This is a genomic window from Bacillus cereus group sp. RP37 (assembly GCF_040459695.1).
Classification (GTDB): domain Bacteria; phylum Bacillota; class Bacilli; order Bacillales; family Bacillaceae_G; genus Bacillus_A.
In genome coordinates, this window is sequence record NZ_JARVHP010000002.1 from 403,700 (window position 1) to 461,370 (window position 57,671).

Consider the following 57,671-nt stretch of genomic DNA (forward strand, 5'->3'; position numbering starts at 1 on the left):
TAGCAACTAACTTCCATTCATTTAATTTATTATCTTTTATCCACTGGCCAAACTTTGTATGGCCATCTTCTTGCCAAGAACGTAGAGTCATTCGATACCATTCACTATCTTTCCAATTATAAGTTGTTTGGACCTTCAGACCTGTTCCTTCCCCACCAAATCTACTGGCTTCTGAAGTCGGCGATAAATATTCAGCTTTTATTGCTTGGTTTGATGCTATTGGATCCCAAAGCGCAAAGTGAAGGGTACGTTTACCGTTTTGATCAAAACCACTTTGTTGTTGGAAACCAGCATAACCACCACCCTCTCCCCCCTGATTCCAATTATGCACAGCCCAATACGTATAAGGAGCTGTTTGGACTGGTGACCAGTCTATGCTAATAATATCTGAAGAAGCAGTATTTTGTGGTGTTACATAAACTGATGGGGCATGAGATCGGATTGCTGCCTCTGTACTAGAAATTGGTGCCCCATACATTGACATCATGGTGCAAGCCGCAGTAAACATAACAATCTTTTTTAGTCTTCCATTTGTTTTTTCTTTAAACATGACTTCCTATCTCCTTTTAAATTATTTTAGTTACATTGAATAATAACGATATACATACTATTAAACAAATTATGTAAAAAAATAACATTAGCTATACTACCTAGTTATGTTTAATGTTTTTTTCACTACTATTACTAACCAAATTATAGTATTTTGTAAGAGTATCGTATGATTTGTGACTAAATGTTGGCTAAAAATATTATAAAAATTCATAAATATATAGTTTAAGATTAGGATGCTAAAAGACTTCTTTAATATTTTTTGATTTTTCAATATATTAATCTCCTTAATTACTCACACTATTAACCATAAATTTGTTTACAGGAATAACATTATGTAAACATGTAACGTAACAATTGGATAAAATAGCTTATGAATTTGCACATATCTTATCATTAGGTTAAAAGAGCCCACCAAATAACGTAGCCTCCTTTAATTACCTAAACATTAAATATTGCAACCAAAAATTAACATTAGATTCTTCTGTTAGCTTATTTAATATTTAATATTTAATGACGTAGATAATGTATTCCAAGGTGCATTTGTAGATGTATTTTGATATTTGAATTGTCCATTTTGCTGTCCCGAAGCATCCCATTTATATTTAATACAAATTGATTCTATCATACTAATTTCATACATTTCGTTCCCTGTGAAAGAGTTAACAGAAGGTACCTATTTACATATGAAATTTTGCATATTCATTGCATTTTTACTATTTGCACTTACCATTAATCCTACTACAGCATAATGGCTTCTCTACCTTGATTGACATACTACATTTGGGCTCATATCAAGCTGACTTTTGTAAGAGTTCATAAATGGTGCGTAGTTCGGTTGTTTAGCAAATAAACAATAAAGATGCAAATCCAACTCAATTTAATTTGGCTTTTCCTCTAGCATTATAAGCAAGATCCACCACTTGCATCGATTAACTCACCAGTTATCCAACGGCTGTCTGATGAAGAAAGAAAACCTACAATATCAGCTATATCATTAGGTTCTCCCCATCTATTAAAAGTCGATAAACCTGCAGCATATTTTTGGCCATCTTTATTCCCCAATGTCTCAGCGTTCATTTCTGTATTAATTATACCCGGGAGAATTGCATTTACTGTAATACCACGAGCACCAAGTTGTTGTGCTAAAGTATGAGTAAGTGTATTAATTGCCCCCTTAGATATACTGTAGGCAAAAACACTTGGGGAAGCTACTCGTGTAACAAATGATGAAATATTGATAATCCGTCCTCCATCTTTTAAACGTGGCAAAGCCTTTTGAATAATAAAAAATGGAGCCTTCACATTAATATTCATAACCTCATCAAAAGACTCCTCTGTAGATTCCTCTAACGTTAAAATCTGCCCAATTCCAGCATTGTTTACAAGAATATCAAATGTAGTATTACCTATATGTTTTTGAAGAGATTGATCCATCATTAAATACAAGTTATTAATGCCTTTAAAAGTACTTAAATCTGCACTGATTGCAAATGCGGCACCGCCATCTTGTTTAATTTTATCCACTACACTTTCTGCTTCTTCTTTTCTTTTACTATAGTGAACTACAACTAACGCACCAGCCTGTGCCAAATGTAAGGCAATACTTCGTCCTATTCCCCTACTAGCTCCTGTTACTAATGCAACTTTCCCCTTCAATGTATTCATCTCATCATCCCCTTGTTTAAAATTCTCCTTAGTTATATCACAGGATACTCTTTGAAATGTTGCTCTCTAATTTGATTTCCTTAAAGGACCAAGATTGTATTGATACTAATTTTATTTAATACTAAACATCTAATTTTCTTCTTATGATATAGTGCACCCATGTTCGTTAAGCTAGGAAAAGTGAATACCATAAACAAAGAAAAATATTAGTTTTAGATTGTAGTACCTGAAAAATATCTAGTTTCTAAACCTTTGTTAAGAATCTACGATGAGCAATTATACTAAACCAATAATGAAAAAAGGATTTGATATGAATATCAAATCCTTTTTTACTATGTATAATTATTTCACTGCTTCTCTTAATTCTTTTCCAGCTTTAAATGCCGGTGCTTTAGAATCAGTAATTCACATTTCTGTAACATTATTATATAAGGTTTTAGCGGATTATGTGTTAAACTTTATCCCAAGAAGTCCTATACTTTTAGAATCGACAATTCTTCAATACCCTTAGACTTGCCCTACGTCCCCTGTAGGGCCTTTTTCGATAAACTAACATACTTCTTGTACACTTTCTGAATTTTATCTCTGCAATTTTGTATCCACTTCAATGTTAAATCTTTTATCAAAATAGAAGTTTAAAAAAGAGTATGAAATAATACACATTAAATTGAACGCATATTAAGATATATTCCCAAGGGTGCTGATACATACTTTCTTTAAATCAGAAAAAACAAATCCTTATCTACACAGTTTTCGAGTGCCTTATGACGTCTTTTTTTGCAAAAGAACCTTCACAATTCAAATATAAATAACAAAAAATATATGGACTCTATTTTCTAATCCATTACACTTATTCCTATCTTAATTAACTCTTTTTAGAGTTAATTTCGAATCTTGCTTTTGAGTTCTAAACCCTAATGCGATAGCCGCTCCAATACAGCTAGAAAAACAACCAATAAACAAATACGGGGATGGATCTGACTCACCGATTAAAACGGAAGCTATTCCTCCAATTACAGGGAATAGCGCCACCATATACCCACTTCGAGCTCCTCCGATTTTTTCTACAAGCTTCAAATAGAATAACCATGCTACAAAAGAAGCAAACAAAGTTAAATATAACAACATACATACATATGAAAACGATGTGGGGAATGTAATTTCTTGTCCTTGAAATAATACAATTCCCCCCATCAATATACCACCTACTGTAAATCCAATTGCATTTGCATAGATAGGGTTCACCTTATGGCTTGCATTTCGTGCCGAGCTCGCATCACCTATTGCTGTAAGGACCGCACCTAAGAGCGCAACCATAATTCCTTTTAAATCATTGAACCCTTGAAAATCATTCAATTTCGGATAGATAAGAATACATACTCCTAATACCCCTAAAATCCCTCCAACCAAAACTCGTGAATGCAACTTTTCTTTTAAAAAAATTCGAAGAGCAATCGGGTTCAAAATCACCTTTAATGAAAAAACCAATGTTACAATTGCCGCAGAACTCAAAATTGTAGCGTAATAAAGGCATAAATAGCTTAATGCAAAGTTACATATACCAAAAACTATTACAAATGGGATATCTTTTTTTGTTGGTATCCCACTTGGTCGAAGGAAACAAACAAGCATCAAAAATAAAAAAGCTGTCATAGCCAGACGGTAGGTTAAAGATAACTCTAAGCTAACAGGAGTTCCTTGAATTTTTACTGCAATAAAGTTGAGTCCCCATACAATTAAACAAAATATGTACATAAATATTTTCATAAATTTTCTCCTAGAGTAAATTTTTTATAAATTCATTATTTATTTATACTGTCATTTCTAAAAGGGACAGTTTACAATAAATACAAATGACAGATGGGGTATTATAATAATGAAGGAACTAATATTTAATATAAATCGAAAAAGTAAAAATCCTATGTATCAGCAAGTTTACCAATATATACGAACTCAGATTTTATCTGGTAAATTAGAACAAGGTAAAAAGTTGCCATCAATTAGACAACTTGCTAACCAATTAGAAGTCAGCAGAAACACAACTCAGGTAGCCTATGAACAACTGCAATCAGAGGGGTATATTCGAAGTGAGAACAAAAAAGGTTTTTTTGTAGAGGCTATTACATCAGATGAAACACTTAATTTTGAACCTATTAGAGAACTGCATCATGAAACAAATCATACTACCATAAAAACTATTGATTTTAAGATTGGGACAGTGGATCAAGAAAACTTCCCTTTGAAAAAATGGAGAATGATTACAAACAAAATAATTAAAGACTCTAGCATGTTTTCATACGGAGAAAAACAAGGCGACATTAAATTAAGGAAAGCACTAACAGATTACTTATTTCAATCAAGAGGAGTTACTACTTCTGTAGAACAAATTATTATTGGTAGTAGCACACAACATTTGTTATTACTTTTGTCACTGATATTAAAGCAAGAATATCATTATCTGGCCGTAGAAGACCCTGGATATAGCATGGCAAGGGAACTTTTTTTTCTTCAATCATTTATTATTGATCCAATTCCTGTAAAAGAACGAGGTATCCAAGTCGATCTACTTTTAAAATCGCCTTCTAGACTTTTATATGTGACTCCTACTCATCACTTTCCGTATGGGGTGACTATCCCTGTCAATGAAAGACTAAAGTTAATTGAATGGGCCAAAAAGATGGAAGGCTATATTATTGAGGATGATTATGATAGTGAATTTCGATATATCCATCAACCTATACCGTGTCTTCAAAGTTTGGATTCTAATGATAGGGTGGTTTATTTAGGAACTTTTTCAAAAGCACTCCTCCCCTCTATCCGTGTCAGTTATATGGTTTTGCCTAAGCGGCTAATTAATGAATATAAAAAGATACTCCCTTTATTTGAACAAACATCCTCATCTATTCATCAGCAAACATTGGCAACTTTTATGAATGAAGGATATTGGTACTCGCACTTAAGGAAGATGAAAGCTTTGTATAAACGTAAAATGAATCTATTAAATAAGGAATTATCAAAGCATTTTAAGGAATATGTCAAGATTAAAGGCGGTAGCTCCGGAATATTCGTTATTATTGAAGTGAAAACAAAAATGAGTGAAAAAATGCTAATTGAAAAAGCACATAATCATGGCATTATAGTTTATCCTTGCTCAAAATATTTCTCGGAATATTTACCAGAATATCCGCATATTCAACTTGGATTTGGTAATTTATGCGAAGAAGAGATAATAAAAGGAGTATCTCAATTAGCAAAAATTTGGTTCTAATAGGAAAAGAGATAGAACAGTTAATGAATGATTTTATTTAATTATGAATAGAAATCTCTTTAGTATTTTGAAATCTTTTACACAAAGCGATATCTTACTTTTTTATACATAAAAAAGACACCTTTAAGGTGTCTTCCTCCAAATTAATAACCGAATGTTATATCATAAACTTTCTCAATAATTATGAATTTAATCATTACTTTTACATATATCCTTTTAACATATTTTTTGAAAAACGATTTGGATATAGAGCAATAAGCATTTCATAGGGACTTCCTTTCCAATAGCGTTTTAATGGTGTCCATAATTTTTGTTTTATTAGCCATTTTTGATTAAATATTTTTAATAGCTGTTTTTCATCCAATTTTTCTTTTTCTTCAATAGTCCATCTTAACGCCTCTAATGCTTTACGTTTAGACCAATATCCAACAGGAGTAACTTTAAATTCCCATTCTTTAAAACGGTCTCTATACAAATCATTAATCATTCTAAACGGACTATTCCCCCAAAACATTTGACATGCTGATGCTAATCCATGGGTCTTTAACCATTTTATATTGTATACATCAAGCAATTGTTTAGGGGTTAATCTCTCTTTTTCTTCAATAGTCCATTTCAATGCTTCTAATGCTTTTTCTTTCGTCCAGAAGTTATTAGGAGTCATACCAAATTCCCATTCTTTAAAACGTCTTGGATAAAGATCATTAATCATTGCATACGGGCTACTATTCCAATACATAGCCAGAGGTGCACCAAGCTTATTTTTTTCCAACCATTTTTTCCCGTATAATCCTAAGAGCTTTTCTTGTGAAAGGCCCTCTTTTTCCTCAATAACCCATTTCAAAATTGTTAATGCTTTTTCTTTCGTCCAAAAATTTAAAGGAGTCATACCAAATTCCCATTCTTTAAACTGATTTGGATACAAATCATTAATTGCTTTAAAAGGGCTATTTTCATACCTATGTTTGAGTAATCCCCGTAGCCTATACTTTACAAGTAATTTTGTGTTCCATTTTTTTCTTATGTCTTCCTTACTCCATTTTAAAATACTGTTAAGCAAATATATTAATACCCTCCGCGCCATTTTATTATCTATATCTTCTTTCCATGTATTTGGAGGAAATCTATTTCTTTTTCCATCTAATATTTCCTGATAAATATCTTCTATAGAAACTTCTTTCATTAACAATATATAAATCCTCCTACAGTTTGTATTAATATTTATACACTATCATCATTTTTAATCAATATATCTGCATTAAATAATATAATTAAAATCTCCTTGGAAATCAACTAAAAATTTGTTTTTTACGAAAAATCTAATAATTAACTAAGTAAATTTTTATTTTAATTTTCTAATTATTAGTTTATACTAGTTTAGTATTGTTATATTTAAATATAAGGAGTGTATTCATATGGAGAAGCTTAGTAAAAGCGATATTATTCGTACTGTTCCGCAAAGCGGTTTTTTCGGACACCCTAAGGGGCTGTTTACCCTATTCTTTACAGAGTTTTGGGAGCGATTCTCTTACTATGGAATGAGAGCAATATTACTTTACTATATGTATTATTCAATCTCACAAGGTGGTTTAGGGATGGATCATGCGACCGCAGCGTCAATTATGGCCATCTATGGATCTCTCGTTTACATGTCTGGCATTATTGGTGGCTGGATTGCAGATCGTCTATTAGGTTCAAGTAGAACGATTTTTTGGGGTGGAGTTTTAATTATGATAGGTCACCTGATTTTAGCACTACCAGGGACTATAAGTACTTTATTCATATCTATGGTGTTTTTAGTACTTGGTACAGGTTTATTAAAACCTAATGTATCTAGCATTGTTGGTGATTTATATAGTGAAACAGATACTCGACGTGACTCAGGTTTCAGTATTTTCTATATGGGTATTAATTTAGGAGCTCTTTTATCTCCTTTTATTATAGGGACACTTGGTCAAAAGTATAACTTCCACCTAGGTTTTGGTGTTGCTGCAATTGGTATGCTATTGGGCTTAATTATTTTTGTTATTACAAAAAAGAAAAACCTTGGTTTAGCAGGAACACAAGTACCAAATCCTTTAACAGACATCGAAAGAAAAAAAGTTATTACACAGTTTAGTATTGGTACAATAGCTATAGTACTATTTTGTATTTTAACGATACCAACAGGTATTTTAACTATTGATCGATTCACTTTATTAGTAAGTATTTTAGGTATTCTCATTCCAACTGGTTACTTTATTTTTATGTATCGTAGTCCGAAAACTACAAAAATTGAAAGGTCTCGTTTAATTGCTTACATACCATTATTTATCGCTGCTACAATGTTTTGGGCCATTCAAGAACAAGGAGCTATCATTTTAGCTTCATATGCTGATCAGCGTACTCAATTAAAATTGGCCGGGCTTGAACTGCAATCTTCATGGTTTCAATCATTAAACCCAATTTATATTGTTTTGTTAGCACCAGTATTTGCTTGGTTATGGATAAAGCTTAATTCACGTCAACCAAGTACAGCTAATAAATTTGCTATTGGTTTATTATTTGCTGGTTTATCTTTCTTAGTTATGATTATCCCTGCATATATCCATGGTACAGATTCCCTTGTAAGTCCTATGTGGTTAGCGATTAGCTTCCTGTTAGTAGTAATTGGGGAACTTTGTTTATCACCTGTAGGTCTATCAATTACAACCAAATTAGCACCAGCTGCCTTCTCTGCTCAAACAATGAGTCTGTGGTTCTTAACTAGTGCAGCTGCACAAGCTATAAATGCTCAAATAGTTCGATTATATAATCCTGAAACAGAAATTATTTATTTCGGTGCAATTGGTGGTCTTTCAATCATTTTAAGTGTAATTTTATATTTTATGGCCCCAAAGATTCAAGTTTTAATGAAAGGCATAAAATAAAAAAAACTGTGCTAAAAACTTGTTATAATGCAGGTTTTTATACACAGTTTTTTGAATACCTTTTTTTACATATAAATATATTAATGACATTTGTTTATTTATTCATTGTATGCTTGTTCATTATCATATTGATTATGTCAATAGCTTTTCTCATAACTTGCAACGTCTTCTACTGTATATTCTATCCTTTTATTTACTTTTGAAAGAGAAAGAATTAACCGAGAACTCACTATAAAACTATCATCAATTTCTGATAAACTGTCTAAATCATTTACTTTTAATTCTCTAATTAAAAAATCCATCGTATCCTCCTTTAAGGAGTACCTATAATTAATATTATTTCGCATGGCTCTTTTTATATTCTTTATTTGATTCTAATTTACTAACTGATTATCCTTATTACAAAACAGAATAAAAAATTATAAAAACAAAAAGAAGATAACGAGCGACATGTATAAGCAATAAATAAATTAATCTATATATATGTATAATTAAATTTAAAATTATTGATATCAATGTTATAATAAAATCAACCAAGAAGCATCCAACATATTTTGATTAATCACTACATTTTCTTTCATTGTATGTCAATATATAAAAAGACACTTTATAAAGTGTCTTTTTATACGTTATAAGGTTATTACATTAATTTCATACTTATCCTTTTGTTTCTCCATAACTAGACTCCTTATGTGAAAATTTAACACTACTAGCCCAAACAACATTTATCTCAAATCATATACCGATTTACAGTTTGATACGTAAATAATACAACTAGCTCTTTTCAGTTCCAATTGCTTACCTCCTTCTGAATTAACTCTCGATGTTAATTAGAAATATAACGAATTGTTTTTCCAACCGACTTTCTTACACACAATCCTTAGGATTAACTTCCTGTACTAGTGAATGCACTTAATCCATATTTCCAAAAACGATAAGAAATGAAACATAGTATGATAGCAACGAGTGGTGTACACAAAGATACCCATTTATACCCTTTATCGAAGAAAAAGGCAGCTGGATAAAAGGATGTGAAACTGTAAGGAATAATAAACGTTAAGATAAATGCGATAACTTTATTATAAATTGTAATCGGATATCGCGAAAAATCACTTAAATTGAATACTGCTGATACAACAGGGAGACTATCTGTCATCCAAAAAGAAAATGTTATAAAAAATAAATTTAATGCAACAAAGATAAGACCACTTGAAATAATCATTATGATGAGTATTAGTACATTTCCCAATGAAATTGCAATATCTAGATTACTAATGGAATAATAAAGAACCATTCCCCCTATTATTAGTTGCCCTATTCCATCTTGTTGAACACGCTCCGCTATAATTTGGAACAGCGGGTTAATAGGACGGATTAGCAAACGATCTAAATTTCCTGTCCGAATGTATTGCCATCCAATCGTCCATAAATTATCAAAGAAAATGTGATGGATTGCCCTCCCTGCAAACGCAATACCGTAGATTAAGAGAATTTGATAAAAGTTCCACCCTTTCAAAGTCTCAATATGATCGAATACAACTTTTAAAAAAAAGATAGCGGCAAATTGTTGAATGAAGACTGAAGAAATTCCTATTAAAAAGTCTACTTTATATTCCATCATAACTTTTAAGTGTTGCTTAAAATAGACAATGTATAAGAATGAGTATCGTTTTAGAGTTTGCAACAACTCAATCACCCCCCAAATATTGTGATTTTTCGGATTGCTAAAGTCCATAAAAATCTAACAAGTACTGTAATAAAGATTAACCATATGAATTGTGTAACAATTGCCGTATAAGCCTGGGTACCTGAGATAGAACCTGTATAAATAGAAACAGGTATATAGACCATAGACTGAAAAGGCAAAAACATACTAATTTCTTGAAACCATTGTGGATAAAGCGATAATGGTACAAGTGCTCCGGAACAAAATTGAAGAACAGACTCTCGTAGAAGTCGAAGTCCCCATATATTAATGGTCCAAAAAGCTAATATACCAATAACAAGATCTAGTTGAGTTCCAATTAAAATCCCTAAAACTACACTTACCGTAAATAATAGAAAAGACTCTATTGATTGTGGTAGTTGAATTCCTACAAACCAGACGGCAAACAGTAGCATAGGGAACGTTGTACGCATAGAATTAGAAATTTTTTGCCCTATATCCATCGCTACAAGTTTATCTAACAAATGATATGGCTTCATAAGTTCCAATGCTATATCACCTTGTTTAATCATTCTCGCTAAATTGGTTCCCACTCCAGATACGTATTGTTCCAATAACAAAGCTATAACCATATAAGTTAGCATATTAGATAGTGAAAGTGCTCCAACAGTCTCTTTATTCTCGTATACAGCAGTCCAAAAATAATACAACGTACATAATTTAACGATAATTGCAAATGTACCCGCCCAATACCACGCTGCATATGAGGTATCTAGCTTTATCTGCACTTTAAGCATTTCCCAATATTTTCTCAAGGGATTTCTCACCTCCATGCTGATAAAGATCTTTAATAATTGTCTCTAATTTAGGGTTTGAAATCGTCAAATCTAATATTTTATTGTGCCTTGCAAGTTCGGAAAGCACAAATTCCGATGAAACTGTCTTTGTGTGAAAACTTAACTCTACGCGAGATTCATTTTCTGCTTTATTCTTCTGTACCACTATGTAATTTTGTAATGATACAGGAATCTCAAACATTGTGTGCTCTTCTAATTCTAAAGATAGGATGCGGTTATAAGAAAAACGATCTTTTAGATCTTGTAAGTCCCCATCATAAATAATAGATCCTTTATCGATAATAATAATTCGCTGGCAAAGCTCTTCTATGTCCTGCATATCATGAGTAGTTAATACAACTGTTGCGTCCAATTTCTTATTCATTTCCTTAATAAAACTACGTATCTTTTCCTTTACATCAATATCTAAACCAATTGTAGGTTCATCTAGGAATACAACAGAAGGTTGATGAAGAAAAGCAGCAGCCAACTCACAACGCATTTTTTGTCCGAGTGATAGCTGACGAACAGGTAATGTCATTAAGGTTCCGAGATCCAGTACATCTTCAAGTAATTGCAACATTTCCTGATATTTTGTTTCTGGAATCTCATAAACATGTTTTAATAGTTCGAAAGACTCCCGCACCGGTATATCCCAAGCAAGTTGTGTCCGTTGTCCAAAAACAGCTCCAATATTTTTAGCATTTTCCTGCCTATTTTTGTATGGAATAATTCCATTTACCTTAATTTCACCAGTATCTGGAGTTAAGATTCCACACAGCATCTTAATAGTGGTTGACTTTCCAGCACCGTTGAATCCGATATATCCAACCATTTCTCCTTTTTTAACAGAAAAAGCAATCGGTTGCACTGCCTGTTTATCATAATATTTCCGTTTTATTAAAGCTTTTATTGCACCCATTAAACCTGGCTTTCGCTCTAAAATCTTATAGCTTTTCGTAACATTCTTTACTTCAATCATTTATAAATCCCCTACTTCCCCTTTTACAAATATTAGCCGTTATACAGCTAAAGTATGATAGCAATTAAATAAATACCTTCACCCTACTACACCTGCCTCCCATAAAATAAAGATTAATTGTAGATTATAAACTAACATCCCTTTTTACGAAAGCGTTTGCATTAATTGGAAACTAGTATAATTTTACAGGAGCATTTAAATATAATCAACAGATTTCAGTGTGGGGAAACAAGCCACACGCAAAGACCTTCTTTCTTTGACCTAATATCTTTTATGTAATTTTTTAAGCCTCTTCCATATCGACCTTTTTCCCATAATTAATTCTCTAGATGCTTTTCTTTCTCGAATAGAGTAAACATCAAGTAACCCTAAAATATACAATAAAAATAGTAGGTGGGGAATATTTGACGCTTACACGAAAAGCGTTTTCCCTAAATACCCTCTAAAATGAAAAAGGCGTTATTCTTTCGAGAAATCTTAGGAAAGGATAACGTCTTTATATCAATATGACGGTTTCCTATATGAAAAATTAACACCGTTCTAAATGTGTATATTGTATATATTGTACACATTGTGTATAATGTGTTCATAAGCATTTAAGAGGCAAGGAGTTGAATCATGAAAATCTTACTATCTAATAAGTCTAAGTCGCCTATTTATCAACAAATCATTGATCAGATTATATTTCAAATATCAAATGAAACATTGAAAGTAGATGATTCGTTACCTTCTATGCGTTCATTAGCAAGAGACTTGAAGGTAAGTGTTATTACTTCAAAAAGAGCGTACGAAGAACTTGAAAAAGCGGGTTACATCTACTCTATAGTAGGGAAAGGCTCGTTTGTTGCAAAACAAATAAAGAAACAACGTGCGGATGAACCAAGTGATCCAATACGTGAAAAGTTCAGTACAATCGTTCGAGAGAGTAAGGCTAATCATTTATTAAGGGATGAGTTAATACAAATTATTAATCATATTTATGAGGAGGAATAAAAATGGAGAACATTGTAGAAGTGAAAAATGTTTCAAAAACATATAAGGGATTTTCTTTAAAAAATGCATCGTTCAACATCAAAAAGGGGTTTGTAACGGGATTTATTGGCGCAAATGGTGCTGGGAAAAGTACGACAATTAAACTTATTATGGATCTTATTAGCAAGGATAGTGGAGAAATCACAGTGTTTGGTAAAGATCATCAAAAGGACCAAGTTTCTATTAAAGAGCGTATTGGATTCGTATACGATGACAATATCTATTATGAAGATATGACAATTTATCAACTAAAAAAATTCATTGCTCCAGCGTATAAAAAATGGGATGAAAATCAGTTCCAATCCTACTTACAACGCTTTGAGTTACCGACTAACATAAAAATGAAAGAGATGTCTACAGGGATGAAAATGAAGACTTCCCTAGCGTTTGCACTTTCACACCATGCCGAATTTATACTTATGGATGAACCGACATCTGGACTCGATCCTGTATTTCGAAGAGAACTTTTAGACATCCTTTATGATTTAATGGTCGATCAAGATAAAACAATTTTTTTCTCCACACATATTACCACTGATTTAGATCGTATTGCTGATTATATTGTATTTATTCATAATGGAGAGATTGTGTTTGAAAAAGATATACATAGTATTGCTGAAGAATATGCAACTGTAAAAGGGGATAATTCCTTGCTTACGCCGAAAATCAGAGAACAATTAATCGGGATTCGTGAAACAAACGTGGGATTTGAAGCACTCACAAGTAACGCCAGCCGTTCACGTACGCAATTAGGGAATGATGTATTAATTGAAGAAGCGACATTAGAAGATATTATGTACTATACAAAAAAGGGGAATGTTCAATATGTATAATTTAATATTAAAGGATTTTCGATTGCAAAAATTAATGATCTTACTCTATGTACTTAGTATATGCTTTTTTATAGGGACGTTTGGAAATTTTGGATTTATAGTCGTTTTGGTGGCTAGTTCTTATATGATAAATTTACATTATTACGACGAAAAGAATAATAGTCACAAATTTATTAATAGCCTGCCTTATAGTAGAAATAAAATTATTATGTCAAAATATATCGGTACAGTGTTGTTTACAATTCTAGTAGTTCTATTCTCATTATTGATTCAAGTAGTAATTCAAGTTGCATCCCCGACTTATGGAGTTGAAATTGAAACACCACAGACAATTGTGGTTAATGTTCTTACTGTCATGTTGTTTACATCTATTTACTTACCATTTTTCTATCGTTTCACCAATAAATATTTGATGGCTGCTGTCACCATTATTTTCCCTGTATGTGTTGTTTTATGGAGACCACTTGAGGCATATGTGCATATTACTGACCTTGTATATGGTGTTACTTCACAATTTACTATTAATCAACTAATTGCACTTGCTTCAATCGTTACCATGCTTATATTTATCGGTTCTTACTTCTTAACGGTGAGAATTTATAAACGTACTGATTTTTAAAAATTCTTTTTAACTGAAATATAGAATACTTAACTGTTGTACAGTTTTATTCTTAAACGCTTTGGTGCTACTTAATCGCTATCAAACAAATAAAATAAAGTTCTCCCCTTAAATGAAAAAATACGCTATTCTTTCTGTAGAATCATAGGAAAGGATGGCGTTTTTTATGTCTGTTTCTGTGTATGACGAATTACAACTATTTGCTCAAGAGATTCAAAGTTTTTTATCTCCAAATACCTTACGAGATTTTGCTAGGGATGTCGGTTTCGTACAACGGACCAGTAAATACCAAGCAAAAGATTTAGTCGCTTTATGTGTATGGATGAGCCAAAATGTCGCTACAACTTCTTTAACTCAGTTATCTAGCTGTTTAGAATCATCAACAGAAGTACTCATTAGTCCCGAGGGACTGAATCAAAGATTTAATAAAGCGGCCGTTCAACTTTTACAACATGTATTAGCTGAACTACTAAACCAAAAATTAACCTCATCTATGCCGCTTTCTTCTCCATATACTTCTGTTTTCAAGCGTATTCGTATTTTAGATTCAACCGCATTTCAACTCCCAGATTCTTTTTCATTTGTTTATCCAGGTGCAGGAGGATGCAGCCATACAGCGGGGTTAAAGATTCAGCTTGAGTATGACTTATTAAGTGGAAAGTTCCTACATATTCATACAGGTCCCGGTAAACAGCATGATCGAACCTATGGTTCTCTGTGTGTTCCAACTGTGGAACCAAATGATTTATGTATCCGTGATTTAGGGTATTTTCATTTAAAAGATCTTCAACATATACAAGATAAAAAGGCTTACTATATCTCTCGTATTAAATCCAATACACGTATTTATCAAAAAAATCTCACACCTGATTATTTTCAGGATGGAAGAATAAAGAAAGGTACAGAGTATATACAGATAGATATGGAGGTTTTAATGAACTCTCTTCAACCAGGACAAACATGTGAAATATCTGTTGCTTATGTAGGAATGATTGATAAAGTGCCAGCTCGTGTAATTGTTCACCGATTAACCAAACAACAGCAACAAAAACGATTACAAGATCAAGCTGTAAGAGAAAAAAAGAAAGGAATGAAGTATTCTCCTCGTAGTAAACGACTCAGTGGTATCAATGTATATATGACAAACACCCCTACAGATATTGTCCCGATGGGACAGGTACATGACTGGTATTCTTTACGTTGGCAAATCGAGATTTTATTTAAAACGTGGAAATCATTCTTTCAAACTCATCATTGTAAAAAGATAAAACCAGAACGATTAGAATGCCATTTGTATGGGCAACTGATTGCCATTCTACTCTGTTCTTCTATCATGTTTCAAATGCGGCAATTACTTCTTATGAAAAAGAAAAGAGAACTAAGTGAATATAAGGCACTATATATGATTAAAGATTACTTTTTTCTTCTTTTCCAAGCTATACAGAAAGACACCCAAGAGCTATCAAAGATTCTAATTCGCCTGTTCAATCTTCTACAGCAAAACGGGAGAAAATCTCATAGGTATGAGAAGAAAACAGTCTTTGATATATTAGGTGTTGTTTACAATTGTACTATGTCTGATAATCAAGCGGCTTAAATCAAAAAAATGAAACCCATTAGGGCTTATTTCGTATGCAAATCTTTCAATTCCCAACACCTAGCCTTTAGAAAAAAGAAACAACCTTTACTATAATTGACATTATATGAGCTTAGCTTGATAGCGATGTGGCGAGACCCCACGTATAAAAAAAGACACCCTAAGGTGCCTTCCTCCGACTTGAGCCACTTTAATTTCAATACTATGTATTGGACTCCCATCTAAATGTTATTTCATTTTGTTTTTAAGCTTTTTTCATACGCTTTAACTTCGTCAATAGTTTTAAATACTTTTAAATCAAATATCTTTTCTCCATCAATACATACAACTAATACTCCATCTTGAGCTTGAAGAACACTACCTACATTACCTTTTCCGAGTGAAATACTGAAGGGATTCTCTACATTTAATGATTTCTTTTTAGCAAGATAATCTTTAAATGGCATACCAATGGATAGTTCGTCTCTTAAGCCTTTAATAGTGTTACCAGAAGTAGTTGTTGGTTGTTCCTTTTTTGTAGCCTCTTCTTGCTGTTTGCGTTGCTTTTCAGCCGTCTCTTGTTCTGCTTTCTCCTTTTTCACAGTCCCTTTTTCTTCAGCTTTCTTCGCTTTCTCAGCTTCCTTTTGTGCTTCTTGCTCAGCTTTAGATTCTTTGGAAGTACTTGCTGTCTCGTTAGATGAACATGCTGCTAATCCCATAAATAAAGCGAAACAAGTAAGTGTTGTTAATAGTTTTTTGTTCATAGTATGTATCCCCCAGCGTTTAAAATATAAGATTTACCTGAACTATCATAACAAATATAATCACAACTATTTTGTCATATTATGTCGAAATGAAATAAAGAAAAGACACCCTACGGTGCCTTCCTCCGACTTGAACCACTTTAATTTTAATAATATGTATTGGACTCCCATCCAAATATTATTTTACCATGTTAAGTAATATTGATGTAACTTTTAGATAAATTTGCGACGTTTATAAAACTGTTGTACTGTTTTCTGTCCTTTTTATTATCAAGTTTATGTGATATATTTATAACATAAAGAGCGAAATATATCACATAGGAGGTTTATATGAAAAATAAATTAGCATATTTAGGATTTCTTGGTTTTTTGGGCTTTTTAGGTCCGCTTACATTTTTAGGTAATATTTTATGGGCATATTATTTTTTCGGTTTCTTTTTCTTCTTCGCATATGCAAGAGTAGTACCGGATGAGCTTTTTATGCTGCATGTTCGGATCGCCGCTACAAGAGCTTTTTTTGTAGCAATAGTACTAGGCAGTATACTACTCTTAAGTGTTTTTATATTTGAAAATGTACATATAATTCGGTTATTCGTTATAATTTCATTTTCCATACCTTTAGGCACATTCATAATTAATTTAGAAGTATTTGAGCGTAGAGAAAAGAAAGGGATGCAAGATGCCACTTAAGACTCGAATGAAAGAATATAGAGTAAAGTTAAATATGTCTCAAGAAGATTTAGCTAATGGGGTTGGTGTTAGAAGGGAAACAATTGGCAATCTTGAAAATGGAAAATATAACCCTTCATTCAAACTTACTTATGATATTGCAAAGGTTTTAAAAGCGCCTATTGATGTTCTGTTTTGGTTTGAAGAATAGGTTATGTATAAAAAATAAATTCAGATTTCTAACAAGAGACTCTATTTTATTTAAACTTTTTTCAAAATAGAGTCTTTAAAATTACCATTTGGGGTATCCTCAATATTTTTTACAAGAATGCATATAAGTTATAAGTAATATGAGCAATTATACAAGGAAAAAGTGAATTAGTTTTATTATAAAGTAATGAATACATAATTCCCATTATAGTTGCAAAAATAATAAATCCGATATCATAATTATGAGCTATTCCAAACAATAAACTAGATATAATTAATCCAACTACAAAAGAATATTTCACTTCAAAAAATTTAATAATAATTCCACGATATAATATTTCTTCACATATCGGTCCAATTACAACAATTGATAACATAGTAAGTATATAAATAATCAATGTCTTCTCATGTAAATTTTCTATACCTAAGGATTTATCCTGGATATTAGCAGAATCAGAAAAATATAGATAAGTTATATTATCTGTCGCTATAATCATAAGATTAGCTAAGAAAATATATATATATGTTCGAAATGAATACAGAGGTTTAATATTAAATATGGATAATATCATTCTACGAAATGGTTTGTATATTGATATAAATAAAATTATTATTAACAAATTAAAGAAATTCAATAAAAAATTATTTACTAACTTAATATTATTAGCGCTAAAATTCTTCTGAATAAACTCTAAAGATTTTGTTATCTCTAATGGAACACCTACAAATAGTATTGTTGCAATACCAATACTAAATATCCCCAAAACAAATTGTATCCATGAAATTTTATTAGTTTGAAGTTTCTTTTGTTCAAGATCTACTATTTCTTCGTTCGATAGTTCAAATTTTTTTTTGCATTCTCCACAACACTGGGTATTCTCGATTCCAGTAGAGTTGCATTCACTACAAATTTTCATATAGCCCCCCAATTTTAAATTATCTTTTTTATTAATCATAATTTTGTCGCATAGAGAAAAGACACTTCCCTAAAAGTGCCTTCTCTCTACTTAATCTACATAAGACTTCTCTTACATCACAAATATATCTGGGTTTCCACCCAACTTTATTTTACTACATCTATTTATAAAGTTTAATTAATTTAATGTAAATTTCATAAAGAAAAGACACCTTAAGGTGCCTTTTCCAATAGTTTTTAGCAGAAACAACTGCATCCGATAATGATTAATAGAATAAACAATACAACTAATAAAGCAAATCCTCCAGCAAAACCGCAGCCTTCGCCGCAACTACCACCATATCCCATAACAATAGTGCCTCCTTTAGATCAGAGGTAAAACTAGGGTTCATTCCATGCATTTTAATGGGGTCACTTTACCTTATGTTTTGAAGAATTAATTGAGCAGGTCCTTTAGAAAATAAAGAAAAGACACCCTAAGGTGCCTTCCTCCGACTTGAACCACTTTAATATTAATAATATGTATTGGACTCCCATCCAAATATTATTTTACCATGTTAAGTAATATCTGGGTACCGCCAGCATTTTTGAAGAAAAACACGCTAAGCAAAAAAATACAATAAGCTGTCCATATGGAAGTTGATTAATATTAGCTTATTTGTCTTATAAGTTAAATCGAGAACAATTAGATCCCAAAATATTTCAGTTCTTTTTGTATGTTATTTAAGGCAAACCTCTTTCGTTTTTTAAAGAAATTCTTTGGTTCGTTTGAAGATAATCTCCAAAGAACTCGTATATCCTGCGAGTGTTAGAGTAAGGACTTGAACAAATTCCCAACCATCCTCAGCATGCTCTATAATAATACGCTTATAATCTTCTTTGGGTTGCCATTTCCATCCATCAATTTCGACTTTCACAAATTTGTAATCATACATATTCTTCCACCCCTTTTTCCATAATTGTACCATTTAGAAGAAGCGATGTATTGTACTTTTTTGACTGTATACTCTATACATATGAAGTTAACATAACGCATCATTATTGGAAATCATTTTAAAATTTTATGTTTCAATTTTTTCTTTACCCTTAAGGATAAACCACCGTATCAAAGCTACAAGTAGTATGAAAAGCGGTATTATTTGAATAAAGAAAAATCCTTTCCAAAAATAAAGTGGGTTATTATATGTAAATTCTGTTGCCGCCTCATTTGTATAAGAAACAAACGAACCTACCAAACCAGAAATTGGAATTGTAAGTAGATTTATCGCTAAACAGATTATTATCGATGATAGATTTTTAGCCTTAATTTTTGGTGAAACAGACATGAAAAATAAAAATATTGAAGTACTGGATATAAGAAAAAATGGTATTACATAAAAAATCAACATAATAAACCTCCATGATTTTGATTGTACCATCAGCAAAGACAACTTAGTACAAATTCTCATAAATAGAGTATTCACGTGAGATTAACAAAACGTCTCATTATCGGTAGCAATGAAAAGGACTTTAAATTTAATTCGTAGGATCTCTTTCTTTTACAAGATCTTCGATGTTATTTGCTTCTTTGATTTCTTTTGACGATAACCAATTTTCATTTATTGTTCCTGTCTTATTGGTTAAATAGATGTTAAAGTTTTTATTATATAGTTCTTCTTTAAGGATTGTGGTTACTTTGATTAAATCCTCAATTAAAAGAGGATTGTTTTCAAATATATTATTGGTGGTATTAATAACTAAAGTCACTATATATTTTCGACTATCTTCAACATCCGAACTTGAATAAGTAATACTTTTAATTGCAAATCGATCGTTTTGCATTTCATGTAATCTTTCTTCTACTTTTGTTTGCGTTCTAATCCAATTTTCCCAATAAACGTTTATGGCGTCTTTCATCGTGGATTTCATTGTTAGTAACAGTTCTTCTTTTGTTATTATATTTTGTACATTTTTAAAAGGTCCACCTAAAGATTTACCATTTTGATCCTTAATTTCAAGTTCTGTTATCTTTTTATTATTCTTCTGAATGAGTTGAAATAGAGCATATAAACGATCTAATTCTACTGAATTCAATTGGCTAAAGTCAATCTCATTACTCATTTGCAAAGTTAATAATAATTCATTAGTTGGTTTTCCTTCATCTGGATCTTTATTATCTAATATATATTGAAGAGGATTTTCCGTTTCAAATTCCACGTAGCCTAATTTTTTTATTTCTTCTAAAGTTGGTTTGAATTTCTTATATTCCTCAAATGTTTTTTTTCCGTATTGGTATTCATCACCTACTGGATTTGAATAGAGGAGACCTTGTACCTTTACTCGGAATTTTAGATATTTGTTATTTTTTTCTTGCACAGTATGGTAGGTATTACCACCATTATTTTCATTTATCGAGCTCCAATCTGTTACAACTACATCAATACCGTGTTTTTCTTTTATATATTCTTGTACCTCAGCTCCATTTTCTTGATTACAACCACTTAGACATAAGAAACATAATACTAGCAATATTACATGCTTCAAACGTTTCATATAAGCACTCCCTACGTAAGAATTAATTCTTGAATGTGCAGCACACTGCAAATCCCTCTTTTCCTTAGTCGTATACTTTAACTTATATATAGTGTGAATATTAAATCATTTAAGTTATTGACGTGCCATCTATACTGCTCGAAGCATTACTGTCTTAAAATATACAACCTATTTGTTTTAAGTTCTTTCTCAATTCTATAAGCATATGGTCCATTAAGCTCATATCTAAAACGTACATTCATACCATGGTATCTATTTTACTATAAAATCTGGTTCTCTTATTAAAATGTTCTTTTTTTGTTTTTTGTTCCCTAGTATACATGTTCCTTCTACTTCAATAAGGGAGGATTTATGGAAAGACATTATACAATCTCAAGTTATGCACCATATATAAGAAGAATCCAACAAACTATGATTAATCACTACATTTTCTTTCATAGAATGTCAACGTAAAAAAAGACACTTTCTATAGTGTCTTTTTTGCAATAGTATACCTATGTTAGCTTTTTACACTCTAAAATAAAGTAGGTATCCTTACAAGTAGTATCCTCATTGTAAATACGTTCAATAATTTCCGCTGCATACTCTTTATCTTCACATGTTTCTGCTAATCTCTTTATATAGTTTTTTACAATTTGTATTGTTTCTTCCTGATCTAGATTGCTTTTCATCAATTCAGGGTTGAAATATCCCAATTCGTACACTCCTTTTCATTAATGTAATGATGATTTCTCTCTCTTTTCTCACATATATAGGGGTCCCACCACATGCCCATCAACTTAAGATTTTGAAATACCCCAAAACGATAATTTTATGTATTATGCTCGTTTTTATTATTTTGAGGTAACTCGTCCTTTTTAGCTGGATAGCGATGTGGCGAGACCCCTATAACGGCTTCTTATTTGGTTATATTTTTGTTTTAATTTATATTCGAAACATTGAGGATTTCTACAATTTTATCTGCTTTCGAATTGTTTATAGAGTAGTATACCTCTAGCCCTTTTCTTTCAGCATGTAGAACGTTCCTTTTTAGTTTATATAGATGTTGAGATGTTGTAGATTGTGGAATATTCAAAATTTCTGTAGTTGAGTTACATTTAACGTTTTCTTATTAGTTAATTCATTAATGATATGTAGTCATAATGGGTGTACCATTGCCTTTAATAGTTCGATATCATCTTCGGGAATTTGAGTATCAATATTAGTATCTAGAATTCTATTCATGATATATCCTCACTTTCTAATAGTATTTTTTATTTGCAATATACTTATATAGTGATTAATTTGTTTTATATGTCATGAACTATTTATATAATTTTGAGTGGATTTAATGTGTGTTTATCATGAGTTTTTTGTAAATTCATAAATTATTAGCGGACATTTATAGGAGTTAGGTAATAGAAAGGGTAAATTTCATAAAAAAGCGTTTAAGATATTTATCTTCAATACTCTCTGCAATAATAAGTTTTAAAATAAAATATAAACTATAACGTATTCTAATTATGGTATAATATAGCTAGTAACTGAAGGCGTGTGGTGGGAGGTTGCAGCCTTTCTTTCTCTTAATTTAGAGGGAAAGGAGGTGTAACCGATATGGAATTTTTACAACAATTATTACAGGACACTACGAAACTATTCGTAACAGTGTTCATAACAACTTTTGCAACTGCTTGTGCTAACAAGTTAGTAGCAAAACGTAATAATAAAAGTAAAAGAACCACCCAGACGTCTGCCAAACGTAAGAAAGGTGGTTCAAAGAAAAAATAATTAAACTTTGCAATCTACCACCTAACGGCAGCAGTTACAAATTAGACGGGATGTTACCAGCATCTCGTCTTTTATTATTATGCACATAGTTAGTGAGTTAAAACCTTTAATAAAAGGTTTATCTCTACACTCTCATTATACATTTTATCTCATTGGAAAACAATATCATCTTGTTTGGTATTTTTTATTATGAAATAATGATTGATTCTGCTTAATAAATTCCTATCTTGGTGAAGTTTTTTCAATTACTTCTTTCTTTTTATACATGCCTTATAGTGTTTCCTCATTAATTTTTAAATCTGCTTTATCAACTAACTTTCCATTTTCGTTCTGCAGTTTTTGTGGATCCATATTTTGTTCAAATAAGTTGGCAGTAAGTTGAGGTTTCATTTCTTTAAATGACGGAAGTTTTTGTTTATCTAGTATTTTTATAATATGAAAACCGTAATCGGTTTGTATCGGTTCGCTTATTTGTCCAACCTGTAACTCATAAGCTTTGTCTTCAAATGCGGGTATCATACTGCCAGATTGAAGTAACCCCATGTCGCCACCCACGTTTTTAGTTGCACTATCTTGAGAATATTCTATGGCTAACTTAGTGAAATCTTCCCCAGAATCTAGTTTCGCTTTTACTTCTTTAGCTTATGCCTCGTTTGCTAATAGAATATGGCTTATATGTAATTTCGTTTTTTTGTATCATATAGTGCTTTGAGTTCACTTTCTGTAACTTTCACATGCTCTTCTGCCAATTTATTTTTTAACAGGTCTAATTTTAATTTCTTGCGTAATTGCTGTTCTGTATCCCCTTATTGTGATGGGTATAGTTTTTTAACTTTAATTTGGTACGTGAAATTATATTTACTTAATTAACCCTTTTCTTCCCTCTAAAATTATTATAGCATTCTATATAAATTTTATGTTATTATATAGATAGAAAATTTGTTTCCATTGTTTATACTTTATTGTACGTAGCGTGAAGGACAAACCTTACGCCCTGTTAACTCGGGCGAGGTTTGTCCTTTTTTTATTTTAAGGAGGAATATACTATGAAAAAAATCTACAAAATTGGAGCAGTTATAACAACTTTATGTGTTATTGGTATCACAATCTTTACTTTAACTAAAAATGAATCTGTTAACCCAGAGACTGTAACACAAAACAAAACAATTGTGTCAGCTGCAGAAACAACAGGATCACCCAAAAATATTAGAGATATTTCAAAAGAAGAATTAAAGCAAAAAATACAATCCCATGAAGAGTTCATTGCGTATTACTATCAACCAACCTGTCATTTTTGTAAAAAAGCTGCACCGGATATCAATAGTATGTCGAAAAAGCATGATAGAACCATCTATCGTATTGATATCTCTACACCAGAAAATCAAAGTGCCTTTCAAGAGTTCGACATTCCAGGTACTCCAGTTGTTGTAGCTTATAACAGGGGTGAAGAAGTTGAACGCCTAGAAGGAGTAGTGTCAGCTGCTACATATGATGGATTCTTTGCAAGACGTAATTCGAGTGCTAGCTAGTATAGTGCTCGTTTTTCTTTGTACGAAAGGAGAATTAACATGAAACAAAACGCCCGTATTCAATCTTTAGACATAATAAGAGGTATCGCCATACTATGTATCCTTTTTGTGAATCTACCTACTATGACGGGGCTAGATCCCTTTAATCAGGCAGGTTACTCTGGTACAGATAAAGCGATTCGTTTTTTAGCAGATTTGTTTATACAAGCAAAGTTCTACACTATTTTCGCATTCTTATTTGGAGTAGGATTTTATATCTTTATGAAAAATGCAGAAGTAAAAGGATATCTCATGTATAAGTTGTTTATTCGCAGACTGTGTATTTTATTAGCCTTCGGTTTACTTCACTTCACCTTTCTATGGTATGGAGATATTCTACATGCGTATGCTATAGCTGGATTTATTCTATTGTTCTTTTATAAGCAATCTACTAAGCTTATTTTTATAGCTGGTTGTAGTTTCCTAACGGTTAGTTATGTATTACATATTATTATATTTTTACAAGCAAGTTCTTCTATTCCTGAAGTACCAACTTACTATCAATATATGTTTACAGGCAACACTACCAACCACACGGTAAATCTATTTACACATTATTTATATCAAGTAAAAGCACGTTTGTTTTTTCTGATGATAGAGGAACTCCGACAACTACTAATTGGAATTCCAGAATATATAGGCTTATTTTTAATCGGCTTATGGGCTGGTAAGAAAAATATTTTTAAAAGGGTGCCGGAATTAATAAAGAAAATTAGATTTTTACAGTGGAGTTCGTTATGCATTTCATGTCTTCTCTCTTACCCTATTATCTACTACTTTATAAAAGCGGATGTCTATTACTCTAAGGATGTACAACTATGGATTCTATTTGGAGGGAAAGCGCTAGCTATATTCTATATTTGTACTCTACTTAAAGCTTGTGAGAATAAAAAATATATAAAATGTCTGCAAACCTTTATGAACGTAGGCAAGTATGCTTTAACGAATTACATTAGTCAAAGTATACTAACTCTTGTCATTCTTTCGTTGTGCTTTAAGGATGCCTCACAGGTATATTACTGGCAACTATGTATCTTCGGGATTTTAATTATTTTTGTGCAAATTATATTCAGCAAAATTTGGAGCAAATATTTCCGTTATGGTCCTATTGAGTGGGTATGGAGAAAAGGAGTTTACAAGGGATAACCTATTATATTTCTCAATATATAAAATTATTTAACACGATAAAATAATATTTGGATGGGGGTCCAATACATATTATTAAAATTTAGATGGTTCAAGATAAAGAAAGACACCTTAGGGTGTCTTTCTTTATAGAATTTAGTATTAACATGTATAACAAATTGTACATGTTAATCTGCTGCCTTATTATCCTGTAAAAGAAAAAATATAAATCCCCATAGATATCTATCTTATAGTTAATTACATACATTAATTCATGATATAATTATATCCATATATTAAACTTAAAGGGTGATAATAATGAACTCATACACAAATAAGCAAAAAATAGTATCCCTTATAATAGCTTCATTTATCTTTTTCAGTTTTGTATTAATGGGTATATACAATGTTACAAAATCAAATTTCTTTTACGTAAATTTAGCAGGTTTAACCCTCAATAGTTTCATGTTATTTTTAGCAGCTAAAGCATTAATGAAACAGATTAAAGACTAAGTATATACAATGATAGATTTAAGCTTATTTGAAGGATCGACACATCACAGTCAAGCGAATAAAATTCAGATGGAGGATTCAACATGAATAATCTAAAAAACTACTTAAACGAGAATCTTTTTATGAAGTATTCTCTATATATAATATTAGGAGCTGGAATAATAAGAACCGGTTATGAATTTGGCTATTTCATTACTAAATTCATGTTTTAAAATAATAAGTGGTGTTAATAACAAATAACACCACTTATCAATATATTTTTCATCATATAACTTGAAACATAACAACTATTAAATTCATAATTGCATGAACAAAAAATGATACTAGTAACCGATTAGTACGCACATACACCATAGCAAGCACAAGTCCAATTAAAAAATATCCAAATATAAATGGAAAGTCAAAATGCATAATAGAAAAGAACAATGAACTTATTAATATACTCCAAGTTTGTGTAAATCTTCGTGTTAAAATATTTATGGCCGCATAACGAAAAACAAACTCTTCTACTAAAGGTGCAAGAAGAACAATTGAAATAAGTTCCACAGGAGATATTACTGCAGCAGCAACTGTACTAGACGTATTTGCTGATTGCGTAGTAAGCTGGAATATACTCTTATCTAAAAGACTGCCAACCATCTGCCCAAGAAATATTAATATGATCCCAACTAAAATCCATACAAATGAGTTTCTTGATAATTTAATTGATAACTTCGTATCTTTCATTATCTCTTTTCTATATATAAGAAAAAAGATTATCAACGTAAGTGAAAACCCAATTAGTTCCCAATGCACGAGAAGTTGTTGGATTGCTTGCTGTTGGTTTCCCTGAATATCATACCAACCTGTCTTCGCAAGCAATTGGACACCTATAATCCCAACAAATTGAGTCATTATAAAATATATAAGTATGATATAACCTGATTTATGTAAATTACTATTATTCATGTTTATGTATTTACCCTTCACTTTTTTTATTCAATTAACGATTTTGGTTTACTTTTGCTCCATCCATTTTTTCTACGTCTTTCTGCTAAACACATTTGTCCAGAAAATCCTATATTATTGAACAGGATTATCGATTCTCAAATTGCAATTTTTTAATTTTGATGATGTAACCACCTATAATGGAAATATACTTTTTTCTAAGGAGGAATCTAATGTATATATCAAATAGGATTGGCTTATTTAGCTGGATTGCAACTTGCCTATACTTTTTAATTGAACCTTTCTTTATTTTCACTTCTACAGCACCTTATAACTATTTGCACCACGCAATGAGTGATCTAGGTGTAACAACCTGTGGAAAATTCACCTACGAAATAGCTCCTTATGAAATATGCTCCCCTAATCATTTTTGGATGAATTTACTCTTTATTATTAATGGAATAACATTTTGTATTGGAGTACTATATATTTCACAGTATCTAGAAAAAACAAGAATTAATAGAATTGCAACATTTTTTATACTTATAATAGGAGTCTCCACTATAGTTTCAGGATTAATTCCTGCAGATATAAACCTAATTGGACATTCTATTCTAGTTTGGATAGGTATGCTTACTGTATTTCCAGGATTATTTATTTTTGCTAAGAATCTTAAAAAAGCTAGAAAATGGACATATTTCTGTTTACTAAGCTTAATAGTAATAATAATTCTTATCTCACTTGTTTTTCTTTTCCCCTTACCTGCAGGTCTACTACAAAGACTTTTCTATTTGGTTCTTTTCGTTTGGGGAACTGTATCAACCTACAAATTAATAAAATAAAAAATTTGTTCACTTTTTTGATACATTTATGAAACATTCATATGTTATCTTCAATACGTTCTTTTCTCTTTATAATGCCGTGTGAGATATACTCAGACTTGAAGCCCTAGACCCCCTAACTCTAGGGCTTCTCTATTCAAATAAGGATTTTTTTAGTTTTGTAACAACTCATATGTGTAATTAACATCCTCATTTGTATCCCTCCATATTCATCTTATTTTAGCGATATATATAAATTTCTTTTAACCACGGTTTTATTTTTTAAAAAAGGGTTGTGTTTTTCTCCACACCCCTCATTTCCTTCTTAATCCACAGGTACTTCTTCTTGTCCATGTGGAATTTGTGCAATTGGTGTTACAATTTGTGCATATTGGTTTACCCGCACTTTAAATTGTCGTGGTTCTAAGAAGTTTACCTGTTGAATTAAAACTTCAATATGAAACGTATCTACTTTTTTTCCACGGTCGATTTTGGTAATTCGCGCATTGTAAAACTTATCCCCATTTAGGAAATATCGTTGTACAGCTTCTGTAGCCAGCATACGCTCATTACTTGTCATTTTCATTGGTTCAATACCAAATCCAGCCTTTGTAAACAAATACGGGACATCATAACTACTATTAGAAATTTTTCGTAGTAAGTCCTCTACTGTTTTTGTTTTCGCGATATATTCCTCCTCTTTTGTATCAAATCCCTTGGGCTTATCTCCGAGCATCTCTATTTCATCTTGGTTTACTTGCTCTTCCTCTTGCACTTGTGATTTCATCATGTAACGATGAATAGTATTATAAGTAGCAACGCCTACTACTAACACAATAATTCCCAATATAACTAAGTACTTACGAGGCAGATTCGCTAACACATTCATGACTTTCTTCATTTCTTCACATCCCAAATCAGTCTATAACATTACGAATTTGCGTCATATGTTGACCTCTTGCTGTATAGTTTAGACCTGTAATTTGTACACCTTTATTATCACCAATATGAATCATTCTTTGATTCCCCATATAAATTGCAACGTGCCCTGGGTTTTCATAGAAAATAAGATCCCCTGGTTGTGCATGATTGATATCTGGTACTTGTTTACCTTGTCCGACTTGAGCACCTGTCCAATCTCCAAGTTGTACACCTATGCTTGTTCTAAAGACATACTGCGTAAACCCTGAGCAATCTGAAGAGCCACCTGGTGGATTACGGTCTCCTAATACATATCTGACTTTTCCTTGCCCTAGCCATTTTTTCGCTTCTTCCAGTACCTTTTGTCGTTTAGCATTTGTCATGGTAGGGGAACCACCAGATGATAACCCTGGATCATCATTTTTCTTAAAGAACTTCAGTGGATCGGTCGGTTGGTCGTTTATACGAATTTGGAAATCTAAATGGACAGCGTAACCAAGCATATTCAGAACGCCACCAACATAGTTAGAACCACCCATTTCCCCAATAATTTGTCCTTTTGTTACCATAGTTCCTGGTGTAACTGAAATCTTACTCAAGTGTAAATAACGGGATACAATGCCATTCCCATGATCAATATAGACACCTAGACCACCGTAGTTTACATATCCTGTTTGAGCTGTAACTACTCCCGCTTCCATCGACCATACGGGGTCTCCTGGTTTTCCAGCGGTCATGGCTCCAATATCTACAGCATTATGCGGTTTGTTATTATGAATTTCATCAAATGTACCTGTAATACGCCCTGATTTTGTTGGCCATTTCCAACCTTTATCAGAAATCCATTCTCCATCTCCATTTGCTACACAACCTAAATCTTTGTAATATTTTAAAACTTTGGAAACATATGTAAAATCCCCGTAGCATGCATTAACCTTTGTCCTGAAGTTATTCGGATCGGAGCAACCACCTGGATTTAAATGATTCTTACTTCTTGAGAACTCAATAGCTGTTTCTTCTGAATAGCCACCCTTTGCTAAAGCGTAACTAATAAAACCTTCGCCAAAGTTGTAAGACTGCAAAGCAAGTGCAATGTCACCATTGGCCTTTCCTAGTACATCTTTAAATTCCCGTACACCTGCTTCTATAGAAATATTGGGATCTTTAATACACCCTACACGAGCATTTCCCTTTACACCTATACAAGATGAGCTCATGTCTCCATATTGCCCCTCTGAAGCCTGCATCGGGTCATTTCCTGCTCCACCTGATTCCTGCATCATTTGGGCAGCCAAAATACCAACATATTCAGCAACACCATGTTTTTCTGCCATTTCTTTAATTTTAGGAAGGTATCCTGTAACTTTTGCATTAAGATTGAAAGGCTCCCCGCCAGGACTCACATTACCTACACACATACCACCAACAAAATTACTAGAAGGTGCCAGATGTCCATATGTCGCTTCTAACATCCCGGCTTCTAATATCTCTCGCGCACGCTCTTTTTGACTCTTACTAAACTTTGCGAGTTCCATAGCTTTCTCTAGCCCATGAGAAGATGTTGTCACTTTTTTACTTCCACTCGCATTAATCTCATCTATTTTTTTCTTAAAATCTGTATCTCCTAATATCTTTTTTACATCCGGTCCAGAGTAACTTTCAGATTTGGTTTTTTGCATCTCCTTTTTCTTTTTTTCACAAGGATCATTCGGTCCTGCCTCGCATACCTCTTTTTCCGTATATTCTTCATATTGGATATCCAAGAAATATGATATAGCGTCATGCGGATCTTTACCAGTCAAATCATTATCATATCGCGCCATGTCAAAAGCGACAACTTCTTTCCAATCCACATTCAGAGCCATTGAAACTTCCATATATTTTTTTACTTGTTCCTCTGTCTTACTTTCATCATCGGTAAAAGGTACAAAAGAGACTAAAATCACACACACAGCAATAATTACTCCCATAATCAAAGCGGCAGGCACTCCAACCGCTGCTATAACAGCACCCACAATTTTTAGTATACCTGCTTTTAGCATTTTGGCAGCAGCTTTCGCTGCCGCCTTTCCTGCTTTCCCTGCTAATTTTGCCATCTTCCCGCGCGCTTGCATCCCTTTTTTCTTAATAAAGTGTGCAGCTACATCTTTTAAAGGGTTACTTTTTTTCTGTTCATTTGGATCGTTAGGATTTTGACTCATAGACTTGTCACTCCATACTTTCCATTTTCATTATTTCTTCTTTTTCGCTGTGCTAAGCGAGGGTTTGGCGCAAATGGAATCAGATTTTGTGGATCATGTTCTGATAAATTCAGATGCGTCTCTGTACGTACAACTTCTTCATGTGTTTGGGTTACTAGAATTTCTTCTCTCGGCTTAATACTGCTATCTTTCACTTCACAAACCCTTTCAATCCTTTGGTTTGCTTGTAATCGTGTATCTCCTTTTCCGAACGGAGAAATACGTGACACTGTACCGTCTGTAGTTGTCGCAACCATGTAACTACGATCTCTTTCAACAACCATTTGTACATTTTGATAGCCACCTTGGTCCAAATCAGACATATAGAAATGACCATTGTCTACCTTATGATTCACTGTAAGTGGCGGTTCGCTAAATACTGCTTTCTGTTGTAAAGGTCTTTGATTTTGATTTCCTACCAATTGATTTGGGTTTATATTAAAATCACGACTGATACTAATTTTGCCACCACTGGAATCTTGGATATAAGCTGGCGACTCTATAATACCACTCTTATACGGCTTTAATTGTCCACCAGAAATATTTAAATCTTTATATACAACTTGTCCCTCGTGAACTCGACTATCTCCACTACCATAACGGGATACAACTTGCGTCATACCACTGGAATCTTTTGCTTCAATCCATGATTTATTATTTGTCACAACAAGGCGTACTGCCCCTTCAGTAACAGATTGATTTCCAGTAGCATCCGTTGTTGTTGGTACCATTCTCTGAATCTCTTGAATTTCTTTTGCTTCTGTTTGAACAGCTTTGTTATACGGGTTATGTTTACTTACCATACGTGCAGTCGCTTGATAAGCACCTGCACCACCAATTACACCAACTGCATAACTTAACCCTTTTGTTACATTATAATGGCGTTCTGCTGCATTCCCACCTAATGATGTATTGACAGCAGCATTGGTCCCACTTATCACTCTTTGTACTGCATTCCCTCCGGATTGTTGTACAGTACTCGCAGCACTAAAGAATGCATTTGATACCGTATCAATACGATCCGCAAGCATAAGGTGTTTTACACCTTCCATTACACTCATGCCAAGTTTTGTACTTTGCTGTGTCATACGTCCCACTGCGGAAGTTGGGATAGATATTTTACCAGCGCTTTGTGCAATATTCGCTACACTTGTTGATGCATCTGCATAAGAGCGTTCGATTTCCGCAACGGAAAGATCTCCTGCACGTGCAATACTCGCTTGCGTTTGTGTCGCTGCATATACGGCTTTATTAATTGCACCACCTGTCGCAACGCCATGTGAACGAACACCTTGAATCGCACTAGTAATTCCAGAACCTACTTGTTGGCTCACCGTTCCAAGACTTGCATGGCCTTGTAAACCTTTCGTTAATTGCGAAGCAAAGGCATCTTTATTAATATACGATTGATTATGAAGACTCTTACCACTCGTATATTTTGCCTGTACGGGCATCGCTCCCGCTTGTACTGCCGCTTGTTGTGCGACTGCCTTAAATTCATTTCCTTTTTCATTTAAGTGAGACTGCCAAGCTTGCTCTTTTTGTGGTTGAGACATAGTTGGAGACAACTTTTTCATAAAGCTTGCCTGTTGTTCTACTGCATAGCCCTGTTTAAAGGACTCTGTAGAGGCTTGAACTAGGTTCCCAACATTACTTACTTGTTTTGCCTTCTGGCTTCCAGTTCCACTTGTCAAACCGTGTGTTTTCACACCGTTGACTGCCTTCTGAATGCCTGCTGCACTAGATATACCCATTGCATTTAAGCCAGGATTTTTTTGTAACTGTTGTGATAAATGAGAAGCGAAAGCTTCTTTATTCGCATAGTTTGTACCGTCTTTTTGCAGTACAATACCAGCCGATTCTGCCGCTTGTTGTGCATGATTTTTAAATCCTTGTACTTTTTGATCCAAATGTTTATTCCATGCTGCTTCTTTTTCTTGTTGCGGCATATCTGCAGGGAATTGTTTTATGAATCCAGCCTTATGGTCTGCACAATAAGCCTTCTTGAATGCAGCACTAGAAGCACCGACAAGAGCACCTACTCGTCCCATATTTTGATGGCCACTTTCTAACGTTTCTCCCTTTACTCCCTCAATTTCTTTTCCAATTTTCCCTAATGCGAGTCGAGAAGCAAACGCATCTTTATCCACATAGGACTTATCAAACAGATTATTTCCTTGCTTATCCTTCGCTTCACCTGGCATGGCTCCTACTTTTATTGCCGCCTGTTCTGCGTGGTTCCTAAATCCTTGTACTTTTGCGCTCAGATGGTCGTTCCAGTGTTTCTCCTTCTCTTCCACTGACATATTTTCTGGTAACTGACTCATAAACGCATCTTTATGGTCTGCCTCATAGCCCTTTTGGAATGCATTCGTTGCAGCGTTAACTAAATCTCTAGCATTTCCATAGGGTGTAGCGGTTTTCTTCATATTTTGTAAATCTTGTTTCCGCTGATTTGTGAAACGAGACATTTGATCACTATTTGTTTTCGCTACTTTTTTAGCAATCTCTGTATCAGAAGCATTAGGGAATGCTTGTTTTAAGCGGCTTGCAACTGTAGAATCAGGATTATCCGCTTTCCAATTTTCAAAATCTTTTGTAGCTAAATCCTGTGCGATATCTTCATCGGTTAGTTCCGGATACGATTCACCATTTAGATTTGAATACGTGTCCGCACCCTTCTTTACACTCGAACTAATATGTTTTCCTAAGGCTACAGCCCCTTCACCGACTGCAGCAACACTTCTACCGGCCACTGCACCAGGAGCACCACCTAATGCACTTCCAACTTGCGAGCCTACTACCATCGCTCCCGGTCCAAGACCAGCTCCCGCTGCCATACCAGCAAGTCCTGTCGTTGCTTTACCAATTGAACTTCCAATTTGACCTACTTTTAACATACGAGCTGCACGAGATGTTGTACCAACATCTGTCCCTAAATTCGCTCCTAATGCATCTTTCGGGTTATCCGCATCTTCTTTTATCTTTTCTTTATCCCCTTTATCATCCGGTTTTGCTTTTGAATTACGATAGTCATCTCGAATACCTTTAACCAGTCCAGCCACACTTGCTAAAGCACCCATCCCCATCATCGTACCCGCTCTATGAATACCACCTGATGCATTGGTGCTCAGGCCGATAAAGCTTTTCACAATCTCACCAACTGGGATAAACATGGCAAGTAATACTAATTTTATAATAGGATTTTTTGCGTCCCCAATAAGTGTAATGACTAACCATAAGGTAATTGCGTGAATCGCTTGAATTAATACTGCTCCCATAAACTCGCGAATCCAATATAACGTTTGTTGTTTCTTTTGTGGAAATAACCACATTCCTACCATTACAGGACCTAATAACATTAATACGTACAATGTCACTGCGCGCATTAAATAATAGAAATTCGCCCAAATCATTAATCCAGCTTCAATAAATAGTCCGAATATGATAAACATATAATCGTTTTCATGCCCTTTCATTGAAAGCTCTGTAATTGTTTTATTGTCAGACAGTCCCGACTTTAATAAAGGTATTTGTTGATCCGGGTTAAAATTCCCGTTATTTACTCCATTTATCGCCTCTTTAAATTCCAATGTAATCCAATTGTTTAGATCAAATACAAAATTATAAAAGAAATCTAAATGCCAGAGGCAAATCGAGATAATCATTAAGTCTTTTGCATATTCAATTAATGCCGTGCGATTATTTGGATTCATAGCTGTTGCTGAATATTTTGCTGCTGTAATCACTACACTGACAAGGACACAAAAGGCAACAAGCTTAAACATAACAGGCATACCGGTATCTAATACATTCGTAACCGCATTCTTTGAATATAAAAAATCTAGATTAGCATTATCTCCACCAAAGACTAGAACTGGAATAGTATCCATAAATCCATAAATAGGCGCTAGGAGGGCCTTTACCATATGAATAATAAGGCCACCGACCCAATCTATTATTTTCTCAAGCATAATTTCACCTTCCTTTTCAAGGGTATGCTATTATCCTGCGTACCCTTGTACTTTCTTCATGTTATTTAAAAGCTCTTGTAGTACCGCTTCATTCGATTCAATGAACATCATTTCTTTGTCTGATGGATCTGTTTGAATCCAAACCGAACTATCTCCTACACGGAAGATTCCTTCTCCTTTTCCAGGGTTGTTAAGAATAATATCTAACTCTCCAGCAGTTAAGTTAAAGTTCTCTTGGATTTTTTTCTTATCAATCTTATTTTGTTCTAAGAAGAAATAAGAGAAAGTAGATTGCAAGATACCACGTGCTTTCACATTTTCTAAAATACGAACAAAGTCCTGACTCGCCCAACACATACCAGCATTTCTTTTACGTGAACGACGTGCTACTTTTTCTAAGAAGTTAACCGTTTGTTCATAATCAATAAACTGCCACATCTCATCCACATACAGTACTTTTCGTTTGATAGCATGTTCTGGACTCTTAATCCAATGCTCCCAAATATAGTTCAAGATAACGTGGAAAGCGATTGGTTTTAAAAATCCTTCCTCTAAATGACTAATGTTAAAATTAACAACGCGTGATTCATTTAACTGTGTTTCTACACCACGGCCAAAATAACTTTGCCCATCAAATAATGGTTTTGAACCATCGCGTAAGAACGGACGAATTGCGGCAATTAATTCTTCTGCTTTCACATCGTCTCCATGATGTTCTACTATGACATCGTAGATTTCTTTTAACTCTGGTTCTGGCTTTCTTACTTGAGACTGAATTAATTGTCCATCCACCTTCTTCACTTCATCTGTATATAAAGAGGAAGGATGTGAGGTAATACCATGTTTATCAAACACTTCACGAATGGCATCTTCTAGCATTGTACGCTGGAATACATTTAATCCTGGTTGATCAAAATCTTGTCCGCGAATAATAATGTCAAAGAATCCAAGTATTTCATTGATTTTCTCTAAAATCGGTACAAATCTTACATACTTCACGCCATCACGCTCTACAAGTTCTTTCTTATCATATTGTTCAAGTGCTTCTAGCTCTTCATCTTTATCCGTAATCTGAAGTTCTGTTACAGCGATTGCACAAGGGTTGATAATGATATTACTTTCAGGCGAAATATTTAAATTAATACCACCTAAACGTTTTGTAATTTTTACGAATTCACCTTCTGGGTCAATAATCATTGCATGCGTATCTGCAAGTGATGTTTCACGAGCGAGCTTCATTTTTAAAAGTAAACTTTTCCCGGAACCTGAGATCCCCGTCACACCAATGTTATAGTTTGGTGGACGATAATCTGCATTCCCGAAAGAATTTAAAAATTCTACTTGCCCAGTAATTTTGTTCTTTCCTATCGGTATACCTCCGTTAAATCTTCCGGAACCTGACACAAAAGGTGCAAATGTACATAGAGCACGTCTATCGATATTTCGATAGGTATCTTGCAGAGTATTTGGTGCACCTAGTGGCATAACAGCTTTCAAACCACTCTTCACACGATTCCAAGTACTTGCTATCTTAAAGTGTGATGCTTGCATTTCATCTTCAATATACTCACATAGAACGTCCAATTCTTTCTTTGATTCGGCATACGCAACACCCATTGTACTCACCATATAGGAATCATTTTCATTGAACTGGATTTCATCCATTAAATTGTTAGTATCTTGAATTTTTGCATCTAAATCTTTTTCTTGGTCAATGTTTCCTCGTGTACGTTGGAAAGAGAGATTCGAACGTAGCATAGTAAGCTGCATATCTAATGATCGCATTGCTTTGGCTTTTGGCTCTTTATGTATATCGATCATCACATCCACTTCCCCAGCTGAAGTTAACATGTTCAACCAATTGGTTTGCATCATACGTGGATACCCATCACGTGGAATATAAAACGGGCGGAAGAACGTATTACTTCCTAAGGATTGTTTAATTACTCCATAATCTTCTGCGTCAATTTTCATTCCTTCTGGAGCAATGACATCAAATACTGTAGTTTGATTGTCTAATTGCGTCGGTATTTCCTCTTCTTCCAACTCTTCCTCCTCTAGTTCCAATTCATCTTTTTCTTCTGCTTCTATTTTTTTCTTTTCCTTTTTCTTTTTTCCGAATAACTTCATAATTACGCCACCTCGTTATTTGATTTTTCTGTCTTTTCTTCCGCTAGTACTTTTTTCAGTAACTCTAGTTTTCTCTCATTCGTCTCACTGGTTGAATATAAGGAGAAATTCTCGTTTTCAATTAAGTCCTGGAAACGCGCTTTTACAGCTTTACGACGATTAAACGCTACGTATAAAAGTTCTATTAATTTATCTTTCGTTAACATTTCTACATTAATTTTTGCTTTCGATAGTAGATTTCGAGAAGCATTATAACGACGGTACAATTCGTTAAACGCCTTATCCACAATCTTTTCCTCCAACTCTTCCTCTGTATCAGCAGTAATTGTACTAATATCAACCTTATATGGATAAATTAAATAACGCTTTTGCTCATATCGAGGTTGCGAACGTTGCCAGTACTCTAAGTTATCGATAACTTCTTGACCATATAGTACTGTCTCTGGTGTAAGGTCCTTCGCACCTTTCATCGTTTCTGTCATTTTTCGTACAGGATCTGTTAAATCTACAAACTTACTTTGAATATATACTTTTGTATTAAACTCTAATGTGGTTAACCATGATTCAATTTTGATATCAATCGCTTCTTGTTCCATATTGGAGAGTAAGTAATAATTAACTGGATGCGCTTCCGCAATCAAGACAAATGTATCATCATGATAACGAATCATATGATTATCAATTTCCTTAATGTCTTCTACAAAAGCGTTAAAGAAATCAACATTATCCTCATCAACTTCTGATTCGGCAAGCATATTCTTTTTATTTTTCTTTCCACTTTTTTCAGCAGTGTGTTTCTCTACTCCGCCTTGCTTTTTCCCCTTTTTCTTAGACCCAAACAGCGGTTTTCCGTTCATTTTCCGATAAAAGAAAAATCCTACAATGGCTATCGCCGTAAAATATATCATTTCCAACATCTATAAATTCTCCTTTACCCATGTAGTTGGCTCGTACCCTTTTCTCCACTTCCCTTTTTCGGAACGGCTACGCATTTTGATAAGTAAAAATCTATCTAGATACATGTGTTGTTTTTCTTTATAAATAAAAGCAAACGCTATTACACCTACTACCGTTGGTAGTGCTAAAATTAAGCAAATAAAAAACGCTACTACCGCATCAATAGGTGCAAATAGCCGCCATAAACATGGTACATATAAATAAAGAGCCGCCCCGCCACCTAATAGATAAATCAATTGGCGTTTACTTAATACACCTAACAGCGTTTTTTGTTCCGAAGTCATGTCAACAGGAACAGTTACTTTTCTCATATTGTTTCCTCCCTTGTATAAGAGAAGCTCTCCCCAAATGGAGGAGAGCTTGTACATACTCTTATGTTAGATTGTTGCAACCCAAGCTGCGATGTCGTACGCTTTGATCATGACAAAGCCTCCAATTGCCGCACAAGCTAAACCAATCATAGCTTGTGTACGGTTTTCAGGGTTCTTCCCTTGCGCACCGGAAAGTTTAATAGCTGCGAATACAACACAAGCAACTACCCAAATACTACCAAAACCAATTAATGTTTTTACAAGGGTATTCATACTATTTTGGACAGTTGCAGCATCGCCTTTACCGCCATTACCACCAAGGCCCTTCGTAAAACTACCTTTTGCCAGTAAGAAATCTCCAACTGATGTTGTCATAAGTTTTGCAGACAACCAATTCAACATAATTCCTGCACCTCCGGATGTTTTTGCTCGCAAAACGCAAAAAGACCCCAATACACGCACACGTCCCCTAAGGACATGGCGCATATTGAGGTCTTCTCTTATATGCGAACTGATTAATTTTTATTTTATTGTGAAATCTTATTACTTTCATATTATAGCTATACGATTTTAAAAATACAAGCCCTAATTTACACTTAAAAAATAAAAATAGACTTTTCATGTTCCATTTTTATTTAATTTCTTTGTCTTCTTTGTTTGGATCGTACCCTATCATTTGAATTTGAAAAATATCACTGTTCTTAAGACCTAGAACATTCATTTCTTCTCTCAATGAACGCCATGGTTCTATTTTTATTTATTTTGTAATTTTGTCTCTAAATATATACACATATACATAGTATGCTTCTTTTTTCTTGTACATAATAACCTCCATTTTACTACAATGGGAGAAAATCTTATTAACCACTGCCTCGTCATTATCTCAAGCGTATTGTATGACCTTATCAATCTGTTTGACTCTGATATTACTAACATGTCCTGTATTCCTTATCTCAGAAAACAGATTAGTCCCACCTTGCTGTTGCTCTACTTCATTTCCACGGTTTCCCTAGTCCCATTGTTATTCCTTACTTTCCCCCCAAAGGTTCATTTTGTTTAAATTTTGCTTAATTTTCACCAATAATTATCTAAAAATTTCAAAATCGTTATATAATGAATTTAATTCAAATTAGGAGTGGTTAAAATGCCTGATACAATAAGACTTGCTCTTTTCATCTTTATAGCAATTAGTGCTGTTTTCTCTTTAATAAAAGAGTTTAAAAAACCTGAGAAAAAAGCGCTTTGGATTTCAATAGAATTTTTAGTTCTTTTCTGGGCGATATGTGTAATTGTAAATATCATAATCTAATTTGTAATGTATAAGTCTCTCTAAATAAAATTAAATATTCCGTCAATAATGTAGACAACCCATTTCTTAACCATATTCCATGATTGGAGCGGTTAGCTTTTGCTAACTGCTCTTTTATTTGTAAAAGGCACTCAATTAAATGGGTACTCATATAATATTCTGAGTTCCTTTCTATATAAAATAGTCGTTACAAAATGAATCTCGTCACGAGAGCACTTTATTTAGTGCTCTTTTTTACATATGCTTACCAGAAAGCATTTTTGTTTTAAATAATAGCTTCAAACTACTTGGGCACATTTACCAATTTATTTCCCGCTAAAACCATGTTAAAATCACCTGTGAGTACGACATAACTCAGTCTTATGAAGCCCTGTAACATTTTCTGCGGGCTTCTTTTTTTCAACAAGCCGTTAGTTAAGTATGCTGAGTACTTTGATTTATAAAATCACTTTTTGTTCACTTTTTTGATACATTTATGAAACATTCATTTGTTATCTTGAGTACGTTCTTTTCTTTTTATAATGTCGTGTGAGATATACCATGACTTGAAGCCCTAGCCCCCTAATCCTAGGGCTTCTTCATTTAAATAAGGATTTTGTTTAAATCCACCTTAATTCCTATCATTATTTCCCGATATATAAATTCTGTTATAGGTTAGAGGGAATTCTAAAACAAGAAAAAATATAATTTAAATCACAAAATGTGCAACAATCAAAAAGAATAAAAAAACAGGTAATTGTTTGTAATCACAATTACCTGTTTAAAATCGTTTATATTTACTCTTTATGTTTTAAAATTTCATTAACCTCTTCCACACTTAATTCAGTAGCTTCTGATATCTTCTCTATAGGTACACCAACTTTAATTAAATTGCGAATCATCTCTATCTTAGTGGCTGTTCTAGCTTCTTTTGCAGCTTTTTTTGCTGCTTTTTTCGCTGCTTTCTCTTCTGCCGTCTCTATTTCTGATATTCTATCTTTGATTGCCTTCTCTCTCGCCTCATATAAGCGTAAAAAGTCCTTATCACTACTTAAACGCTCCCAATCCTCTATTGCCTTTTTCAAAACTGGATCTTTTTCCATCGCGATTCCCTCCAGGATTGTTGTTAATTTCTCATCTTCATATGCAGGAAATAGTAATAGCCAACGTGCTAATATATCATCCCATGGATCCATTCGATTTTCTTGCCATTCTCGAATTACTTTTGGAATCTCAAGAAAGTGCAATTGCATATTCTCTGAAATTATGTGCTCTGATTTTTTGTTCATGACTACACCGACATTATGAAAGTCTTCTTCTTCTGGAAACAGAATAAAATCCACTATATTAATACAAATGGTTGGTCTTAATTCTATGTACTTCATTCCCTGAATCATTTGAGAATAATACATGCCAGCCCAGTAGAACAAAGATCGCTCGATTATGTCTTTTTTGTCGCGAACCTGTATCTCTATATTTAATTTTATACCATTATTAAGAGTAGCTCGCAAATCTAAAATAGACAATTTATCATCCTTTTGCTCCCTTGGGAGATGTGGATCATCTAAATGTAACGAAATGATTTCCTCATCTAAATAGGATTGTAATACCGCATTAAGAAAACCAATGAGTATATCTTCATTTCCCTCTACTCCAAACAACCGCTTGAAAGCAAAATCAACTCGTAAATTTACTAGATTTTTTTCATAGATGTATTCATATTCTCTTCTACCTTTCTTTTTGTTAATTTAAAACCTTTGTAGTAACTGAATATAAAAAAAGATAGAATTACAAACTCTATCTTTTTTAACCTACTTATTTAACGTATTCCCTGAAAGAATTCTCCTTCCTCAAGCGTGTGAAGGGCGTAGCCCAACGATAGATGGGAGATGAATTTCGGTTTGGCATAGCCAAAAACTTTTGATAAACTAGCTATATGAAGTTCTTTGATAACTTGATATAGAAGGTTGCAGGAAGAAAATAGAGTGCGAAAACCAAGCCATTCGGTTCCTGCGTAAAATATCAACCGTACCAAAAGAGCATCCATTCGTTGGACATCTAGGGGTGGAACACCCCGAAGTAACGCTCAGGGAGACGAAAGGTTACTTTCGTCGTGGAACTGAGAAGCTCCCACTTCAAGCTTTGCTAAGTGGCGAGTAGTTCACGAAAATATCAACCTAATTTATGACTATTACAGTCCCTTAAACACAGGTTTAAATCCCGCTTGCATTGTATCATCCAGACCTTTTCCTTGTGCTGGGTTCCATGCTGCAATAATTACGTTATAACCCTCTTGCTTTAACTTTGTCGCAAAGTCTATAAGAGCTTTTCTTACTTTCTTATTCTCTACTAAATCAGCATCAAACGCTAAATAGACATTTTCTACCCCCATATCCTTTAATACAGGCATAGTAATTCTCCAAGCATTTACACCAGGAATCGCAAGAACCGTTGTTCCTACTTCAGAAAGTTCCACTTTATTAAATCTCTCTGGAATCAAATCAGCAATCAGATCTGCTTTTATAGCCCCCTCTGTTATCATCACTGATTTAGTTTGATGAAGTGTACCAGAATTCCAATGTTTCAAATGAGAACTCGGTACCGCTACATGCACAGGCAGTGGATTTTCACTACCTCCTGCACCAGTTCCTTGATTTTTGTTTGCTGATGAGATCCATAAATATTTTTGCCCTTTATGAATTTTTACAACAATTCGTTCCTCTTGAGATGGAATTTCTACCTTTTTGCTCACTTCTAGTTCACCTTCAAATATACAATCACCATTCTTAGTTATCTTTACAACATTAGGTTGTTCAATTAATTCTGCTTGAACTCCAGTAGGTGCCGATTTCACATGAACTGAGTTTTTCACTTCATCCACACGAACCTGCCATCCAACAATTTGATTATACTGGTTTCGAAAAGGAATCAATATACCAGGGAAGCCTGACATTAAACGAAGAGAAAGCTGACTTTTCTTCATCTCATAAAATCCCGGAATGCCCTGCCAGCAACTTTTTCTCCCAATCTGTTCAAATAGTTTCTCCCAAACGGTCGTATACGTATTATCCTCTTCTAACACAATTTGTTGCTTTAAGAAAGAACGATATTGACGTACTTGTATTTGTTCCTCGCTCATTTTTCTATCTATTATTAAATGTGCATGATGATGCACTTGCAATGGTATGAAATCTATTAACTTACGATTAAACACATTTAATTCCTCATTGCTTTTCTTAGCATGGATCTGAACTTCATCCACCTCAGGCAATTGATACTTATCTTTTCCATTTATGTAGTGAATGTAGCTTGGATTGCCCGTGTTTTTTCCATAGATCCATTTACTTTCTACACGCGTACACGCTACTTTCTCTTGCGAAACATGCAGCATGCAATTGCCTGTATCATGACAAATTGGACACGGAACACGATAAAACTCCCACCAGCTACCTCTTGGATAAGCACTTGTTAAACGGAACTGTCCTTTTTGAATGTTATAATGCATAATCCCCCACCCCTTATATATTTTTTATTATGTATAGAACAACTACCTGCATTAAACTCCTTATACTTCTATTTAGATGCTTTCTTTGTTCTCCTAACAGAAATACAAAAGAATATATTTCACAAACTAAATAATCGTTTTTATGTTCTTGTTCTAGCAAATCGGATGCTATATATACTTCAAATGCTCTAGCAAATATCTCGTGATTTGTAGACTAATATTTTTTGATTCTCTTTTTATCTAATTTGATTGTTGTATAAAAGTATAGATACCTCAAAACTAGTATTCATTTTATATCTGCCTAAATAATAATTTTTGCCTCATGTAATAATGGGTTTTACCAGTCAAACAGACTTTAAAACAACACAAAAAGGGATTCTTTAAGTCGATTAAAAATGTGCACAGCTAATTAAATAAGCTTTATATACACTAATCGGCTCAAAGAAGCCCTTTCAGAATTGAAGCAAGACGTAAATTGCTTCTACAACTCAACCACAACACATAAGGTGTGGGAATAAACAGAATCAAATAAACAATAAATATAGTTCCATGTTAATAAATTCATACAAAAATTTCAACAACTTTATGTTTCCTTAATCCACTCCTTTCTACCTTTCAGTGAATATTTTTGTACAACCATATGTTTCTACCGTTTCAAATTGCAATCCTAGATCTTGCTCTCTTATAATAGCTCATGCATATCCCACCAATCCCATTAATTGTCCCCTTAATACTATCTAAAAGTTATCATTTATATATATGCTATTTCAGGCTAACTTTTAGACTGGCAAAAAGAACTTTTCTCTTTCGGTGTGTTCATTTGGTTAAATGGGCTATTCTATTAATTCTATTAAATTCATTAATTCAACTATTACATATTATCGTTTCGTTCATATACTATATTATATTGCTAGAAAGGAGGCGTAACCATGGATAGTTGCGTTGTGTTTGTAAATGGACAACCTTTTTTAGTTCTTTCAGTCGCTGGTATCGAAATTGCTAGATTAGAGATTTCCCTCCAAGTAGCATTAGCTTTAAGAGTGCTCGGAATACCAATCTGCGATTAATTAACGTACCGCTAAAGAAGAGGGCATTAGCTCTCTTTTTTTATTTTCCCCTTATCTTTCTTTTCTTAACAATAAACAAGACGCCACCCAGATCACGGCAGCGCCTACAATAATTGCAATAAACTTAATCAAACTTATTTATCCTCACACTATTTATTTTTGCTTCCATACCCCATTCTCTTTATAATAAGTATTCTTGCCATCCATAAAGTCAGCTGTTTTACCAGGAATGCTATATTTCTTATTCTTTTTCTAACCTTCTTCTTCAGCCTTTTCTCTTCTTGAATAGCTTGCAAATCCGCCTTCCATTGTTTCAACAAATCCTTTTCACGTCGCATAGAATTTGTACCTCTTGGATTAAAATGTGAACCAAATAACTAGATTCTACCTATTTATACAGATATCCTCTAGTCCAAATATTCATTTTGTTCAAATTCAAGTTTAACCTTTACCAATTTGTGGTTATCCTTCTAAATAGACCAACAATATATTAAAATTTCTTATATACCATTAGGAGGTCTAAAATGCTCAACTTTCGTGCAATACTACTCATCTTAGGATTCTTTTTGTTTTTATATGGACTCATCGCTCTAGCGTTATTCTTTACGGCGTAATAGCAATTCAAAAAATGTGCCCATCTTATTCAACAAAAAAGAGCATCCACGTCAGTAGATGCTAGAATATGTTAAGGGAAATTCCCCAATGAGCATTGAATAGGATATAAGCGGTTAGCTTGTCCTACACTATACTATATGATTTCTATATTAAAATGGTTCATCAAAAAGGCACCTTATACAGGTACCCTTTCATGAATGCAGGGGTAACACTAAAACGCTACAATACACTAGAAGAGATGATTGTTTGGTTATATCATTTCTATGCCCCCCTAATATTTAATGTGTGATTTCTACATAACAAAGAAAAAGGCATCCGTATTGGATGCTTAATGTATACTAATATTAATATTGAATAACTTCATTGATAGGCTTTCTAGAACAATAAATATACTAGCTGAAACTGATCTATATCCGATATTCTTTCCTGTAACATTAATAGTAATCTCCTCTAAATGGGTTTTCACATCATCTTTTTCAAAAATTTTGTCTTCAACCTTTTCAACTATTGCTACATTATCGACTTCTTTAAAAGTTTTCAGTAATTTTGCTTCTAATAAAATAAAATCAAAATTTTCATCTTTAACCACATTAAATTTAATTTTCATTTTTCTTTCCCCATTTTTAACTAGTTAATATATTAACATTGATATAATTATATATATTTGTATTAAATAATTCAAAAAATATGTTTTATTAACTTACTCATTGTTTTCCTATCTAATAGAGAGAGAGAAAGAGAAAAATAAAAACAATCGGAAAAACTTCTTCTTCCAAGGTCACTCGCAACCTTCTCCAAACCACCGCATCATGTAATTTTTCAGCTCATATTAGCTACGCGCTTTACGTTCGGTACTTGGGAAAAGACTAAGAATCTTCTCGTTTATATTCTGTAGAGTCGGTCAATACTTCAGCTGGCCGATCTTGTGCTGACCAATCACGTTTGCATAATGTTTAATTTATATCCAAGAGATATATCTTTCTTCCGATGCCTTATTTGAAGCAATACACATGGAGAACTGAGGGAGCTTTGTCTATATTAGCTCAAACAAAGAGCGACACCCCTTGCCCAACGAAAAATGTGAGTAATTCATTAAAAGTGTAAATCACATCGTCCAAATTGATGAAATGAAGCCTATTTTAATATTTGTTTATTATCCAGAAACGCGTAACCATTCAATCATGAACGACCACCCCATTCCATTTCCAGAAACAAATGACAAAGAATAATAGAATTGTATTCACTTAAAAGGATTATTTCATTAAGTTTCTATAAAACGCTAATTAATATATAATTAAATTATTCAAATATTAGGTGGTGATGCAAATGATTGAAACAATCCGAATTGCTCTTTTCACTCTTGTAGGAATAAGTGCCATATTTTCTGTAATCAAAGAATTTCAAAAACCAGAAAAAAAAGTTTTGGATTACATTCGAAACTTTAATTCTGATCGATACAGCCTGGATGTTAATAGGACTTCTCGTGTAACCTAAATAATTAGTACACCCCCTTGAATAAAGCTTAACATTCCGTCAATACTATATATGACATTAGATTTTCTCCTTGTTCCCCCTTGGAGAACCAGCCGAGCAGTTAGTTTTTTAGCTGCTCTTTTATTTATGAAAAAAGATAAAATCCTTTATAATGATTCTTCTTTATTTCTCAATATAAAGCTCTTTGGATTTTTGTTAACAATCTTGTAGTGTATGAACAAAGAGTAAGGCAAGAGTTACTCTTTTCCATTTTAGGAAAGGTCCTGTTGTAGACAACGGGGCCTTTTTACATATATAGATAGTTTTTTTGAATTTTTCACCATTAACCACAAAAATATCTTATAATCGTTATATACTAAATTAATTAACGGATTAGGAGTAGATCAAATGCCAGTTACACTAGAACTTATTCTTTTCATTCTTCTAGCAATTAGTGCTGTTGGCTATTTAGTAAAAGAATTTCAAAAAACTAGGAAAAGAACACTTGGAATTTCACTAGAATTCTTGGTCCTTTTCTGGTCAATATGGAGAATTTCGACTATCATAATCTGATTTGTAAAACATGAATTCCTTCGAATAATAATCAAGATCATGTCCATAATGTTGATAGGCTTGTATGCCAAAGTCCATTTAGTTTTCTCTGTATCTCCTTGTATTGAGCAGTTAGTTTTTGCTAGCTGCTCTTTTACTTATGAAAAAAGATAAATTTTTTATAATGATTCTTCTTTATTTCTCAATATAAAGAGTCTTGGATTCTCGTTAACAATCTTATAGTATATAAATAGAGTAAGGTAAGAGTTACTCTTTGCCATTTTAGGAAAGGTTCTGTAGGAAACAGCAGAACCTTTTTTCGTGATTTAAAGGTACTAAGGCAAAATGAAATTTTTACCATAAAGATAATTATTAAATATTTTACGCCCATACATTATAATGGAATAGTTATTGTATATTGGCATTAAGAGGAGCGACCTGATTAAGGGCTTCTCTTTTTTTATAAAATAGCATTATTGCAATCTCCCTCTGTATATCTTCTTGATCTGCGTTTCAGTGAATTCCTCGTACACAGCAAATACTTCAGGGAACTGACTCAAACACATATCAATAATTATGTCATCTGTAATTCTAATACAGAACTACTTAACTTCACCCATGTAATCGTTGTGTAGGTAATAACTCCTAATCTCGCAATGGCAAGCGTTTGCTTTTAAGACTTCATACAGCTTGATTTTTATTTCATCTATATCAAATATTGATAACTGCCCTTCGATTTCAACCTGTTCAATCATTTTCCCATTCCCCTTTCAAATCAAATGACATTTTGTTAGTCCTACTACGCTAATCATGTATAGATAACTATATAAAAAGATATTAGAATATTATTGTGATTCTTATATAGTCCATATACGACTTTTTCTTTGTTCATGGGGCTCTTACGTAGTAGTAAGAGCCCTTTTTTATATAAATAGTTTCTTAATGTATTCATTCGAATATACCGTTGTAAAATTATTAGTTAAGTGCTAAAATTCCTTATATACTCCTTAGGGAGTTAGCATGTAATTAACAAGAGTTTAAAAATTCTCGAATCTTAGCCCCTTAGAGCGCCCTCTAAGGGGCTGCAACAATTAAAATAATGTTTTTATTTATGAGACATTCATGTGTTATCTTCAATACGTTTTATTCTTTTTTTATGTCGTGTGAGAGATATATACCAATCCTAGAAGCCCTAGCCCCCTTATCCTAGTTCTTCTCCATTTCAATAATAGTTTTATACATTTTTATTCTTTTCAAAAACTATATATTAGTTATACTTAATATTCAAATTATGTTATAATATTTTGTGAAACATCACGTGTTTCAAATACAACATTTTTTGATGGCCTCTTATCTTTCCGTAAGAGGTCCTTTTTTCAAATAAAGCTTTTGTTTAATGTATATTATAAAAATTTATTTTCATAAGAGCTTCCCTTATATGCTATACTCATTCATAAATAATTGTATAAGGAATGTTAAAAATGAATGATAGATCGTCAAGACAATGGAAAATGCGACAAAAGTTAAGAGAACTGAAAACCAAAAACAGAAATGATACAAACCCTCTGTTTAATGAATGCCTTGAATCCCTAGGAAACGAAACGCTCATTTTCTCTCAGAAAAAAAGCCAACAGATTGCTACTACTTTAATAGATTTATTTCCTATAACGGTCTCTGGAAGAATTGATTGGGAACAGATAGACAATCAATTCATAGCTTTGAACAAAAAACAACTAATTTCTCTTATTAGACCAAACCAACTTGATTTTGATGAACAGATTTTTATAATATGGGATAATTTTAAAATCCCTGTAGTAAGTACAAATCTTGATAAAGTATTCCAATCACTAGTTGACGTAGAGGCAGTCAGTTTTTATTACTGGCTATTAGATAAAGAATATAGATTCGTAATTGAAATAAACGATGAAGAATTGATTAGGGTTGGGTTTCGCTAATACCCTAAGCATATTTCCTTAGTCTACAGTTCTACAAAATTCAAATTTTGTTTTAATCAAATACTTCAATCAGTTGTAAAAGTTACGTAAAGATTGTTATAGTTCAATCTTCCTACTCCAGGAACCTGTCTATTAGGCGGGGTATTCTATTCGATTCCTGAATTTACGACATGCAAGAGCTTGTCCTATTAATAACATAATCCCTTATGGATTCTTTGGATTATCAACCTTTTTCATAATTCTGTAACATCCTTATATAATGTTTAGATGAATCATGTGTTAAACTTATAATATTCCAAAAATTACTTTACTTTTAGAATCGACAATTCTTCAATACCCTTAGTCTTGCCCTGTATCCCCTGCAGGGTTTTTATCATTTGGCCGCCAGGGGGATTTAATTCTTATCTGCGCTGTTATGTATCTCTCTAGCTCTCAAATCCTTTATGATCCACAGGATTTTCTTTCGTTTGTATTCATCTCGCCGTCGTTTTCTAATAATGTTACAAATTATTTTTGAGACTGTATTTTGTTACAGCTAGTTAAACCATTAGGATATTTCATATTTTCAAATATAAAACGTAACAAAAACGTGCGTTTATGTTACAAATATCAACGAAAAATAAAGTTTAGTAACATTTGTATTGCTATAACCTAGTTTTAAACGTATCTCGGCGAAAAAAACAACAGAAATTTTATAAATTTATAACAAAAAGAGTCCTGATTGATACGGACTCTTTTTTGAGTTTTTACAAAAGTAAACTTTTAAACACATAATTACATTTCTATTATTTATTTTACCACCTGAACAGATTCTGGTTTCCACCCCTGATTCTCTACCCAATCAATATTAACCTTATATTTTTTATTACTTTGCTTATCTCGTACATTACCGTAGGCTTTATTATTACCATTATTCCCAATAAAATCGAAAATCAATTGGCTCTCTGGAACATCAACAGCATAAGAAATTGCTTTTTTCATCTCACTCCAATCTACTGTTCCTTCTTTAAATTTCATTTCAGGTTTTGCTCCTTGCTCTGTACCAATTGGCTTCCAAGAAGAATTAGTTTGAGAACCCTTTTCATGAGATGCCGTTTTTTCTGCCTCTTTATTTTCATTTTCGTTCGTTTTTACCGATTTTTCTGCTTTTAGTTTCCCTTCTAACTGTGCTGCTTCTGTATCTTCATTTTTCGTTTCTTCTATCTTTGTTGCTTCTTTATCTTCACTTTTCTTCTCTTCTATCTTTGTTGCTTCTGTATCTTCATTTTTCTTTTCTTCTATCTTTGATGTTTCTTTATCTTCATTTTTCTTCTCTTCTATCTTTGTTGCTTTCTTTTCTTGAGCAATTGCTTTCTTTGATGCATCTGATGGGGTAAACAACTGGTATGTCACTATACCAACTGTCACTAATACCAAAGTAAATGCAATATTAAAAATCGCCTTTTGACGACGATTCTGTTGTTTTTCTTGAAACCTGCTTACTTGTCCCATTCTTTAAACCTCCGTGTTTATTTTCTCCTCTACTCTTTATGTATTATCCCTATAATTCTTAATATTTTTATTAAATAATAGAAATGAACTACACTTTCCATACAGGATTTCATATCATAATAAAATTTGTTTTTTTCAAGCATCTGACATATGTTATTCAAAATAGTTTAATACATTAAAAATTGATAAGCTTCGGCACTTAAGAAACCTTCAATTTTATTCAAAGGTGATTCCAATTACGTCCATATTAGATCTTCTGTAGAAAGCTTTTTAACAATTAAGCCTCTTCTTCCCTTATTTATAATTTTCAAATTAAATTTCCCTCTATGGTATAATAATGACGTTTCGTTTTCTAATGGGGTATGTCGTAAAATCAAAAGGGATTTTATCTCTTTTACCTTCTTTTCAGAGTAACTTTCACCACTAGGAAATTCTATTATTCCTAATGTAATCTTTAATTCGCTATCATCACAAAGCCACTCCTTATTAAGTTCCCTTATCTTTTGTATAAAGCTTCTTTTGGTTTTTCCTATATAGAGCAATGTTATATTCTTAGCATCTACTCTAGAAATAGTAAATATCCCCTTCTTAGAAGCTTCTTCTCTATTACAAAAATCATTTATACTATACAATCCATACCATTTAATATGTACTGTTTCTATGAATCTCACCTCATTTTTAGACAATATTATAATTTCTGAATGTTCAAATTATTATGGGTACATAGTCTTGATTGCTTGAATTATAAATTGTGCTTTTCAATAATACATTTTATTATTACGAATTTCAATATATAGTTTAATTACAAATCTATATAAAAAACAAAGTGATATCGTACCTAATGTTTTATTTTTCACGATATTAAACTATCGTGAAAAAAGATAGAGCCTTATGGAATAAAATATAATGTGTATGTACGTACATTTCTTTTAAAAGAAATTTTGTAGTTTGCAACTGAATTACAAAAAATATAGATTTTTGGAAACTAAATTGTTAAAAAGGACTACATAATTTAGTAGCCCTTTTTAAGTCCAGAAATCTGTATGATTGATGTTTTTACCTGTTAACCTCCGTAATGCATTAATAAGCTTTTTTGGATTTTTAAATGAACAAAAAATATATCTTACAAATAATGTAACAACTATTTAAGTACAGCCTCTGTTTTAGGACCCCTGATTGGTATTTTTGTTAGTGGTATTATTATATTTATATTTTAAGATATAAACCCCACATTAAATGGGATTGTAGCAGGAGCAATGGGAGGATTAATGGCATAATGAATGGTATTATGATATCTCAATCCGAATTGTATATCATTGTAATACTATTAATGATATTGTTTACAGCCACTTTTGTTACCATGAGTCAATGAATTCGTAGTCAACCTGTAAGAATCTACTTCCTTATTTTTAGGTGTCTTCACTACTATCATTCTCTTGTTAATCGTATTTCTCAATTGCCACTTTGCATTAGCTTGATACAATTATATTAGATGGGGTCCAATACATATTATTAAAATTAAGATGGTTCAAGTCGGAGGAAGGCACCTTAGGGTGTCTTTTCAATGAAAAACATCTACAAAAAAAACGGTCTAAATCTAGACCATTTTTATCTTATAATTACTTAAATTCAAATGTAATTCCGTTATATTTTTTCTCAATCTGCATCATCTGCTATCAGCCAAATTAATTATTCCTTATGACCTTTAGCCAGTAACCATTTCAAGTTCTTTTAAACTATTACATATGTTTGTACCATGCTTTGTTAATTCGTTTAAACTCCATAGGTTTTGAAGTTTTAGACTTTTCCCTTAGTGAACTCAAATTATTAGAACATCCTACAATATTTAGACAGAATGTAGCCAATAAACAAAATATTATTAAATTCTTCAAATAGCCACTTCTAACTCTCTTTCGTATAAAATAAACGCCTTCGAAATTATTCATATGAAAATCAAAAGAAACTTTAAATCAAAATAATTTTATATTAGATTAGATGGTAGAAAATATTCTTATACTCATAAATTGTTACATTTGAGCCTGCCAGTGGTACAAAAAGACGCTATCATCTATTAAATAAAATGTAACTTTGTGTAAAGGTCAATACAATCCTCTATTTTTTCAATTGATAGCCTGCACCATTTTTTGCCATACTCCTATTTTACAACTTTATAACTCTTCTCTCTATTGATTAATTCGTTAGAGAATGCAAAAGACATCTAATGCACCTCATAAACTATTCCCTCTTCATCTCCTAAAATATTTCATTCTAGTAAAAATATGTTTTTCAGCTTTAATTGTTCCGTTAATTTTTTCCGCTTCGATAAAATGACTATTTAACTTCTGTAGCAAACAACCTACGTAATGAATTCATTCAATAAAGGATATGCCAATACAAACAGTATATTAATAAGTTTCCCTACAATAACTGAACTACTTAGTTTTTTCTTCTGTCTTTTTATTTACCTTAAAGTAATCCATTCATAGCTTGCCCACTCTTTTGGTTTCTTATCGTACTTGATTCGACCAGTCGTACAGAATGAAGCAATCGTCCATTGTATAAGGTTCATCCTTGCATACGGATCAATACAATCCTCTATTTTTTTCAATTGATAGCCTGTACTATTTTTCTGCCAAATTGTATATAATCGAAAATGTGTTGTTGTAACAAGTCTAGCTTTTGTTGTAACTTGCCACTTTGAAATCTTTGTTAAATCTTCTTTTACTTTACTTTCATACTCTTGTTTTACTACTTTATACCCCCTCTCCTTATTGATTAATCCATTTGAGAATGCAAATGGCGTTTGATGCACCTCATAGACTTTTCCTTCTTCATCTCCTAAAATATTTGATTCTACTAGAAATATATTTTTTAGTTTTAATTGTTCCGTTAATTCTGTTCCGTTCCGATAAAACGGCTTTTTAATCTTCTGCAGTAAGATAACCTGCACGATTAATCCAATCAATAAAGGATATGCTAATACAAACAAAATGTTAATAAACATGTTTAAAATAAGAACTCCTAGAAGTGCAAATATTGTAAAGTAAATATATTTTTCTCTTTGATGAATGATTCTACTGTTCAAGCCAAGATACCTCCGTTGTGATATACAGTAAACGCAACATAAACTAGTGCTCCTAATAAAATAGAACAAGCCCCTGGAAAGCTCTGTATCAGCTGTATTTCTTTCTTAGGTAGTTTTGCGCCAAACATAGAAGCAGCATGCTCTAATTGGTCTTTAATTGCTCCTATAAATCCTAAAACATTAATTAACCGATACACACTGGCAATCCAAAAGAATAGTAAATGGAAAGCTGTTAGTGTAATTGCGGTAAACACAGCCGATTCTTCTACTACATTGCTAATGTATAAAGCTACTACCACAAGCATTTTCGTATCACCAGGTGAAGAAAATTTAAATGTCTCCAACAATAAACCACATGCTAATGCCATGGCTAGTACAATCACAATCTCTTTCCCTGTTCTTATTCCAGTAAAATACGTGATTCCTATTCCAAAAATTAAGAATAGTAGATGCCACAAATTCTTTGTTTTTCTATATTTCAAATCAGTAAATACATTTAGGAACATATAACTTAGTAGTAATCCTATAATATACAAAGACACTTTCTTCTCTCCTTTTCTGAATCCGCATATATTTGTTTTTTAAAAAAGGGAACTACTTTAGAGTAGCCCCCCCTGTTTACTATTCAATTTATATTTAGTTCCAAGAATCTACGTCTGCATTTTTCGATGCTTTTGTGAATCGTGCTAAAATTGTTTCATAACCACCTTGAATTGCTTTCCATACAAATGGACCAATTACTAATACGATAATTACAGCCTAGGCGATTAACATACCGTTTTCTGAGGATAACTGTGAATCTTCCTTCTTTAACCAATTTTTCATTTTTGCTAACATGATTAGAACTCCTTTATCTATGTATTTGAGCTGTACGTAATAAAAATTATTCATCTAAAACTTCTATTACTTGTTCCAAGAATTCACATCTGCATTGCTTGATGCTTTTGTAAATCTAGCAAGAATTGTGTCATATCCGCCTTGAATTGCTTTCCATACAAACGGGCCAATCACTAATACAATAATTACCGCCAAGGCGATTAACATACCGTTTTCTGAGGATAGTTGTGAATCTTCATTTTTTAACCAATTCTTCATTTTTGTTAACATGTGTATTGCTCCTCTTCTTATTCAATTTAGGGTACTAGCTTCTTATATACTTGCAAATCCTTGCATTAAGGATTGAATAACAATAACCATTGGATAAATCACAATACAGGCGATAACGGCAACATTAAATTTATTCATTTCCATTGGCTTATTTTGAATGAGACGGTTATAGTTCTCATGTTTTAATTCACGCATCATTTTAATCTGCGCGTCCATAATACGAAGACTCTGTACCTTATCCGTTTTTTGCGCTTGTTGCAATGCAATCGTAAAGGTATTTACTTCTGGACTATTTAAGGCTGCTGCAAAGTTTCTAAATGGTTGATCCGAACCCGCATACATTTCTAATTCCGCAGTAAGTGTAGATACATACGGTCGTAGATGTCTCCCAGCATATATCTGCGCCTTTTTTACTGCTTCTAATGTTGTATGTGTTTTTAACAGCTGCAGCATTGGAATTAGATACTCTGGTAATTCGAACTTCCTTGCTTCTATCGCCTGCTTGATTCTTTTCTTTAATAGATAATCAGGGTAGAAATAAAGCAGTGGTGAAATCAAAACGCCTACTTTAAATAAGTAGTAATCATGAAACACCGTACATATCAAGAAAACGGAGGTGAAAATGACGGGATACGCAACTTTCATTTTCAAATATTCTTCTGGTTTCGTATCCAAACCAGCTTCTTCTAATTTTTTCTGGATTTGCTCTTTCTTTTCTTCTGTCAGATACTTATGTGATAACGACTGGAAGGGAGCAAGCATCATTTGATTTAAATTCTTTTTTTCAATTCGTTTTGCATTTTCTACATAGTTTGTAAGTAGGCTACCGCTATCTTTTTTACTTTGTAGAAAGGTAGAGAATACCCAGTACATGACAACGAATACCACTACAGCTAAAATCGCAGCCACTTTATTCCCCTCTTTCTGTTGGATTATAATTTGCAATTTTTTCTACACGGGTTGCTAAGAAAAAGACAATGAACATATTTACCGCTAATGCAATTTTCCCCATCATAGAACCTGCTAAAAATCCATATGCTTCTTTTGACATCAACATAATCACAATTGGCATGGCAATGACGATTAAGCAGTTCTGTACAAAGGCACGTTGTGCTTGTGACAAACTCGAACGCAATCTTGCCAGGTATAGCTTTTGTTTTTCAAAATCTTCTGCAATATCTAGTAAGACTTGCACTGAATTTGCTCCGCCTTCTCGGCTACACACTTCCAACATTTCATGGAAAAATACCAATTCTCTAAAGTTAAAGGTTTCATTGAATCCTCTAAATGCACGGTGCATTGTGGTTCCACCTTCTAATAAAAGTGAAACTTTTTCTATTTCTTCTTGAATGCTTTCATGCATCATTGGTTTTACTTGTAGTAACACGCGTTTGGCGTTATTACTAATTTGAAGTGCATTTGCTACTGCCTTCATATAAATAGAAAGACGGTCTATGACAACCAAGTAGTAACGTTTTTTTCTTCGATAAAGTAGGAATCTCGGAACTAAAAATCCACATAAAACGGAAATCAGTGTAAAATGATCTCTTCCAAAAGAAAAATATAATACCGCTGCAATACTCATTCCGGAAAGAATCGTATATACCCAGTACATGATTTTCGTCAATTTCCATTCGTACTTTTGGGCTTCTTGGATAACGGATTGTGGTAGATACACTCGTATCCCCTTAATATTCCTTAGTTCCATGCGCCTTTCTTCTTTCTCATTTTCTTGTACAAATTGAGAAAGAGCAGAACCTTTAGATTTTGCAAAAAGTAAAACGAGAAATACTATACTAATAAAAATTAAAAATATACATCCATAGGCGAACAACCTATGCATACTGCACCTCCTGTTGTGAAAGGAATGGCGCATAAAGAGCTGGATTTACAGTAGAAGAACGGAATTTCTTCTCCATTTCGGCTGACATTTTTGCTGTAACGATATGAGCTCCATGAATCTTTCCTACTCTCTCATTCATTTCATCGTATTCCTCACCTGAAGGAATAAATTGAGAAAGCTGATTGAACTGTATGTCACCTTGATAATCCAATAATTCAATCATCTCTGTAATATAGCGATTCCCATCATCTTTCTTTTCTAAAAAGACAATCAAATCAAATGTTTGAGAAATTAATTCATATAAATACTGTGCATCGATATTCGCACCACTTTGCAGACACATGAGCATTAAGCGTCTAACTGCTTCTTTTGCACTTCTTGCATGGACAGAGGTAAAGCCAGGATGTCCTGTTTGGAAGAAGTTAATCATTTTCAATGCTTCTTTGCCCCTCGATTCCCCTACGATTAATCGTTTTGGTCCTTGACGTAAAGCATTTGTTAACAGCCTATCAAAATCGATCGCATTCTCTTCTACTTCGGATACCCTACACTGCATCGGCACAAAATGATGTTCTGGAAAAATGCGATGCAAATATAATTCAGGGTTATCTTCTACTACAAGAGTACGTTCTTTTTTCTCTCCTTTCGGAATGTGAGAGGCAAGATATTTCATAAACTCTGATTTCCCTGTCCCTGTTGCTCCAGCAACTAAAATATTCATTTTTGCTTTCACAGCTACGGCCAAAAAGTTTAACATCTCTTTCGATGCTTGATTTGTAGATAACATACGCTCTTCAGAGGCACGAAGATGATCTGCATTCTTACGAATCGTTATCGTTGTTCCGAGTCCCCCTAGTTCATCTAGTGCTATATTGATACGTATATACGGAAATACGCAGTCCACATATGGCTTTGCTGTATTTAATGACTCTGACGTACTGTTTACCATCTTATAGGCTAAAGCCTTTACCTCTTCTTCTGTCTCAAATCGGTAAGGATATGTACATTCTCCCTCTCCAATTTTTTCGTAAATAATTTCTTTTGTTCCATTGATATAAATATCGGTTACACCCTTATCTTCTTTTAAAGGTTCTATAATCCCAAATCCTACAATATCGTCACATACCATATTTAGTAATTGTTCAGAAGGTACCTCTGAAATGACGACCTGATTACTTAATAGAAAGCTTTTAATGATTTGTTCTACAGCTGCTCTCTTCTCTTTATTCATAAAGGATTCGCTTAAAATATCACGGTGGTCTTTTACTAAAAATGCACGAATTTCATCCGTTATATCTTTAATTTGTTGCGCTGTAGTTGTTCCTAATTTTCGAGCTGACTTGGAACGAATCATGTAACCAAAATGATATAAATCCACTCGATTTCGCTTTAAGGCGATTTGCTTTT

Annotated in this window: 51 protein-coding genes and 8 pseudogenes (2 of these 59 running past the window's edge); 17 read left to right on the plus strand and 42 right to left on the minus strand. The window is 33.1% G+C overall.

Annotated features, from left to right (window positions below):
* From QCI44_RS30075 to QCI44_RS30095, 4 genes and pseudogenes are all read right to left on the minus strand, one after another.
* Positions 1–550, minus strand: partial view of a DUF3472 domain-containing protein gene (locus tag QCI44_RS30075; RefSeq protein ID WP_016135657.1) — the 5' portion only. The gene continues 1,412 nt to the left of window position 1, outside the view; only the first 550 of its 1,962 coding nucleotides appear in the window; its start codon is at positions 548–550; its stop codon lies beyond the left edge, outside the window.
* A 495-nt stretch (positions 551–1,045) separates the two neighbouring features.
* Positions 1,046–1,156 (minus strand): annotated as a pseudogene (locus QCI44_RS30080) (DUF4879 domain-containing protein); the annotation flags it as partial.
* 296 nt (positions 1,157–1,452) lie between these two features.
* Complete coding sequence (locus tag QCI44_RS30085) at positions 1,453–2,217, minus strand: SDR family oxidoreductase (protein ID WP_016089744.1); 765 nt, start codon at positions 2,215–2,217, stop codon at positions 1,453–1,455.
* 861 nt (positions 2,218–3,078) lie between these two features.
* Entirely contained in the window at positions 3,079–3,984 is a 906-nt protein-coding gene (locus QCI44_RS30095; protein WP_353811648.1) for a DMT family transporter, read from the minus strand.
* 109 nt (positions 3,985–4,093) lie between these two features.
* On the opposite strand from QCI44_RS30095, the gene pdxR reads away from it, so the two are divergent.
* Entirely contained in the window at positions 4,094–5,485 is a 1,392-nt protein-coding gene (gene pdxR, locus QCI44_RS30100) for a MocR-like pyridoxine biosynthesis transcription factor PdxR (RefSeq protein WP_016089747.1), read from the plus strand.
* Positions 5,486–5,687: 202 nt separating this feature from the next.
* Here the strand turns inward: pdxR and QCI44_RS30105 are convergent, their stop codons facing one another.
* Positions 5,688–6,674: a DUF4046 domain-containing protein gene (locus QCI44_RS30105; protein ID WP_016135659.1), complete on the minus strand. Its 987-nt coding sequence runs from the start codon at positions 6,672–6,674 to the stop codon at positions 5,688–5,690.
* Between the two features lie 226 nt (positions 6,675–6,900).
* On the opposite strand from QCI44_RS30105, the gene QCI44_RS30110 reads away from it, so the two are divergent.
* The gene (locus tag QCI44_RS30110; RefSeq protein WP_016135660.1) at positions 6,901–8,394 is read left to right on the plus strand and encodes a peptide MFS transporter; all 1,494 of its coding nucleotides are present in this window, start codon (positions 6,901–6,903) and stop codon (positions 8,392–8,394) included.
* Between the two features lie 140 nt (positions 8,395–8,534).
* Here the strand turns inward: QCI44_RS30110 and QCI44_RS30115 are convergent.
* The 4 genes and pseudogenes from QCI44_RS30115 to QCI44_RS30130 form a co-directional block, all read right to left on the minus strand.
* Positions 8,535–8,696, minus strand: a pseudogene (locus QCI44_RS30115) (GNAT family N-acetyltransferase); the annotation flags it as partial.
* A gap of 584 nt (positions 8,697–9,280) precedes the next feature.
* Positions 9,281–10,081 carry an ABC transporter permease gene (locus QCI44_RS30120; protein ID WP_000942196.1) on the minus strand — a complete coding sequence of 267 codons (801 nt, stop codon included), beginning with the start codon at positions 10,079–10,081 and terminating at the stop codon, positions 9,281–9,283.
* Positions 10,082–10,086: 5 nt separating this feature from the next.
* Positions 10,087–10,875: an ABC transporter permease gene (locus tag QCI44_RS30125; RefSeq protein WP_016089751.1), complete on the minus strand. Its 789-nt coding sequence runs from the start codon at positions 10,873–10,875 to the stop codon at positions 10,087–10,089.
* Positions 10,850–11,878, minus strand: coding sequence for an ABC transporter ATP-binding protein (locus tag QCI44_RS30130; RefSeq protein WP_016089752.1), 1,029 nt, complete (start codon positions 11,876–11,878; stop codon positions 10,850–10,852). The genes QCI44_RS30125 and QCI44_RS30130 overlap by 26 nt, the downstream gene beginning before the upstream one ends.
* A 618-nt stretch (positions 11,879–12,496) precedes the next feature.
* On the opposite strand from QCI44_RS30130, the gene QCI44_RS30135 reads away from it, so the two are divergent.
* From QCI44_RS30135 to QCI44_RS30150, 4 genes are all read left to right on the plus strand, one after another.
* Positions 12,497–12,871 carry a GntR family transcriptional regulator gene (locus QCI44_RS30135; RefSeq protein WP_016089753.1) on the plus strand — a complete coding sequence of 125 codons (375 nt, stop codon included), beginning with the start codon at positions 12,497–12,499 and terminating at the stop codon, positions 12,869–12,871.
* A gap of 2 nt (positions 12,872–12,873) precedes the next feature.
* Positions 12,874–13,743 (plus strand): ABC transporter ATP-binding protein, encoded by an 870-nt coding sequence (locus QCI44_RS30140; RefSeq protein ID WP_016135661.1) that lies wholly within the window; start codon positions 12,874–12,876, stop codon positions 13,741–13,743.
* Positions 13,736–14,362 carry an ABC-2 transporter permease gene (locus tag QCI44_RS30145; RefSeq protein WP_016135662.1) on the plus strand — a complete coding sequence of 209 codons (627 nt, stop codon included), beginning with the start codon at positions 13,736–13,738 and terminating at the stop codon, positions 14,360–14,362. The genes QCI44_RS30140 and QCI44_RS30145 overlap by 8 nt, the downstream gene beginning before the upstream one ends.
* A gap of 166 nt (positions 14,363–14,528) precedes the next feature.
* Positions 14,529–15,959: an IS4 family transposase gene (locus QCI44_RS30150; protein ID WP_016135663.1), complete on the plus strand. Its 1,431-nt coding sequence runs from the start codon at positions 14,529–14,531 to the stop codon at positions 15,957–15,959.
* A gap of 233 nt (positions 15,960–16,192) precedes the next feature.
* Here the strand turns inward: QCI44_RS30150 and QCI44_RS30155 are convergent, their stop codons facing one another.
* Positions 16,193–16,702, minus strand: coding sequence for a hypothetical protein (locus QCI44_RS30155; protein ID WP_016089758.1), 510 nt, complete (start codon positions 16,700–16,702; stop codon positions 16,193–16,195).
* A 330-nt stretch (positions 16,703–17,032) separates the two neighbouring features.
* On the opposite strand from QCI44_RS30155, the gene QCI44_RS30160 reads away from it, so the two are divergent.
* Together QCI44_RS30160 and QCI44_RS30165 are read left to right on the plus strand one after the other, a co-directional pair.
* Positions 17,033–17,392: a DUF3796 domain-containing protein gene (locus QCI44_RS30160; protein WP_016089759.1), complete on the plus strand. Its 360-nt coding sequence runs from the start codon at positions 17,033–17,035 to the stop codon at positions 17,390–17,392.
* A complete protein-coding gene (locus QCI44_RS30165) occupies positions 17,382–17,582 on the plus strand; it encodes a helix-turn-helix transcriptional regulator (protein WP_016135664.1) in 201 nt (66 codons plus the stop codon). The genes QCI44_RS30160 and QCI44_RS30165 overlap by 11 nt, the downstream gene beginning before the upstream one ends.
* A 109-nt stretch (positions 17,583–17,691) precedes the next feature.
* Here QCI44_RS30165 and QCI44_RS30170 read toward each other — a convergent pair whose 3' ends face one another.
* The 7 genes and pseudogenes from QCI44_RS30170 to QCI44_RS30200 all read right to left on the minus strand — a co-directional run bounded on the left by QCI44_RS30170 (position 17,692) and on the right by QCI44_RS30200 (position 22,253).
* The gene (locus QCI44_RS30170) at positions 17,692–18,537 is read right to left on the minus strand and encodes a CPBP family intramembrane glutamic endopeptidase (protein ID WP_346724712.1); all 846 of its coding nucleotides are present in this window, start codon (positions 18,535–18,537) and stop codon (positions 17,692–17,694) included.
* A 197-nt stretch (positions 18,538–18,734) separates the two neighbouring features.
* Entirely contained in the window at positions 18,735–18,845 is a 111-nt protein-coding gene (locus tag QCI44_RS30175) for a YjcZ family sporulation protein (RefSeq protein WP_000540371.1), read from the minus strand.
* 398 nt (positions 18,846–19,243) lie between these two features.
* The gene (locus QCI44_RS30180) at positions 19,244–19,432 is read right to left on the minus strand and encodes a DUF4177 domain-containing protein (protein ID WP_016089762.1); all 189 of its coding nucleotides are present in this window, start codon (positions 19,430–19,432) and stop codon (positions 19,244–19,246) included.
* A 126-nt stretch (positions 19,433–19,558) separates the two neighbouring features.
* Positions 19,559–19,885 (minus strand): hypothetical protein, encoded by a 327-nt coding sequence (locus QCI44_RS30185; RefSeq protein ID WP_016089763.1) that lies wholly within the window; start codon positions 19,883–19,885, stop codon positions 19,559–19,561.
* Positions 19,886–20,012: 127 nt separating this feature from the next.
* Entirely contained in the window at positions 20,013–21,029 is a 1,017-nt protein-coding gene (locus QCI44_RS30190; protein ID WP_353811649.1) for a hypothetical protein, read from the minus strand.
* 494 nt (positions 21,030–21,523) lie between these two features.
* The gene (locus QCI44_RS30195; RefSeq protein WP_016089765.1) at positions 21,524–21,724 is read right to left on the minus strand and encodes a hypothetical protein; all 201 of its coding nucleotides are present in this window, start codon (positions 21,722–21,724) and stop codon (positions 21,524–21,526) included.
* A 224-nt stretch (positions 21,725–21,948) separates the two neighbouring features.
* Positions 21,949–22,253 (minus strand): annotated as a pseudogene (locus QCI44_RS30200) (ArsR/SmtB family transcription factor).
* A gap of 369 nt (positions 22,254–22,622) precedes the next feature.
* On the opposite strand from QCI44_RS30200, the gene QCI44_RS30205 reads away from it, so the two are divergent.
* Positions 22,623–22,796: a hypothetical protein gene (locus QCI44_RS30205; protein ID WP_016089766.1), complete on the plus strand. Its 174-nt coding sequence runs from the start codon at positions 22,623–22,625 to the stop codon at positions 22,794–22,796.
* Positions 22,797–23,066: 270 nt separating this feature from the next.
* Here QCI44_RS30205 and QCI44_RS30210 read toward each other — a convergent pair.
* Positions 23,067–23,426, minus strand: a pseudogene (locus tag QCI44_RS30210) (peptidylprolyl isomerase); the annotation flags it as partial.
* 416 nt (positions 23,427–23,842) lie between these two features.
* Between QCI44_RS30210 and QCI44_RS30215 the strand changes: the two are divergent.
* From QCI44_RS30215 to QCI44_RS30225, 3 genes are all read left to right on the plus strand, one after another.
* A complete protein-coding gene (locus QCI44_RS30215) occupies positions 23,843–24,325 on the plus strand; it encodes a thioredoxin family protein (RefSeq protein ID WP_016089768.1) in 483 nt (160 codons plus the stop codon).
* A gap of 39 nt (positions 24,326–24,364) precedes the next feature.
* Positions 24,365–25,510, plus strand: coding sequence for a DUF418 domain-containing protein (locus tag QCI44_RS30220; protein WP_016135667.1), 1,146 nt, complete (start codon positions 24,365–24,367; stop codon positions 25,508–25,510).
* 297 nt (positions 25,511–25,807) lie between these two features.
* Positions 25,808–26,002, plus strand: a complete 195-nt coding sequence (locus QCI44_RS30225; protein WP_016089770.1) for a hypothetical protein — start codon at positions 25,808–25,810, stop codon at positions 26,000–26,002.
* A 264-nt stretch (positions 26,003–26,266) separates the two neighbouring features.
* Here QCI44_RS30225 and QCI44_RS30230 read toward each other — a convergent pair whose 3' ends face one another.
* Positions 26,267–26,950, minus strand: a complete 684-nt coding sequence (locus QCI44_RS30230; protein WP_088083983.1) for a CPBP family intramembrane glutamic endopeptidase — start codon at positions 26,948–26,950, stop codon at positions 26,267–26,269.
* A gap of 212 nt (positions 26,951–27,162) precedes the next feature.
* Here QCI44_RS30230 and QCI44_RS30235 point away from each other — a divergent pair, with 212 nt between their 5' ends.
* Positions 27,163–27,771: a DUF998 domain-containing protein gene (locus tag QCI44_RS30235; RefSeq protein ID WP_016135670.1), complete on the plus strand. Its 609-nt coding sequence runs from the start codon at positions 27,163–27,165 to the stop codon at positions 27,769–27,771.
* A 304-nt stretch (positions 27,772–28,075) separates the two neighbouring features.
* On the opposite strand, the gene QCI44_RS30240 is transcribed toward QCI44_RS30235, so the two are convergent.
* The 8 genes and pseudogenes from QCI44_RS30240 to QCI44_RS30275 form a co-directional block, all read right to left on the minus strand.
* Positions 28,076–28,651 carry a hypothetical protein gene (locus QCI44_RS30240; protein WP_016089774.1) on the minus strand — a complete coding sequence of 192 codons (576 nt, stop codon included), beginning with the start codon at positions 28,649–28,651 and terminating at the stop codon, positions 28,076–28,078.
* Positions 28,652–28,667: 16 nt separating this feature from the next.
* Positions 28,668–30,872: a lysozyme family protein gene (locus QCI44_RS30245; protein WP_353811650.1), complete on the minus strand. Its 2,205-nt coding sequence runs from the start codon at positions 30,870–30,872 to the stop codon at positions 28,668–28,670.
* Positions 30,869–34,885, minus strand: coding sequence for a type IV secretion system protein (locus QCI44_RS30250; RefSeq protein WP_016135672.1), 4,017 nt, complete (start codon positions 34,883–34,885; stop codon positions 30,869–30,871). Before QCI44_RS30250 ends, QCI44_RS30245 begins: the two co-directional genes overlap by 4 nt.
* A gap of 30 nt (positions 34,886–34,915) precedes the next feature.
* Entirely contained in the window at positions 34,916–36,952 is a 2,037-nt protein-coding gene (locus QCI44_RS30255) for a VirB4 family type IV secretion system protein (protein ID WP_483299562.1), read from the minus strand.
* Positions 36,953–37,017: 65 nt separating this feature from the next.
* The gene (locus QCI44_RS30260; protein WP_016135674.1) at positions 37,018–37,932 is read right to left on the minus strand and encodes a hypothetical protein; all 915 of its coding nucleotides are present in this window, start codon (positions 37,930–37,932) and stop codon (positions 37,018–37,020) included.
* A complete protein-coding gene (locus QCI44_RS30265; protein WP_016135675.1) occupies positions 37,933–38,283 on the minus strand; it encodes a PrgI family protein in 351 nt (116 codons plus the stop codon).
* Between the two features lie 66 nt (positions 38,284–38,349).
* Positions 38,350–38,769, minus strand: a complete 420-nt coding sequence (locus tag QCI44_RS30270; RefSeq protein WP_016089780.1) for a hypothetical protein — start codon at positions 38,767–38,769, stop codon at positions 38,350–38,352.
* 145 nt (positions 38,770–38,914) lie between these two features.
* Positions 38,915–39,106 (minus strand): annotated as a pseudogene (locus QCI44_RS30275) (hypothetical protein).
* A 321-nt stretch (positions 39,107–39,427) separates the two neighbouring features.
* Between QCI44_RS30275 and QCI44_RS30280 the strand changes: the two are divergent.
* Positions 39,428–39,592, plus strand: coding sequence for a hypothetical protein (locus tag QCI44_RS30280; protein WP_016135677.1), 165 nt, complete (start codon positions 39,428–39,430; stop codon positions 39,590–39,592).
* A gap of 776 nt (positions 39,593–40,368) precedes the next feature.
* Here the strand turns inward: QCI44_RS30280 and QCI44_RS30285 are convergent.
* The 3 genes and pseudogenes from QCI44_RS30285 to QCI44_RS30295 all read right to left on the minus strand — a co-directional run.
* Positions 40,369–41,232 (minus strand): Rpn family recombination-promoting nuclease/putative transposase, encoded by an 864-nt coding sequence (locus QCI44_RS30285; protein ID WP_016135678.1) that lies wholly within the window; start codon positions 41,230–41,232, stop codon positions 40,369–40,371.
* A 530-nt stretch (positions 41,233–41,762) separates the two neighbouring features.
* Positions 41,763–43,076, minus strand: a complete 1,314-nt coding sequence (locus QCI44_RS30290; RefSeq protein WP_098413066.1) for a DUF3854 domain-containing protein — start codon at positions 43,074–43,076, stop codon at positions 41,763–41,765.
* 13 nt (positions 43,077–43,089) lie between these two features.
* Positions 43,090–43,344 (minus strand): annotated as a pseudogene (locus tag QCI44_RS30295) (LPD1 domain-containing protein); the annotation flags it as partial.
* A 661-nt stretch (positions 43,345–44,005) separates the two neighbouring features.
* Between QCI44_RS30295 and QCI44_RS30300 the strand changes: the two are divergent.
* Complete coding sequence (locus tag QCI44_RS30300) at positions 44,006–44,143, plus strand: DUF3956 domain-containing protein (protein WP_000376554.1); 138 nt, start codon at positions 44,006–44,008, stop codon at positions 44,141–44,143.
* Positions 44,144–44,296: 153 nt separating this feature from the next.
* On the opposite strand, the pseudogene QCI44_RS30305 reads toward QCI44_RS30300, so the two are convergent.
* Positions 44,297–44,481 (minus strand): annotated as a pseudogene (locus tag QCI44_RS30305) (hypothetical protein).
* 605 nt (positions 44,482–45,086) lie between these two features.
* Positions 45,087–45,365 (minus strand): hypothetical protein, encoded by a 279-nt coding sequence (locus QCI44_RS30310; RefSeq protein ID WP_016135680.1) that lies wholly within the window; start codon positions 45,363–45,365, stop codon positions 45,087–45,089.
* A gap of 719 nt (positions 45,366–46,084) precedes the next feature.
* Here QCI44_RS30310 and QCI44_RS30315 point away from each other — a divergent pair.
* Entirely contained in the window at positions 46,085–46,252 is a 168-nt protein-coding gene (locus QCI44_RS30315; RefSeq protein WP_016135681.1) for a hypothetical protein, read from the plus strand.
* Positions 46,253–47,385: 1,133 nt separating this feature from the next.
* Here QCI44_RS30315 and QCI44_RS30705 read toward each other — a convergent pair.
* The gene (locus tag QCI44_RS30705) at positions 47,386–47,538 is read right to left on the minus strand and encodes a hypothetical protein (protein ID WP_016089789.1); all 153 of its coding nucleotides are present in this window, start codon (positions 47,536–47,538) and stop codon (positions 47,386–47,388) included.
* Between the two features lie 726 nt (positions 47,539–48,264).
* Between QCI44_RS30705 and QCI44_RS30325 the strand changes: the two genes are divergently transcribed.
* Positions 48,265–48,738, plus strand: coding sequence for a CDI toxin immunity protein (locus QCI44_RS30325; RefSeq protein ID WP_016135682.1), 474 nt, complete (start codon positions 48,265–48,267; stop codon positions 48,736–48,738).
* Positions 48,739–49,527: 789 nt separating this feature from the next.
* Here the strand turns inward: QCI44_RS30325 and QCI44_RS30330 are convergent.
* From QCI44_RS30330 to QCI44_RS30370, 9 genes and pseudogenes are all read right to left on the minus strand, one after another.
* A complete protein-coding gene (locus QCI44_RS30330) occupies positions 49,528–50,229 on the minus strand; it encodes a YrrS family protein (RefSeq protein WP_016135683.1) in 702 nt (233 codons plus the stop codon).
* A 236-nt stretch (positions 50,230–50,465) separates the two neighbouring features.
* Entirely contained in the window at positions 50,466–50,900 is a 435-nt protein-coding gene (locus tag QCI44_RS30335; protein ID WP_033659945.1) for a hypothetical protein, read from the minus strand.
* 1,790 nt (positions 50,901–52,690) lie between these two features.
* Positions 52,691–53,314 carry a hypothetical protein gene (locus tag QCI44_RS30340; protein ID WP_016135684.1) on the minus strand — a complete coding sequence of 208 codons (624 nt, stop codon included), beginning with the start codon at positions 53,312–53,314 and terminating at the stop codon, positions 52,691–52,693.
* Entirely contained in the window at positions 53,311–53,856 is a 546-nt protein-coding gene (locus tag QCI44_RS30345) for a hypothetical protein (protein ID WP_016135685.1), read from the minus strand. Before QCI44_RS30345 ends, QCI44_RS30340 begins: the two co-directional genes overlap by 4 nt.
* A gap of 94 nt (positions 53,857–53,950) precedes the next feature.
* Positions 53,951–54,151 (minus strand): annotated as a pseudogene (locus tag QCI44_RS30350) (hypothetical protein).
* Positions 54,152–54,217: 66 nt separating this feature from the next.
* A complete protein-coding gene (locus QCI44_RS30355) occupies positions 54,218–54,421 on the minus strand; it encodes a hypothetical protein (RefSeq protein ID WP_000956353.1) in 204 nt (67 codons plus the stop codon).
* A gap of 42 nt (positions 54,422–54,463) precedes the next feature.
* The gene (locus QCI44_RS30360; RefSeq protein WP_016135686.1) at positions 54,464–55,330 is read right to left on the minus strand and encodes a hypothetical protein; all 867 of its coding nucleotides are present in this window, start codon (positions 55,328–55,330) and stop codon (positions 54,464–54,466) included.
* A 1-nt stretch (position 55,331) separates the two neighbouring features.
* Complete coding sequence (locus tag QCI44_RS30365) at positions 55,332–56,264, minus strand: type II secretion system F family protein (RefSeq protein ID WP_016135687.1); 933 nt, start codon at positions 56,262–56,264, stop codon at positions 55,332–55,334.
* Positions 56,257–57,671: the 3' portion of a TadA family conjugal transfer-associated ATPase gene (locus QCI44_RS30370; protein WP_016135688.1), read on the minus strand. It continues 19 nt past the right edge of the window; the window shows 1,415 of its 1,434 coding nt (coding positions 20–1,434); its start codon lies off the right edge, out of view; it ends in the stop codon at positions 56,257–56,259. The genes QCI44_RS30365 and QCI44_RS30370 overlap by 8 nt, the downstream gene beginning before the upstream one ends.

Bases quoted from the DNA above. Each gene is read 5' to 3' on its own strand.
- QCI44_RS30230 (WP_088083983.1), bottom strand. From the start codon at position 26,950: ATGAATAATAGTAATTTACATAAATCAGGTTATATCATACTTATATAT.
- QCI44_RS30245 (WP_353811650.1), bottom strand. From the start codon at position 30,872: ATGAGTCAAAATCCTAACGATCCAAATGAACAGAAAAAAAGTAACCCT.
- QCI44_RS30220 (WP_016135667.1), top strand. From the start codon at position 24,365: ATGAAACAAAACGCCCGTATTCAATCTTTAGACATAATAAGAGGTATC.
- QCI44_RS30705 (WP_016089789.1), bottom strand. From the start codon at position 47,538: ATGATTGAACAGGTTGAAATCGAAGGGCAGTTATCAATATTTGATATA.
- QCI44_RS30145 (WP_016135662.1), top strand. From the start codon at position 13,736: ATGTATAATTTAATATTAAAGGATTTTCGATTGCAAAAATTAATGATC.
- QCI44_RS30085 (WP_016089744.1), bottom strand. From the start codon at position 2,217: ATGAATACATTGAAGGGGAAAGTTGCATTAGTAACAGGAGCTAGTAGG.
- QCI44_RS30140 (WP_016135661.1), top strand. From the start codon at position 12,874: ATGGAGAACATTGTAGAAGTGAAAAATGTTTCAAAAACATATAAGGGA.
- QCI44_RS30185 (WP_016089763.1), bottom strand. From the start codon at position 19,885: ATGTTGATTTTTTATGTAATACCATTTTTTCTTATATCCAGTACTTCA.
- QCI44_RS30265 (WP_016135675.1), bottom strand. From the start codon at position 38,283: ATGAGAAAAGTAACTGTTCCTGTTGACATGACTTCGGAACAAAAAACG.
- QCI44_RS30225 (WP_016089770.1), top strand. From the start codon at position 25,808: ATGAACTCATACACAAATAAGCAAAAAATAGTATCCCTTATAATAGCT.
- QCI44_RS30325 (WP_016135682.1), top strand. From the start codon at position 48,265: ATGAATGATAGATCGTCAAGACAATGGAAAATGCGACAAAAGTTAAGA.
- QCI44_RS30110 (WP_016135660.1), top strand. From the start codon at position 6,901: ATGGAGAAGCTTAGTAAAAGCGATATTATTCGTACTGTTCCGCAAAGC.
- QCI44_RS30160 (WP_016089759.1), top strand. From the start codon at position 17,033: ATGAAAAATAAATTAGCATATTTAGGATTTCTTGGTTTTTTGGGCTTT.
- QCI44_RS30330 (WP_016135683.1), bottom strand. From the start codon at position 50,229: ATGGGACAAGTAAGCAGGTTTCAAGAAAAACAACAGAATCGTCGTCAA.
- QCI44_RS30180 (WP_016089762.1), bottom strand. From the start codon at position 19,432: ATGTATGATTACAAATTTGTGAAAGTCGAAATTGATGGATGGAAATGG.
- QCI44_RS30315 (WP_016135681.1), top strand. From the start codon at position 46,085: ATGATTGAAACAATCCGAATTGCTCTTTTCACTCTTGTAGGAATAAGT.
- QCI44_RS30290 (WP_098413066.1), bottom strand. From the start codon at position 43,076: ATGCATTATAACATTCAAAAAGGACAGTTCCGTTTAACAAGTGCTTAT.
- QCI44_RS30260 (WP_016135674.1), bottom strand. From the start codon at position 37,932: ATGTTGGAAATGATATATTTTACGGCGATAGCCATTGTAGGATTTTTC.
- QCI44_RS30150 (WP_016135663.1), top strand. From the start codon at position 14,529: ATGTCTGTTTCTGTGTATGACGAATTACAACTATTTGCTCAAGAGATT.
- QCI44_RS30130 (WP_016089752.1), bottom strand. From the start codon at position 11,878: ATGATTGAAGTAAAGAATGTTACGAAAAGCTATAAGATTTTAGAGCGA.
- pdxR (WP_016089747.1), top strand. From the start codon at position 4,094: ATGAAGGAACTAATATTTAATATAAATCGAAAAAGTAAAAATCCTATG.
- QCI44_RS30355 (WP_000956353.1), bottom strand. From the start codon at position 54,421: ATGTTAACAAAAATGAAGAATTGGTTAAAAAATGAAGATTCACAACTA.
- QCI44_RS30235 (WP_016135670.1), top strand. From the start codon at position 27,163: ATGTATATATCAAATAGGATTGGCTTATTTAGCTGGATTGCAACTTGC.
- QCI44_RS30135 (WP_016089753.1), top strand. From the start codon at position 12,497: ATGAAAATCTTACTATCTAATAAGTCTAAGTCGCCTATTTATCAACAA.
- QCI44_RS30190 (WP_353811649.1), bottom strand. From the start codon at position 21,029: ATGAAACGTTTGAAGCATGTAATATTGCTAGTATTATGTTTCTTATGT.
- QCI44_RS30365 (WP_016135687.1), bottom strand. From the start codon at position 56,264: ATGCATAGGTTGTTCGCCTATGGATGTATATTTTTAATTTTTATTAGT.
- QCI44_RS30240 (WP_016089774.1), bottom strand. From the start codon at position 28,651: ATGAAGAAAGTCATGAATGTGTTAGCGAATCTGCCTCGTAAGTACTTA.
- QCI44_RS30270 (WP_016089780.1), bottom strand. From the start codon at position 38,769: ATGCGCCATGTCCTTAGGGGACGTGTGCGTGTATTGGGGTCTTTTTGC.
- QCI44_RS30250 (WP_016135672.1), bottom strand. From the start codon at position 34,885: ATGCTTGAGAAAATAATAGATTGGGTCGGTGGCCTTATTATTCATATG.
- QCI44_RS30175 (WP_000540371.1), bottom strand. From the start codon at position 18,845: ATGGGATATGGTGGTAGTTGCGGCGAAGGCTGCGGTTTTGCTGGAGGA.
- QCI44_RS30165 (WP_016135664.1), top strand. From the start codon at position 17,382: ATGCCACTTAAGACTCGAATGAAAGAATATAGAGTAAAGTTAAATATG.
- QCI44_RS30280 (WP_016135677.1), top strand. From the start codon at position 39,428: ATGCCTGATACAATAAGACTTGCTCTTTTCATCTTTATAGCAATTAGT.
- QCI44_RS30300 (WP_000376554.1), top strand. From the start codon at position 44,006: ATGGATAGTTGCGTTGTGTTTGTAAATGGACAACCTTTTTTAGTTCTT.
- QCI44_RS30155 (WP_016089758.1), bottom strand. From the start codon at position 16,702: ATGAACAAAAAACTATTAACAACACTTACTTGTTTCGCTTTATTTATG.
- QCI44_RS30095 (WP_353811648.1), bottom strand. From the start codon at position 3,984: ATGAAAATATTTATGTACATATTTTGTTTAATTGTATGGGGACTCAAC.
- QCI44_RS30215 (WP_016089768.1), top strand. From the start codon at position 23,843: ATGAAAAAAATCTACAAAATTGGAGCAGTTATAACAACTTTATGTGTT.
- QCI44_RS30170 (WP_346724712.1), bottom strand. From the start codon at position 18,537: ATGATTAATAAAAAAGATAATTTAAAATTGGGGGGCTATATGAAAATT.
- QCI44_RS30205 (WP_016089766.1), top strand. From the start codon at position 22,623: ATGGAATTTTTACAACAATTATTACAGGACACTACGAAACTATTCGTA.
- QCI44_RS30310 (WP_016135680.1), bottom strand. From the start codon at position 45,365: ATGAAAATTAAATTTAATGTGGTTAAAGATGAAAATTTTGATTTTATT.